The organism is Ruegeria sp. YTSA105, from assembly GCF_059610225.1.
The window spans coordinates 55,576-111,940 of record NZ_JBXWNE010000010.1 but is presented as its reverse complement, the minus strand read 5'-3'; the positions used below and the strand labels follow the sequence as shown (position 1 = coordinate 111,940).

Here is a 56,365-nt window from a genome sequence, read left to right as displayed (position 1 = left end):
AACCTGCCCATCTTCGCTTCCGATTTCGACAGTTGTGCGTTCCAGCCGGGCAGCGGCCATCTGGCAGGCAATGGTGCGTTTCCAGATCAGGTCATAGAGCTTGCGCTGATCGTCGTCCGTTACCTTCAGCGCTTTGGCATCGCGGGTCATATCCGTAGGCCGGATGCATTCGTGGGCTTCCTGCGCGTTCTTTGCCTTGTTCTTATAGATGCGAGGGCTGTCCGGCACATATTCCGCGCCATAGCGGTCGGCGATGGTCTCGCGCGTAGCCGCCACGGCCTCGGGGGCCATGTCGATGCCATCGGTTCGCATATAGGTAATGTAGCCGGCCTCATACAAGCGCTGTGCCACTTGCATCGCGTGACGCGCACCCATGCCGAACTTGCGGCTGGCCTCTTGCTGCAGGGTCGAGGTCATGAAGGGTGCGCTGGGATTTCGAGCGGCGGGTTTCGCCTCGACCGAAGTGACACTGAGCGCGCGGCTGGTGATCGCCTGCACCGCCAGTTCGGCCTGGGTTGAGTAGGACAGATCGTGCTTGTCCAGCTTTTTACCGGCTAGTGTGACCAGGCGTGCCTCATAGGTCTGACCACGGGGTGTTTCGAACAGGGCGCGCACCGACCAGTATTCCACCGGTTTGAACGCCTCGATTTCCATCTCTCTCTCGACGATCAGGCGCAGGCAGACAGACTGCACGCGGCCTGCGGATTTTGCACCAGGCAGTTTGCGCCACAAGACGGGCGACAGGTTGAACCCCACAAGATAATCCAGCGCACGGCGGGCCAGATAGGCCTCGACAAGTGGCATGTCCACCTGACGGGGGTTTCGCATTGCCTCGGTCACTGCGTCCTTAGTGATGGCGTTGAAGGTCACCCGGCTGACAGGCGTATCCTTTTTGATCGACCGGCGTTTGGTCAGTGCTTCCTGCAAATGCCAACTGATCGCTTCACCCTCACGATCGGGGTCGGTGGCGAGGATCAGGGCGTTGTCTTCTTTCAGCGCGTCGGCGATGGCTTTGACATGTTTGCGGCTGTCGTTCCCGACCTCCCATTTCATCGCAAACTCATCCTCGGTATCGACCGAGCCATCTTTGGGCGGCAGATCTCGAACATGGCCGTAAGACGCCAGAACCGTGTAGTCCGGGCCAAGATATTTATTGATTGTTTTGGCCTTGGCAGGGGATTCTACAACAACTACAGGCATTTAAGGGGAAACCTCGCTCGACGGAATTGGCGCCTTCTATGAGTGTGCAAGATGTGTAGGGCAAGAGCGAATTGTCAATGCGTTCCTTTGAAAGCAAGGATTTATAGGCGATTTCAATGGGATACATGTGTAAGATTGGATATCCAACACTCAGGCGGTCAATGACAGAAGACCCCCGGGTTGGCGTTGAATACGTCCGTCCAGTTCCAGATCGACCAAAACCGGGGCAATTTCACCCGCCGTTGCCTCAACATCGCGGATCAACTGGTCTTCGGCGATAGGAGAGGGGCCGAGCCGGGTCAGAATTAGGCGTTCCAGGTCATTGGTTGAGCATGGTGTGCGGGGTAAATTCTTTTGGAGCATTTGCTGGGGTTCGAATAGGTTCGCTTGCTGCGGTAGCGCTTCGATCACATCTTCTGCAGACCTTATCAAAGTAGCACCGTCGCGGATCAGCAGGTTGCAGCCGGCCGCACGCGCGTCAAAGGGGTGCCCGGGTACGACCAGAACATCGCGCCCCTGGTCCAAGGCGTCGCGCGCTGTAATCAGGCTGCCGGATTTGGCGGCGGCTTCGACCACAATAACGGCCTTTGCCAGGCCCGAGATGATCCGGTTGCGACGCGGGAAATGGCGCGCCTGTGGCGTGACGCCCATCGGTTGTTCCGAGACGCGCAGCCCGGAACCTGCGATTTCAGCGGCAAGATCGGTATTTTCAGCAGGGTAAACCACGTCGACCCCCCCCGCCATAACGGCGATGGTGCCTGTTTCAACCGTGGCTAGGTGCGCCGCGGTATCAATCCCGCGGGCCAGGCCAGAAACAATCACATAACCCTGTTTTCCCAGATCGGTCGCCAATCCGCGCGCCATTCGCGCGCCCAGAGATGAGCAGTTGCGGGCACCGACCATAGCGACCGAGGGGCGCTGTAAAAGAGAGAGGTCGCCGATTGCCCACAACATTGGCGGAGCATCATTCAGATCATGTAAAGCGGATGGGAAATCGGCGGACCCTAGGCACAAAAGCCGCGCATTGGCAGCTTTTGCGGCCTTGAGTTCCGCCTCAATCACGCCGGGCGGGCAGATTTCATACCCTTCTATTCCGGCAGCGCGTGCCATTTCCGGCAGCGCGGCCAGCGCATTCTGCGCCGAGCCATGTTCGCGAAGCAGCCGCCGAAACGTCGCCGGGCCCACTTTGCGAGAACGCAACAGACGAAGCCAGGAAAACCGATCCTCTTCCGTGGTGGGTGGGAGTGTGGGGTGATTGGAAGAAAGCTGCTCTTCGGTCATCCGTTGCTCCGTCTGATTGCAGAACTGGTTTACGGCTGCCAGGGTTAACAGCGTGTGAATCCCATCAAATTTTCCGGATATATTTCGAGTCTCGGTTGTCTCAGTTGCGTAGGTTGTTGAAAAACAACGGCAAAAAATACGGCCGAGTCGGAAGTCGGAAAACACCTCTCCGCAAAGTATCAATGCATATCCAAAGCGGAGCGTTAACCCTGCGCTTTGGAAGCAGTGACTGATTCTACTTAGGCCGCCGATCCTCCAATCGTCAGCCCATCCATCAGGACCGTAGGTTGCCCGACGCCCACGGGCACCCATTGGCCATCCTTGCCACACGTGCCCATTCCCGGATCCAAGGCCATGTCGTTGCCCAACCCGCGAACGCGTTTGAGGGCAGAGGGGCCATCGCCAATCAATGTTGCCCCTTTGACCGGCGCGCCGATTTTGCCGTTTTCAACCCGGTATGCCTCGGTGCAGGAAAACACAAACTTGCCATTGGTGATATCCACCTGGCCGCCGCCAAAGCCAACCGCCCAGATGCCATCCTTTATATCGGCTACCAAAGCGGCGGGATCGGCATCGCCACCCAGCATGATTGTATTTGTCATCCGTGGCATTGGTTTATGGGCATAGCTTTGACGCCGCCCATTCCCGGTTGGTGCAACACCCATCAGACGGGCGTTTTGGCGATCCTGCATATATCCGGTCAGGATGCCGTCTTCGATCAGCACAGTGCGCGAACTGGGTGTGCCCTCATCATCGACGCTGATTGACCCGCGCCGGTCTGCGATTGTGCCGTCATCAACGACCGTAACACCTTTGGACGCGATCTGTTGACCCATCAGCCCGGCAAAGGCGGAACTGCCCTTGCGGTTGAAATCCCCTTCAAGGCCGTGGCCGATTGCTTCGTGCAACAAGATCCCGGGCCAGCCAGGGCCCAGTGCGACCTCCATAACGCCCGCAGGGGCGGGAACAGCCTCGAGGTTGACCATGGCGATGCGAAGTGCCTCGCGGGCTTTATCCTGCCAGTCGTTTGGGTCGATCAGCCCGTCCAGGCCGATCCGGCCACCTCCACCGGTCGAGCCGCTCTCACGACGGCCGTTCTGTTCCACGATGACCGAGATATTCAACCGGGTCATGGGGCGGACATCGCGGACCAGAATGCCGTCAGGGCGTAGAATCTCAACCTCCTGCACCGCAGCAGCAATAGTGGCACTGACCTGTACTACACGCGGATCAAGATCGCGGGCAAAGGCGTCAATCTCGCGCAATGTTTCGATCTTGACGGGAAAACTGGCAGATTCGATCGGGTCTTCGTCGGTATAGAGGCGCTTGTTGGTGGCCCGGGGGGCATCGGCTAGCGTACCGCCACCATCACCGACCGCCAGCCGCGCGGTCTCGGCGGCCCGTTTCAGGGCAGGAATCGAGACGTCCGTTGAATGCGCATAGCCTGCCACTTCGCCCTGTACGGCGCGCAGGCCGAAACCTTCGGACGCGTCATAAGAAGCGGTCCGCAAGCGCCCGTCATCAAAGACCAGAGACTCGGATTTCCGGCGTTCAACGTACAGTTCTCCGTCCTCGGCCCCGGCGGTGGCGGATTGCAGTACCGCAAGCGCTTCGTCATGTGGAAGAGCGCTTTCAAACGGGCGAAACGGGTCGTTGGGCATCTCTTGGGACCTTTCGAGTTTGATCCAGATCAAAAATAGCGTCTGTTTGACGCAAGCATTTTGCTTTATCTACCCGCAGGAATATGGTTTTTAACGCGGCCAAAGACAACGGGTGAGGTGTGGCCGATTCACACCTTTTCGCCAGGGACGCAAAGATCAAACGATCAGGACAGAAAATGAAGAACGCTTTGAAGCTTTCGGGGCTTATGACAGCCCTCTCCAGCCTTCCCGCCATGGCTCAGGAGCTTGAGATTATCGGTCAGCCGGTTGACGGCGGCATAGGATTCCAGCCTGCAGCCACAAGCCTTGCCGAGGGGATTCATCGCCTGGATAATATGATTCTGGTGATTATTACCGCGATCTGCATATTCGTTGCGGGCCTGCTGGTTTACTGCATCATGCGTTATAATCAACGCGTCAACCCGACCCCGGCGCGATTCTCGCACTATACTCCGGTCGAGATCGTCTGGACGTTGGGTCCGATTCTGATTCTGGTATTCATCGGTGCTTTCTCTCTGCCGGTTCTGTTCAAGCAGCAGGAAATTCCCGAAGGTGATGTCGTTATCAAGGTTGTCGGCAACCAGTGGTATTGGACATATGAGTATGTCGATCACGATTTTGCATTCGACAGCTATCTGCTCGGCCACCCAGCCACGTTGGACGAAGGTACTCGCCCCGCCGATGCGGACGTGACGGCATTTGTCCTGGATGACGCGATGCGGGCCAAGCTGGCAGACGCAGGGTATAGCGACGATGAGTGGCTGCTGGCCACCGACACAGCGGTTGTTGTCCCGGTTGGCAAGGTCATCGTGATGCAAGTTACTGCGTCCGACGTGATCCATTCCTGGACCATTCCGTCCTTCGGTGTGAAGCAGGACGGTGTACCCGGACGCCTGGCTGAGCTGTGGTTTGAGGCCGAAAAGGAAGGCATCTATTTCGGCCAGTGTTCGGAACTGTGCGGCAAGGACCATGCCTATATGCCGATCACTGTCAAAGTTGTCAGCCAAGAGGCGTATGACGCTTGGCTGAAAGGTGCGATCGACGAGTATGCGGGCCTGCCGCAGAACTATCAGGTCGCTTCGAACTGATTTCAGTAAGGGTGGGATGCGTCCCGCCTGCTACAAGATGCAGGCTGTGCGAGAGATTGCACAGCCTTCGCCCCAAAAGGACCCGAGATGAGCGACGCAAGCATCAATGCAAGCCAAACGACCGCCCAAGCGTATGCGAATGAGGCCAGCTTTGGCGATTACTTCGCCCTGCTGAAGCCGCGCGTGATGTCGCTGGTTGTATTCACGGCGCTTGTTGGTCTGCTGGCAGCGCCGGTACCGGTACATCCGTTCGTTGGGTTCTGCGCGATATTGTTCATTGCCATCGGAGGTGGCGCATCCGGCGCGCTGAACATGTGGTGGGATGCAGATATCGACCGCGTTATGAAGCGCACCAAAGGTCGCCCCATACCGTCGGGCAAGGTACAAGAGGGCGAAGCGATGGCCTTGGGCCTGGCACTGTCCGGCCTGTCGGTGATCATGTTGGGTCTTGCAACCAACTGGTTCGCCGGAGCCTTTCTGGGCTTCACCATCTTCTTCTATGTCGTTGTCTACACGATGTGGCTCAAGCGTTCGACGCCACAGAACATCGTGATTGGCGGCGCAGCTGGGGCTTTCCCGCCGGTCATCGGCTGGGTCGCTGCAACCGGATCCATGTCCGTCGAACCTTGGCTGATGTTTGCCCTCACCTTCATGTGGACGCCGCCGCATTTCTGGGCGCTGGCCCTGTTTATGCGGTCGGATTACGACGATGCGGGTGTGCCGATGTTGACGGTAACCCATGGTCGGCGGGCGACGCGCTGGCATATTCTGGTCTACACCGTTCTGCTGGCAGTGCTTGCGATTGGAACCGGCTTTTCGGCAATCGGCGGCCCGATCTATCTGACCGTCGCTATTGTACTGAACGCGTTGTTCCTGAGCGGAGCATGGGCAATCTCGCGTCGGACCGAGGATGACTCCGAGGCTGATAACTTCAAAGTTGAGCGTGGCTTTTTCAAGCTCTCGCTGCTGTATCTTTTCCTGCATTTCGGCGCGATCCTTGCCGAAGCACTGCTGAAGCCTTACGGGCTGGGAGGCTGGGCATGAGCCTGCGCAAAAGCCATGAGTTGCATCAACGTCGGTTCAGCCGAAATCTGGGCGTTGGCCTGACGCTTGCTGCATTCATCGTGCTGATCTTTGGGCTGACGATCGTCAAAGTCTCAGGGACCGATTTTAACAGGGCCATGCAAGAGGTGCAGAACTGATGGCGCTCACGGGGCCGCAAAAAACCGTCGTGCAAACTGTCGGCGTTGTTGTTCTGATGGGCAGCCTCGCCTGGGCTTCGGTACCGTTTTACGACTGGTTTTGCCGGGTCACCGGGTATGGCGGCACAACCGGAGTGGCTGAAGCCGCGCCAGAGGACATCCTTGAGCGCACTGTTACCGTTCGCTTTGACGCCTCAAAGGCGAAAGACATGGCCTGGGAATTTAAGCCGGTCGAGCGCCAGATGGAAATCCGCATCGGTGAAACGGGCCTGGCCTTCTATGAGGCATATAACCCCACGGACCGCCCGATTGCCGGTCAGGCGTCTTACAACGTTGCGCCTTATTCGGCCGGTGGGTATTTCCAGAAGATCGCCTGTTTCTGTTTTGAAGAACAGGTGTTGCAACCCGGAGAACGGGTTCAGATGCCGGTGAGCTTTTTCGTCGATCCCGAAATGGTCGAGGATCTGGAAGCCAAATATGTGCATACGATCACTCTGTCGTATACATTCTACGAAATTGACCTGCCCGAGGGCTATGCCGCCCTTGATGTTCAGGCTGATACAAACAAGAACTAACGCCTGTAGGTGAGGGACGCTGATGGCACACGCAAAAAATCATGATTACCACATTCTGACCCCTTCGATCTGGCCACTGATCGGCGCTGCGGGCGGCTTTGTGATGTTGTTCGGGGCCGTCCTCTGGATGCACGGCGTCACCTCCTACATGTTCTGGGCCGGTCTTGTCGCGGTTCTTTACACCATGTTCGCCTGGTGGTCCGAAGTGGTGGCCGAAAGCCGTGTAGGCGATCACACGCCGGTCGTGCGCATTGGCCTGCGCTATGGGTTCATCCTGTTCGTGATGTCCGAGGTGATGTTCTTCTTCGCCTGGTTCTGGTCGTTCTTCAAACACCGCATGTACCCGATGTACGACTATGCGGGCACCGAGTACATCCAGCCGGATATCCACGCGGTTGACCCGTTCCACTTGCCGCTGATCAACACGCTGGTCCTGCTGCTTTCGGGCTGTGCCATCACCTGGGCTCACCACGCGCTGGTGCATGACAATGACCGCAAGGCGCTGATCAACGGCCTCGCTATTGGTATCGTTTTGGGCATCGCCTTTACCGCTCTGCAGGGCTTTGAGTACTACGAATTGCTGGCCCATGAGGGCTGGAAATTCGGTGGTGATCAGTTCTATTCGAACTTCTTCATGGCAACCGGCTTTCACGGCTTCCACGTGATTATCGGCACCATCTTCTTGTCGGTCTGTTTGATCCGGGCACTGAAGGGTGATTTCACGCCGGAAAAGCACGTCGGTTTCGAGGCCGCGGCCTGGTACTGGCACTTTGTTGACGTTGTCTGGCTGTTCCTGTTCTTCGCAGTCTATATCTGGGGACAAGCCCCTTTGATCTGACGCCGGACCGGTAACAAAATTGCAAAAGCCGCCCCCAAGGGCGGCTTTTTCTCTATCAGGGTGCAAGATTGCACCCGATACAAATGGGTGGTTGCAATTCAGTTCACACCGCCCTTAACAAGACGCCGGTTTCTGCAACAAGGTTTGACCCCGCCATGCGCCGCATAACTTTCCTGCTGATCTTCGGGCTCGCCGGTCTGGGCGTACTTGTGTCGCTGGGCGTCTGGCAGGTACAGCGGCTTGGGTGGAAACAAGACGTGTTGGCCGAGATTAACGACCGGATCTCTGCCGAGCCTGTTTCCCTGCCGCAGCAGCCTTCCGAGACACGGGACAAGTACCTACCGGTTTTCGTCCAGGGTGAGATGCAGCCGGGTGAAATCCATGTTCTGGTTTCGGTGAAACAAGTAGGCGCTGGCTATCGGGTTATCCAAGCTTTCGATACTGGCGACCGGACTATTCTGGTCGATCGCGGTTTTATCCCAACCACTGCCAAACAGGTTGAAAGACAAACCGGGCAGATCGAACTGACGGGCAATCTGCACTGGCCGGATGAGATCGACGGCTATACGCCCGAGCCAGATGTGGATGCCAATATCTGGTTTGCCCGCGATGTTCCCAATCTTGCTGCAGCTCTGGGAACCGACCCGGTTCTGGTAATCGCACGATCCCGGACCGATCCGAATTTGACACCTTTGCCGGTGAATACAGCAGGCATCCCGAATGATCACCTGGGATACGCAATCACATGGTTTGGCCTGGCTTTGGTCTGGGCTGCGATGACTGGTTATTTCCTGTGGCGCGGTCGCGCCCCATCAGAAAGTGAAGCGCAATGAAATATGTCTCAACCCGCGGGCAGGCGCCCGAACTGAGTTTTGAAGAGGCGATGCTGACCGGGCTGGCCCGCGACGGAGGCCTGTATCTGCCCGCTGAAATCCCGGTCTTGAGCCACGATGAAATCGCCGCGTTGGCAGGACTGTCTTATGAGGACATCGCCTTTCGCGTGATGTGGCCCTATGTCAGCGGATCATTTGGGGAAGAGGAGTTCAAACAGATCATTGCCCGCGCCTATAAAGGGTTCGGCCATGACGCCCGCGCACCGTTGAAGCAGTTGAACGAGAACCACTTCCTGCTGGAGTTGTTTCACGGCCCGACACTGGCCTTCAAAGACTTCGCCATGCAGCTAATCGGTCAGTTGTTCCAGGTGGCGCTGAAGCGTCGCGGGGATCGGGTGACTATCGTGGGCGCGACCAGCGGTGATACCGGTTCGGCCGCGATTGAGGCGTTCCGGGGGCTGGATGCGGTAGACGTGTTTATCCTGTATCCGCATGGCCGCGTTTCCGAGGTGCAGCGTCGTCAGATGACCACACCTGCGGACAACAATGTGCATGCTCTGGCCGTCGACGGGGACTTTGACGACTGTCAGGCCGCGTTGAAGGATATGTTCAACGATTTCGACTTCCGTGACGGTGTGAAACTGGCGGGGGTGAACTCGATCAACTTTGCCCGCGTGCTGGCACAGATCGTCTATTACTTCTCAGCTGCGGTCAGCCTTGGCGCGCCACATCGCAAGGTCAGCTTTACCGTGCCTACGGGTAATTTCGGGGACATCTTTGCGGGCTACCTGGCCAAACGCATGGGCTTGCCGATTGACCGGTTGGTAGTGGCGACCAACCAGAATGACATTCTGCATCGGTGTCTGGCAGGCGAAGGGTATTTCAAGGGAGACACGATCCCTTCGATCAGCCCTTCGATGGATATTCAGGTCAGCTCGAACTTTGAACGGGCGCTGTATTATGCCTATGACGAGGATGGCAATTCTGTGGCTCAGCTGATGGACGAGCTGAAGACGGGCGGCTTCAATGTCGGCCAAGGCGCGATGGAAGCGTTGCGCGAAAGCTTCGACTCGGGCCGCGTGTCCGAAGAGGAAACACTGGCGACGATCACAGCCACGCTGGCCCACAGCACCGAACTGGTCTGCCCCCATACTGCCGTGGGTATCAAAGTTGCCGAGGAGCACCGCGACGCGAACGTCCCGATGATCACTTTGGCGACCGCACACCCGGCCAAGTTCCCGGCTGCGGTCGAGAATGCGAGTGGCGTACATCCGCCTCTTCCCTCTCGCATGTCTGATCTGTATGAACGTCCGGAACGGGTGACCCGCATCGCCAATGATCTGGGCGCCCTTGAGGATCATATCAAAGGGCATATCGCCGAGTGACTGTCAGACAAGACCAACTGAAGAACGGCTTCCGTATCGTCAGTGAACATATGCCGGGGCTGCAATCTGCGGCCATAGGCATCTGGGTAACCGCCGGTGCGCGAAATGAGCGGATCGAACAAAATGGCATAGCCCATTTCCTTGAGCATATGGCGTTCAAGGGAACCAAACGGCGATCCGCGCTGCAAATTGCCGAAGCGATCGAGGATGTGGGCGGGTATATCAACGCCTATACTTCGCGCGAAGTGACGGCCTATTACGCGCGCGTTCTAAAAGACGATGTGGCGCTGGCGATGGATGTCATCGGTGACATCGTCCTGAACCCGATCTTCGATCCGCGCGAGATTGAGGTCGAACGCGGTGTGATCCTACAGGAAATCGGTCAGGCCTATGACACGCCCGACGATGTAATCTTTGACTGGCTGCAAGAGCAGAGCTATCACGATCAGCCCCTGGGCCGGACCATACTTGGCCCCACTGAACGCGTCAGCGCATTCTCGCGCGAGGATCTGTCGGGTTTCGTGGCCGAACATTATGGCCCTGAACAGATGATCCTATCCGCTGCTGGTGCGGTGGATCACGATGCACTGATGAAAACGGCCGAAGAGATGTTTGGTCACCTGCAACCACGCAAGGGTTTGATCCCTGAAGTGGCCCGATTTACCGGTGGTGAGGCGCGGCAGGAGAAAGAACTGGAGCAAGCTCATTTCGCTTTGGCGCTGGAAAGCCCCGGCTATCGCGACGACGCGATCTATACCGCGCAGATTTATTCGACCGCGCTGGGCGGGGGTATGTCTTCGCGCTTGTTTCAGGAAGTGCGGGAAACGCGCGGGCTTTGCTATACGATCTTTGCCCAGGCTGGCGCCTATGCCGACACCGGCACTACTACGATCTACGCGGGGACATCTGCGGATCAGATCGGTGAGTTGGCGACGATCACCATTGACGAAATGAAACGTGCCGCCGAGGATATGAGCCCTGAAGAGGTCGCCCGTGCTCGTGCGCAAATGAAGGCCGGAATGCTGATGGGGCTGGAAAGCCCCTCGAACCGGGCCGAGCGTCTGGCGCGTCTGGTGCAGATCTGGGGACGGGTGCCGTCGCTTGAGGATACAGTCGCCAAGATTGACGCGGTCAGCACCGAAGATGTCCGCAGCTTTGCTGAACAGATAGCAGCACAAGCGCCAGCGGCGCTGGCGCTGTATGGTCCGGTATCAGGTGCACCCACACTCGCGGACTTGCAGGAGAGGCGCGCGGCGTGATGCTTCTGGGCAGACGCAAGCTGAAACTTGAAACCGAGCGGCTCAGCTTGCGCCCGCCCGTGCACTCCGATTTTAACGACTGGGCGGCGCTGCGACGCTCGTCCAGAGACTTTCTGACCCAGTGGGAGCCGATCTGGGCCTCGGACCACTTGAGCCGGAAATCCTTTACTAACCGTGTCTACTGGGCGCAGCGCTCGGTTGCGAGTGGGACGGCGATTCCGTTATTTCTGTTCCGGCGATCTGATGACCTGCTGGTCGGTGCGATCACGCTGGACAATGTGCGCCGTGGCCCAGCACAGGCGGGGACCCTGGGCTATTGGACGGGCCAAGCCTTTGCTCGCAACGGGTATATGCGCGAGGCTATTGGCGCGGTGGTCCATCATGCCTTCACGCGTTTAGACCTGAGCCGGATCGAGGCGGCCTGCCTGCCCGAAAACAAACCCTCGCGCGGATTGCTGGAAAGCTCGGGCTTTAAATACGAAGGCGTGGCGCAGTCCTATCTGCAGATTGACGGGCGCTGGCGAACGCATGTGCTATATGCCTGCCTGCGGTCAGACCGGCGCGGGAAGACCGAAGCCGGGTAGGTGGCCTCGGTGAGGCCATTGGGGCTCTGCCCCAAACCCCGAGGTATTTTTGGCCAGATGAACTAGGGGCATGACTTGGCGGGCTCTTGCGCTACAATCACGTCATGCGCTGGGTGGTTTTTGCATTGATGGTGATCTCGGGCGGGGCTGTGGCACAGGAGCGGCGGCCAAGCCATTGCATCGCCATTGCGGATGCGGCACCAGGGATCGAATACCTGCATAAAGCGGGGTGGCAAGATCCGGTGCCGGAGTATTCCGTCCGGATCAGCTATGTCGCGCATGCGTCTTTTCTGATCCAGACACCGGGCGGGTTGAACGCCGTGACAGATTTCACCGGCTTCATCGGCGGGGCCAGTTTGATTCCCGATGTGGTGACGATGAACCACGCCCATGGCACGCATTGGACCGCGCATCCCGATCCTGCCATTCCGCATGTGCTGGAAGGGTGGGGCGTGTTCGGGGAGGGGATCGAACATCATCTGGATCTGGAAGAGATGTTGGTGCGCAATGTCTCGACCGATATCCGGTCCGTCTATGGCGGGGTCGAAGAACGTGGCAATTCGATCTTTGTGTTTGAGGTTGCCGGTTTGTGCATTGGGCATCTGGGTCATCTGCACCACATTCTGTCGGACGCGCAATTTGCGGCCCTTGGACGGTTGGATGTTGTCATGGCAGCGGTGGATGGTGGGACGACCATGCCGCTGCCCGAAATGATTACAGTTCTGAAACGGTTGAAGAGTTCGGTCATCATTCCGATGCATTGGTTTTCAGACTATTCGCTGGATCGGTTTCTGGCGGATGTCAGGGGCGATTTCCCGGTTGAGCGCGATGGCGTGTCGGAAATCACCGTATCCCTGCGCTCACTTCCGGACCGGCCAACGGTGGTTGTGTTAGAGCCGCAATACCTGATCGAGTTGGAATAGGGCTTGTCGGGACCTGTTGCCTTGGGCAAGGAATGGGCATGACCCTGAATCCCGCAGACGATCAATTCGCCCAATCAATTCGCGCCGCCTTGCCGGATGAAGTGCTGCGACCGGTCACCGCGCGATATCTCGAGGAGCCGCGCCGTCGGATTTCCGGGCAGGCGGGGGTGCTTGCGGTGCCCAGAACGGCCGAGGAGGTGGCGGTTCTGATCCGATTGGCTGCCGAGGCATCGGTCCCGGTGGTGCCATATGGGGGCGGCACCGGTGTGGTTGGCGGTCAGGTGACGTCGGACGGGCCTGCGCCTTTGCTGATCTCGCTAGAGCGGATGACAGCCATCCGGGCTGTCTATCCGACAGAGAATGTGATGATTGCTGAAGGTGGTGTGATCCTTGCAGATGTGCAGGCGGCTGCCGAAGGCGCGAACCGGTTATTTCCACTTTCCCTTGCCTCACAGGGGTCATGTAGGATCGGAGGGAACCTGTCGACAAATGCAGGGGGGGTTAACGTGTTGCGCTATGGAAACGCCCGTGACCTGTGTCTGGGCCTTGAGGCGGTTCTACCAAGTGGCGAAATCTGGCATGGGCTCAGCCGGTTGCGAAAGGACAATACCGGGTATGATCTGCGCAATCTTTTGATCGGAGCCGAAGGGACGCTAGGGATCATCACTGCGGCGGCACTCAAGCTGTTTCCCCGCCCTGAGGCGGTTGGAACGGCCATGGTTCAGGTCACCTCTGCCGAAGCGGCGGTTGATTTTCTGGCGCTGGCGCGGGACCTCATGGGGGACAGCGTCAGTGCATTTGAATTGCTTCACCAACAGGGTCTTTTGTTCCTGAGTGAGGTTCTGCCAGACACGCGGCAGGCCTTTGCCGAGCCGCCCGAATGGTCTGTACTGATCGAGATTGGCTTGTCGATGGGCCAATCACCTGAAACCGCGTTTGAGGTGCTGTACGAGGCCGCTGAGGCACGTGGGCTGGTCACCGATGCGGTGATTGCACAAAGCGAGGCGCAGCGGCAGGACATGTGGGCCGTGCGCGAGCGTATTCCGGATGCAAACCGGCTGATCGGGTCGGTCTCAAGCCACGATATCTCGGTGCCGATCTCGGCCATCCCAGAATTTATCCGGCGTGGTGCAGATGTTGTGGCCGCGCTTGGTCCGTATCGGGTGAACTGTTTCGGGCATCTGGGCGACGGCAACCTACATTACAATGTGTTTCCGGCAAACGGGCATTCCCGGTCAGAGTATGACGCCGAAAGTGCGAAGGTAAAAAGAGCCGTTCATGACCTTGTGCATGAGTTTCAGGGATCCGTCAGCGCAGAGCACGGTATCGGGCGATTGAAGACCGAAGATCTGGAGCGATATGGCGATCCGGTCAAACTGAGCGCGATGCGGGCGATCAAATCGGCGTTGGACCCCAAAGGGATCATGAACCCCGGCGCGGTCCTGCGGCTGTAAGTGCGGGATCCGTCAGAGTCCTTCGAATTCGCACAGGACATGAACATCCATGCCCATCTCTTCCAGAACCTTGCGCCCGCCCAGTTCTGGCAGGTCAATGATGAAGGAACATGACACGATCTCGCCGCCCAGCCGTTCGATCAGTTTGATCCCGGCGGCGGCGGTGCCTCCGGTGGCCAGCAGGTCATCCACGACCAGAATTTTCTCACCCGGTTGGATGGCATCATCGTGAATCTCGACGATAGCCTCGCCGTATTCCAGCGTGTAATCCTGGCTGATTGTTGTGCCGGGCAGCTTGCCCTTTTTGCGGATGGGGACGAAACCGACGCTCAGCTGATGAGCGATGGCGCCGCCCAATATGAAACCGCGCGCCTCAAGCCCCACAACCTTGTCGATCTGTTCGCCGGCATAGGGGTGCAACATCTGATCAATCGCCATACGAAACCCGCGCGGGTCTGCAAACAAGGTGGTGACATCCCGAAACATGATCCCTTCGTGCGGAAAATCGACGATGGTTCGGATGTAATCCTTGACCGACTTGTTTCTTGACATGACCAACCCCTTCTGGCGTCAAAACACGCTGGGTTGTTTGGCCCATCGGGGACGGTCATGCAAGAACAGAATGAACGTGCTGGCTTGCAATCTTCCTAGAACGTGCGATTGCCTATCTCACCGAAAAAACCAGATAGGTTTCCCAAGACGTCGTCTTTTTTAGCCAATGCGTTGGTTCCGAAAAAGAATTACCTGAATTGAACACAGGCTACTTGCAAAGATTCCGCAAGGTTGTTAGCTGCCCATCATATGTTTTATATATACTAAGTATATACGTTTTATTTCTTCTGAAGTCTTTTGGAGACAAAGTGCATGTCAGGGACAGATCGTAAGATTTCAGTCAAAAAGGACAGCCAGCTGGTTCTGCGGCTGGATCGTGGCGAGCGCGATGCTTTTGTAGAGCTGTGCAGGGAACTCGACACGTCGGCGGCGCGGGAAATCAGGCGGTTTATTCGCGGATTTATGAAGGATCACGCTGTAGATTAGGCCCTCAGGCCGGGCGACGCAGGATTGACGTGGCGATCCCCATACCGATCAGGGTCAGCCCCCCGAAACGCGTCAATGCGCGAATGGTGCTTGCGCGGCCGATCATATGGCGCAGCCGATCTGCCAAAAGGGCATAGGCCAATGCGTTCAACCAGGCCAGCCCGACGAAGGTGCCTATCAGGATCGCGAATTGAGGGCCCAAAGGTTCGGTAGGGCGCAGGAATTGCGGCACGAAGGCGATAAAGAACGCAATCGATTTGGGGTTCAGGGCGGTTACAGCGGCCGCGTGACCAAAGACGCCTCGCGCAGTGATATCTGCGCCGGGTTCAACCGCTTGCAGCCCCGCCGATGGGGCGCTGCGCAGTAACTTGATGCCCAGCCAGACCAGATAGGCCGCGCCGACCCACTTTAGGACAGAAAACAACGCGGCTGAGGCCAGCACCAACGCCCCCAATCCCAGCAATGAGGCCGTCATGGCCACCAAATCGCCAACCGCCACCCCGGTGGCGGAAGCTACGGCAACGCTGCGGCCTTTGGACAGCGCATAGCTGAGCACCAGCAGCACGGTGGGGCCGGGGATCAGCAGCAAAGCGGTGGATGCGGCTACAAAGGCCAGCCAGATGTCAAAGGGCATGTGATCTCCGATTAAGATACGCCAGTATCAAGCTTTGGTGATGGGCAAAGGTCAAGCCCCTGAGGGCCGGGTCACGCGGTGCATCAACGCCTCAAGTGGTCCGCGTCTGAAGCGCAGGAACCATAGCAGCGCAAATCCTGAGGACAGCACGCAGAAACCCAAGGCGTAGCCAACGATCTGTGGCGCGCTGAGCGATCCGTCCAGCAGGCCGGCCTCTTCCAGAATGCCCATCCCGATTACGATATGCGCAATATAAAGCGTCAGGCTTTGCCGTCCGGGCGCAGTCAGCGCCATCGCGGCGCCCAGCCCCTGAATCCGCGGCCAGAGCTTTAGCAACAGGCCGATCACCACACAGGCGGTTCCAGCCCCGGCCAAAATGTAAAACGGCCCCGGAGGGATGGATTGAGTGCCCAGATAGGCGGCCAGGTCAGGATCGGTTGTCAGCTTTTGCGGAAACAGGGCCAGAACGGCTGCGCCAAATCCCCACATGATCAAACGGTGCTGAACACAGACCGTCTGTAGTTGCGATCGCCCAATCGCCATACCGATCAGCAAGAACGCTGCCCAAGGTAGAACGGGGTGCCAACCATTGAACAGCAAGTTTCGTACAAAGCCCGGTATCGTCCACAGGTCGGTATGGGTCAGGGAAACCCAGTCCCATCCCTGATTGTAGTCAAAGACAAGATTGGCGAGCACGGCCAGAACGACAACACCACCTGCGCCAAGCCACAACCCAATGATCGACGAGGACAGAAACGCCGCGCCGACAACAAAATACAATGCATAGAAATGCAGGATATCGGCCTCAAACATGGTCATGTTGATCAGGCCAAGTACGAACAGAAATGCAGCCCGTCGTAACAGAATTCCAGCAGAAAGGCTGGACAGGCCAATACCGATCCCGGCCAGAATGACAAACAATGCAGCAGCACGACCTTCCAGTGCATCGACAAGCGCCGATGCCCAGTCATCTGTCGGTTTGACCTGCGCCGCGATGCGAAAGTTCACCAGCACCATGCCGCAAAATGCCAGAAAGCGTGCGGCGTCCAGGGCCTCGAACCGTTTCATTCCTATCCTCTTCGTTCCCTGCCGCCCGTACCGAACTTAAAAGGCTGCCTTTCGGTTAAGTACTGATGCGGCCGACCGGAATAGGGTTGATACCAATCGCTAGAGCACCCGCCCCGCGACTGCGTCCAGTTTCGCCAGCAGCGCCGGATCACGTTTTTCTGGCGCGGTCAGGATCGCGTATTCCAGCGCCCGGTCACACCCGTGCGGGCAGGGCAGGCGCGCTGCTCCCAGCAACTCTGGCAAGCCCTTGACCAGCGCTCGGCCTTTTTCGGCGTTCCCGGTCAGGGTGGCGATAATGGCGGTCACGTCGACCTCGCCATGGTCCGGGTGCCAACTGTCATAGTCGGTGACCATCGCGATCGAAGCGTAACAAAGCTCGGCTTCTCGGGCGAGTTTAGCCTCGGGCATGTTGGTCATTCCGATCACATCGCAGCCCCAATGCTCGCGGTACATTTTGGATTCTGCCAGTGTCGAGAACTGCGGCCCCTCCATCGCCAGATAGGTGCCGTCGCGATGAACGGTGATGCCGGCGGCCTTGCCAGCAGTCTCACAAGCATCTGACAAGCGCGGGCAGGTTGGGTGTGCAACGCTGACATGGGCCACGCAGCCAGAGCCAAAAAAGCTTTTGTCCCGCGCAAAGGTGCGATCGATGAACTGGTCGACGACAACAAAATCTCCGGGCGCCATATGCTCGCGGAATGATCCGCAGGCCGAGATCGAGATCACATCCGTGATCCCCAGACGTTTCAGCGCGTCAATATTGGCGCGATAGGGCACGCCCGTCGGCGAATGAATGTGGCCACGCCCGTGGCGAGGCAGGAACGCCATCTCGATCCCGTTCAGCGCGCCGGTCAGTATTTGGTCCGAAGGTTTACCCCAAGGCGTTTCAACCGAGACCCATTGCGCATTCTCCAATCCGTCGATGTCGTAAATGCCTGATCCGCCGATGACGGCAATCTTGGTCTGGGTCACTGGTTTTCTCCGATTACGGTGCTTGTTCAATGATTTGTGCGCTGGGCTGCCTGGTTTGACAAGGGTGAACGCCCAGTGGTTCTATCACTTTTTCGCAGGGGTTTGGGTCGTTGCTATCCGAGCCAGGCAGAGCATCAAGCCAAGGTGTGACGGCAACGAACCGACATCAATTCACCTATTCGCGAGATATGTGCTATGCGTGCTGCGCATATCAGCCTCCCGCCTGATGCGGTGGCTCAAAAACCGGTTCACAGATAGAAGTCCCTTTTTCGCGCGAACCCATAAACCAACAGGACGCCCTATGCCCCGAGCTATGCTGGCAAGCTTTGCCAATCGTATCGCCAAACCTGATCTTCGTTGGGTTCCGGATGAGGGCCTGACCGTCTCGCGCCTTCGGATCGAGCTGCTGTCCGGCCTGACGGTTGCACTTGCTTTGGTCCCTGAGGCGGTGGCCTTTGCGTTTGTCGCGGGCGTGCATCCTTTGGTTGGTTTGTATGCTGCGTTCATGGTGGGGCTGATTACTGCACTGATCGGTGGGCGTCCGGGTATGATTTCGGGCGCAACCGGGGCCCTGGCCGTGGTGATGGTTGCCTTGGTGGCAGAACATGGGGTCGAATACCTCTTCGCTACAGTTGTTTTGATGGGAATACTGCAGCTGATCGCAGGGGCGATGCACTGGGGGCGTTTTATCAGGCTGGTACCACATCCAGTGATGCTTGGGTTTGTGAACGGATTGGCCATCGTGATTTTTCTGGCCCAGATGGGCCAGTTCAAAGTTCCCGGTAGCATGGAAAATACGGGCCATGGCATGAGCGGTGGCGAATGGCTTTCCGGTATTCAGCTTTTTACCATGTTGGGTCTGGTCGGCCTGACTATGGCGGTGATCCTTATCGTGCCGCGCATTACACGCATTGTCCCGGCGCCTTTGGCAGGGATCATGGTCGTCGCAGCATTGGTGATTGGTTTTGGACTGGACGTCCCACGGGTGGGCGATCTTGCCTCGATCGAAGGTGGCTTGCCGCCGTTCCACATCCCGATGGTGCCGCTGAACTGGGAGACGTTTGAGATCATCCTGCCATACGCCGTCATATTGGCAGCGATTGGCCTGATCGAGTCGCTTCTGACCCTGAACCTTGTTGGCGAAATCACCGGCAAACGTGGTGGTGCCTCGCAAGAATGTATCGCCCAAGGGTTTGCCAATGTGGCCACTGGCTTTTTCGGAGGCATGGGCGGCTGTGCCATGATAGGTCAGTCCATGATCAACGTGAAATCAGGTGGGCGCACGCGCATTGCCGGTATCGCAGCGGCGCTGTTCCTGTTGGTATTCATCCTGTTCGCCTCCCCGCTGATTGAGCAGATTCCATTGGCCGCTTTGGTCGGGGTCATGTTCATGGTGGTGATCGGGACCTTCGCCTGGAACTCGTTCAAGATCATGCGCAAAGTGCCCTTGATGGACGCGTTTGTCATCGTGCTGGTGACTGTCGTGACCGTGATGGAGGACCTGGCGGTAGCGGTTGTTGTTGGTGTGATCGTCTCGGCCCTGGCTTATGCTTGGAATAACGCCAAGCGTATCCATGCAATCACCCGCGATTCACTGACGGAAAAAGGCGCAAAGGTCTACGAGATTCAAGGGCCACTGTTCTTTGGTTCATCCGAGGGATTTGTTGAGATATTCGACGTTTCAAACGACCCGGAAACCGTGATTGTCGATTTCGCCGAAAGCCGTGTGGTGGATCAGTCGGCATTGCAGGCCATCGAGAACATCGCTTCGAAGTATGAAGCCGCAGGAAAGCGCGTTATGCTACGCCACCTCAGTCGTGACTGTCACAAACTGCTGAACAAGGCAGGCCATTTGATGGTCGACAGCGACGATGACCCCGATTACGCGCTGGCGGTCGATTATTCTGTTCGCACCGGCATTCTGGGTGGGCACTGATTGTGAAAGTCGGCCAAATGGGCCGCCTTTTTAGGGGGCTAAACGCTCCAGCATATCGACGTTTCCGGACAGCAGAGCACTTTCGGCTTCGGTAATCAGATCAGTTGGCCAATCCCACCACTTCAAAGCAAGCAGCCGGCCGATTGTACCGGCCTCAAACCGATACCGTCGTACTTCTGCAGGATTGCCTGTCACGATTGCATAAGGCGGTACTGTTCCGCGCACGACGGATCCTGCACCGATAATGGCGCCATCTCCGATTTTAGCGCCAGGCATGATCAAGGCACCGTATGCGATCCAAACGTCATTTCCGATCACGGTATCGCGCCTGTCAGGTTGATATTCCAACAGCTTTTCGGGATCGAAAACGGGAAAAGGATAGCATGTCGCCCCGCTCATGGCGTGATTGGCCGATGAAGTGATGAACCGGACGCCGTGGGCGATTTGACAGAATCTACCCAAGACAAGTTTTTCGCGGGAAAACGGGAACAAATAAGGGGCAAGGCGTTGCGCCCAATCCTCTGGTGCGTCGAAATCCGACGCATAGCTGTATTCACCGGCTTCTATTCTGGGGTGGTCGATAGCCTGAGACAGGAAGACCGTACCCGGGTGGTCCGAGCCGTCAGGCAATGTGATTGGGTATCGGCGCGATGCGTCAGGTAAAGGCATTAGTCATCCGGTCTTGAAAGGCTGAACAGCTCGGACGCAACCGAATAATCCCGGTAGCCAAGCCGTGCCAGTGGTTTGAAAGACGTCACATCGAATTTGCCATCCCGCATATGGTCGTCGTGCAGATGCACTCCTGTCACTTCGCCGAACACAACCCGGTTCGCCTGTCCGGGCAGGGTCACGATCTGCGTGAGCTTGCATTCCAATGCGGCTGGGGCACCTTCGACACGGGCGCAGGGGATGGTCTCGCATTCGATTGCGGTAAGGCCGGCGTGTTTGAACTCGTCGACATGTTTGGGTAGCGCGGCTGAACTGGCGTTCATTGCGTCGCGGTGGGCGTGGGCGACAACGTTCACGCAGAATACGCCTGTTGCCTCGATATTGGCGATGCTGTCTTTTCCATCGTCCTGATCGGCCTTGGTTCCGGTCGAGGCAAACATGACCTGCGGGGGTGTGTAGGCCACACCATTAAAGAACGAATAGGGCGCGAGGTTGTTGGTCCCATCCGCACCACGAGTTGATATCCAGCCGATCGGGCGCGGGGTGATGATGGCGTTGAACGGATTGTGTGGCAGGCCGTGGCCGTCTTCTGGGCGATAGAACATAAGGTCTCCAAGCGTTTGCCCAAGGCGTAACGAAGTGCTAGGGCGAATTCCAGCTAGGAAAAGAGGGCAGGGTGCAGCAATTCGTGATCAGGCCGGAGGAGCCGGACGATTGGTGGGAAGTCGAGGCTTTGTACGATTTGTGCTTTGCGCCCGGGCGCGAAGCGCTGTCTTCGTATCGCCTGCGCGATGATGTCCCGCCAATGTCAGGCTTGTCACAGGTGGTGCGGGACGGACAGGGTATCCTGGCCGGTGCAATAAGATTCTGGCCCGTGCATGTTGGCGATCAGGACGCGCTGCTTTTGGGCCCTGTGGCCGTCCACCCGACCCATCAAGGTGAAGGACTGGGTGGATTTTTGATCCACGAAGGATTGCGGGCCGGGCGAACCAAGGGTTGGGACAGGGTCATGTTGGTCGGGGATGCCCCCTATTATGCTCGGTTTGGATTCACCCGTCTGACCGGGGTCGAGATGCCCCCGCCAACCAACCCGGATCGGGTTCTGGGCGTGGACCTGATACCCGGCGGATGGGACGGAATAGCTGGTCCGGTAACCCGCTGGAGCCGCTGAGCTATTGAAACCGTTGCGGTAAGTGCCGATGTTCTAGGGGCAGGAGGGTACTTATGCAGGACATGGTTCTTGTCGGAAAACTCAATGCCGAAGCGGAACTGGACCGTTTGGCCGGATTTTACCAATCCGCCGGAGGGCCGGGCGTTAAGCTGTTGAACAGTGTCGGTGGCTCGGCAGAGTCGTTGCTTGAACAGCTGCCGCCATCTGTGCGCGAAGCCCTAACTGGGGCGACAGAAAAGGCGCTTTGGATTGCGATGAACGCGGCTGAAGGGTCGCGTAGGGCGGTGCCCGATCAGTTGCCATGGGTCAATACGGCCCTGACGACAGCCATGGGAGCTGCAGGCGGTATCGGTGGCGTTCCGACCGCATTGATGGAGTTACCGGCAACCACGACCATGCTGCTGCGTTCAATTCAGGGCGCTGCGGCGCGCGAAGGGTTTGACCCTTCTGAGGATGGTGTCAAATTCGACTGTGTCCGGGTATTGTCAGCCGCTGGTCCGATGTCTTTCGATGACGGCGCGGATCTGGGTTTCTTTTCGGCGCGCCTGACCCTGACAGGCCCAGCTTTGCAAAAGCTGATATCTGCCGTTGCCCCGAAACTGGCCGTTGTTCTGGGACAAAAGCTGGCTGCGCAATCCGTGCCTGTGTTGGGCGCCATTGCCGGTGGCGGGACGAATTACGTCTATACCCGCTATTACCAACAGATCGCCCGCATCCATTTTGGCCTGAGGCGGCTGTCAGTAGATGCCGATATTCCGCATGAGGTTCTGATCCGCAAACTTGAGGCGCGGATGCAAGGGATTGAAAAATAACGCTTCATATGGCATTCTTCAGGCGCAGGTCCGATAAATAAGCGCAAAAGCGCACCGGGCAGGCGGATAAAACGTTCCCTGGAGAGGCAGCAGGACGTGATCGAGCAAAGGCAACTCAACCTGCATCAAGCGGGCACTGTACGAGTCGTACGGCAATCGGCAGCTCTGTGCTATCGTGTCCAACGCGGCACGCCTCAGGTGTTGCTCATTACAACGCGTGGTTCCGGTCGTTGGATAATACCCAAGGGGAATTTGATCGAAGGCCTCTCACCCTCCGGTACAGCCAGTCAAGAAGCCTGGGAAGAGGCGGGTGTGACCGGTACTTGCACTCCAAATGCCTTTGGGCAGTTCCTGCATTACAAGCGGAGGTACAAGAAAGGATCAGCGGTTTATCTGGTCGATGTCTATCCGCTGGTGGTCAAATCCCTGGCCGCGCGATACCCTGAATGGCAAGAGCGCAAGCGCAGGTGGTTTTCGCTGGGACATGCCGCCTCTCGGGTTAATTCGCCCGATCTTGCATCATTGTTACGCAATGTAGAGCATTTGTATCACTGATGTCCCCCTCAGGGGCTTGCCATTGCAATAGTGGTTGGTATCTATTTGGCATCCGACATCTGGACAGAACATGATTCAATATGCGTTGAAATGTAATAGCGGTCACAGCTTTGACAGTTGGTTTCAATCAGCCGCCGCTTACGACAAACTTGCCGCCGCGGGCATGGTGACATGCGCTGTGTGCGGTGATCCGCAAGTTGAAAAAGCAATCATGACCCCGCGTGTCCGCCCCGGACGTACGGTCGAATCTCGTACCACGGTTCCGGCATCTCGGGATGAGGTCGTCAACATGGCAACGCCAAGCGTTGATGTCGAGAAAGCCCTTTCTGAGCTGCGGCGCAAAGTCGAGGACAACTCGGATTATGTTGGCAAGGATTTTGCCAAAGAGGCCCGTAAGATACATTTGGGCGACGCGCCGGAACGTGCGATCTATGGCGAGGCCAAGCCAGAAGAAGCCAGGGCATTGATCGATGACGGCGTTCCTGTTGCGCCGCTGCCTTTCGTACCTTCGCGCAAGACGAACTAGCCCATGCATGTTGTTATCACCGGTGCTGGGCGGGGGATCGGAAAGGTTCTGGCGGACAGGTATCGGGCGCAAGAATGCGACGTAACGGGCACGGCTCGGGATGGCAGCGCGGAGGTGGCGCTGGATGTAACAGACCCGAAACAACATCAAGCGATGGCGGAAAAACTGGCAATGCGCCCTGTTGATCTGCTGGTCTGCAATGCCGGTGTATATCTGGATAAATCCCAAACCATCGATGGCTACCCCGCCGAAATGTGGGCGCAGAGTTTCGCTGCCAATGTGACGGGGGTCTTTCTGACAGTTCAGGCCTTGTTGCCCAATCTGCGCGCGGCACAGGGCAAGATTGCGATTTTATCCTCGCAGATGGCCTCGCACACGCGGGCACCTGGTGGCAGCTATATCTACCGCTCGTCCAAGGCGGCGGTTCTAAACCTGGGGCGCAATCTGGCTGTGGACCTGCGCGGCGACGGCATTTCAGTAGGCATTTACCACCCCGGCTGGGTTCAGACGGATATGGGTGGGACCGGGGCTGATATCACGGTTGATAAGGCTGTTCAGGGCCTGATCAACCGTTTCGATACTCTGTCACTTGAAAGTACCGGGTGCTTTGAAACCTATGAAGGCCAGTCGCACCCTTACTGACGGGCAAGAGCGACTTTAGGGATCTCATATACCTCACCGGGATCAACGAAAATCACCATAACATCGCCTCGGTTTTCATAGGTGATCTTAGCTGCCGAATTTGTCGAATCCGGGATGCCATCGGTGAAATAGATGTTGCGGACTTCGCCATTTCCCATCGCAACCGCAAGCGTAGAGCTGCCGTCGTCACGGCGCCGCATTTCGGCGTTGCAAGTGCGCATCGCCTCGCCTGGGCTGGTCGCACAGGGCACTTTCCCCAAGGCGTTTTGACCGTCGGTGCCGGTCAGCGAGGCGACTTGCGCCGCCGCAGGTGTGGAAAATAGGGCAAGGACAAGGGCAAGACGGTGCATTGAATACCTCGTAGTGAATTTGATGCGTCAGGCTTACACCGTCATACGCGGTTGTAAAGCGATGCTAGGCCCCGACTGATGCGGTATTGCACTCTTGCTCTTGCGGCCCCCCTCGCATAAGACGCACGGGATCTGAATTCCAAGGCGCGGAGACATCAGCCCCCATGCCCGTACTCGTGATGAAATTCGGCGGCACATCCGTCGCAAATCTGGACCGTATCCGCCGTGCTGCAAAGCGCATCGGCGTTGAGGTGGCCAAGGGTTATGACGTGATCGTCATCGTCTCGGCCATGTCGGGCAAGACCAACGAGCTGGTGGGCTGGGTCAACGAAACCTCGCCACTGTTTGATGCGCGCGAATATGACGCCGTGGTGTCTTCGGGGGAAAACGTCACCGCCGGCCTTATGGCGCTGACATTGCAAGAGATGGACGTACCAGCCCGCAGTTGGCAGGGCTGGCAGGTGCCGTTGCTGACCACCAGCGCCCACAGCCAGGCCCGGATCGAGGATATTCCGACCGACAACCTGAACCAGAAATTCGGCGAGGGCATGAAAGTGGCCGTTGTCGCGGGTTTCCAGGGTCTCAGCCCTGAAGGCCGTATCACGACACTGGGCCGTGGCGGGTCGGATACCACTGCGGTGGCCTTTGCTGCCGCATTCGGGGCCGAGCGCTGCGACATCTATACCGATGTAGACGGCGTTTACACGACCGACCCGCGCATCTGCCAAAAAGCGCGTAAGCTGGATCGGATCTCATTCGAAGAAATGCTGGAACTGGCCTCGCTTGGGGCTAAGGTGCTGCAAACCCGCTCGGTTGAGCTGGCGATGCGATATAAAGTGAAATTGCGCGTTCTCTCAAGTTTTGAAGAACAATCCGACGAGGCCGGTACGCTGGTCTGCGACGAGGAGGATATCATGGAATCCAATGTTGTGGCCGGTGTGGCCTATTCTCGTGACGAAGCCAAGATGACCGTCGTTTCCGTGGCGGACCGCCCCGGTATCGCCTCGATCATCTTTACGGCGCTTAGCGACGCGGGCGTGAATGTGGATATGATCGTTCAGAACATCTCGGACGAAGGGCGCACGGATATGACCTTTTCCTGCCCCACGGATCAGGTGACGCGCGCCGAAAAGGCGCTGTTGGCTGTGAAAGACCGGGGAGAGCTGAACTATGCCGACCTGGTCGCAGATAATGATGTCTGCAAGGTTTCTGTGGTCGGGATTGGAATGCGTTCGCAATCGGGTGTTGCGGCTAAAATGTTCAAGATACTCTCGGATGAGGGTATCAATATCAAGGTCATTACAACCTCTGAGATAAAAATTTCCGTCTTGGTGGACAGGAAATACATGGAACTTGCGGTTCAGGCACTGCATGATGCCTTTGAATTGGACAAGGCGGCCTGAGCAATTCAGCCAAGGGTCACGCCTGAAACCTTAGACTGGTTGGGCTATGGCAGACGGCACTGAAACAGAATCCCGTAAGCTGCTGGGGCGGCTGCGTGAAGAGATGGCGAGCGAAGCTGCCGGTCAGGAACGTCTTGACCGGATCACTCACCTGATCGCAGACAGTATCCGGGCCGAGGTCTGCTCGATCTATCTGTTCCGCGACGAAGAAACCCTGGAACTTTGTGCGACCGAAGGCCTGTCGCCCGAGGCTGTTCATAAGACCCGTATGCGCATGGGCGAAGGACTGGTGGGGCGCGTCGCGAAATCCGGCAAAATCGTGAACACGCCCGATGCGCCGTCAGCCAAGGGCTTTCGCTATATGCCGGAAACGGGCGAGGAGCGTTTCTCGTCTTTTCTGGGTGTGCCGATTCAGCGGCTGGGTGAAAAGCTTGGCGTTCTGGTTGTTCAGTCCCGCAACGCGCGCGAATATTCTGCGGATGAAGTTTATGCGCTGGAAGTGGTTGCAATGGTTCTGGCCGAAATGGCTGAACTGGGAGCATTCGTTGGCGAGGGCGCGGCTCTGTCGCCACGCCACCAGCAACCGGTTCAGTTTACAGGTGGCCCTGCACAAGAGGGCTCGGCCGAAGGCCATGTCTGGCTGCACGAACCGCGCGTTGTTGTTACCAACCCGATTGCTGATGACCCGCACCGCGAACAAGAACGTCTGACCGAGGCGGTCGAAGAATTGCGCGTCGGTGTCGACAAGATGCTCGAGATATCCAAGAACGGCGACAAGGAACAGCTGCAGGTTCTGGAAGCCTATCGCATGTTCGCCAACTCCAAAGGCTGGATGCGCCGGATGGAGGAGGACATTGCACTTGGGCTTAGCGCCGAAGCTGCGGTGGAAAAGGAACAATCCCAGGCGCGCGCGCGCATGAGCCAAGTCTCCGACCCCTATCTGCGCGAGCGATTGGCGGATCTGGACGATCTCAGCAACCGTCTGCTGCGCATTTTGACCGGGCAAGGGCAGACAAACAGTGCCGACCTGCCACCGGACCCAATCCTGGTTGCCCGGAATATCGGTCCAGGTGACCTGCTGGAATATGGCCGGTCCTTGAAAGGCATCGTGCTCGAAGAGGGCTCGGTCGGAAGCCATGCCACCATTGTTGCCCGTGCTTTGGCCATACCACTGGTGGTCCATGTCGGGCGCATTACGACCGAGGCCCTGAACGGAGACCATATTCTGGTTGATGGCGATCAGGGCACTGTGCAGCTGAGACCAGAAGATACCGTGGTCAGCGCGTTCCGTGATAAGGTCGCGATGCAGGCCAAGGCGCAGGAACGCTATGCCTCAATCCGCGAAACGCCAACGGTGACGCGGGATGGAGAGCGGATCAATCTGGTGATGAACGCGGGTCTGATGGCGGACCTGCCTTCGCTGAACAATTCCGGTGCCGAAGGCGTGGGCCTGTTTCGTACCGAGCTGCAGTTCCTGATCCGCAATAAGATGCCCAAGCGTTCCGAGCTTGTGACGCAATATCAGCGGGTTCTGGATGCGGCCGATAAAAAGCGTGTGGTATTTCGCACGCTGGATATCGGGTCCGACAAAGTTCTGCCATACATGAAACACATCGAGGAGCCGAACCCGGCCTTAGGCTGGCGCGCAATTCGGGTTGGCCTGGATAAACGCGGCGTGATGCGGATGCAGCTGCAGGCTCTGATCCGGGCCGCCAATGGTCGTCCGTTGACGGTCATGTTCCCATTCGTGGCACAAGCGGAAGAGTATTATGAAGCGCGATGGGAAGTGAATAAGACCATCGACCGCGAGAAACGTCTGGGCCATGCCCTGCCTGAAAGTATTGAAGTCGGAGCGATGTTGGAAACACCCTCACTCGCTTTTGCACCGCAGAAGTTTTTTGACGAAGTCGATTTCATTTCGATTGGTGGCAATGATCTGAAACAGTTCTTCTTTGCTGCCGACCGTGAAAACGAGTTGGTCCGCCGCCGCTATGACTCGCTGAATGTCAGTTTCCTGACTTTTATCGAACGGATCGTAGAACGCTGCAACATCTCGGATACGCCACTCAGCTTCTGCGGTGAAGACGCAGGACGCCCGGTCGAGGCACTGTGTCTGGCCGCGATGGGAATCCGGACGTTGTCGATGCGCCCGGCGTCGATTGGGCCGGTCAAAAGCGTATTGTTGCGGGCAGATCTGCAAGCAGTGCGCAAGATCATATCGGACGCTCGTCATCGCGGAGAGCAATCCGTGCGGCCGGCTGTGATGGAATGGTTACGCAGCCAGGGGTAGTGCGTCAAATCCACCCTTGCTTTCTTTTCTCGCTTTGCCTAAGGAAATGGTGAATGTTAGCGATAACATTTTCTATTCACCGGCGCTGTTAGCTTTAAGTGCTATTGTGGTTCAGCAGAGGATTGAAGGAGCCCGACGATGGTTTCACGCGTAATTCCCGTTAACCCGTTCGATCTGGTGCTGTTTGGCGCGACCGGTGATCTGGCGCAGCGAAAAATCCTGCCGGGTTTGTGTCATCGTTTCGAAGTCGGCCAGATGCCAGACGAAGCCCGGATTATCGGGTCTGCCCGATCCGCCATTGATAGCGACGCGTTTCGGGATCAGATACGCGCCTCGATGAAAGAGTTCGCGCCGGAATTCAAAAAAGACGTTCTGGACCGCTTTCTGTCACGCGTGGAATATGTACAGGTTGATGCCTTGGGTGATGCGGGCTGGGACAATCTGGCCAAGTCATTGCGCCCAGACGTTGTGCGAGCGTTTTACCTTTCTGTCGGCCCAAGCTTGTTCTCGGGCATTGCGAAACGGCTGAACGATCACGATCTTGCAACGCCTGACAGTCGTATCGTTGTGGAAAAGCCGTTTGGTCATGATCTGGCCTCGTCCAAGGCGCTGAACGAAGGGCTGCGCGCCTGTTTCGAAGAACATCAGATCTATAGGATCGACCACTATTTGGGCAAAGAGACCGTGCAGAACCTGATGGCCCTGCGCTTTGCCAATTCCCTGTTCGAGCCGTTGTGGAACGCAACACATGTCGACCACGTCCAGATCACCGTGGCTGAAACCGTCGGCGTCGAGGGGCGCGGGGCCTATTACGATCAGTCGGGTGCAATGCGGGATATGATCCAGAACCACTTGGTACAGCTGCTGTGCCTGACAGCGATGGAGCCGCCGTCCAAGTTCTCTCCCAACGCGGTTCGCGATGAAAAGGTCAAAGTGATCGAGGCGCTTGAGCCGGTGATGCCTGCGGATATCGCCCGCGGTCAATACCGCACGGGCGAGGGCGGTGACGGGTATCTGGACCATGTCGGCAACCCTGCAAGCCGGACAGAAAGCTATATTGCGCTAAAGGTTCATTTGGGTAACTGGCGTTGGGCTGGGGTGCCTTTTTATCTGCGCACCGGAAAACGTTTGCGTGCGCGCGAGTCGGAAATCGCCGTCTACTTCAAGGATCCTCCACACACTATCTTCCCCAATGTAGGGCCATTGCATGGAAATGTGCTGGTGATCCGTCTGCAACCGGACGAAGGGATCACCCTGCGCACCACCATCAAAGATCCCGGTCCGGGCGGGTTCCGCCTGTCGGATGTGTCGCTGGATATGAGCTTTGCCGAGGCGTTGGGCGCAGATGCGCGGGCTCAGGACGCTTATGAACGGCTGGTGATGGATGTGATCCGCGGTGACCAGACCCTGTTCATGCGTGGCGACGAGGCCGAAGCCGCCTGGGCTTGGGTTGACCCTATTATTCAGGGTTGGGAAAACCGGGGTGACCGGCCATCGAAATATGATCAAGGCAGTTCCGGGCCTGAAGAAGCTCTGATGCTGATGCATCGCGACGGGCGCCGCTGGCGTCAGATCGGAGGTTAGACATGGTTAATGCAGTTATCACCGACGTCACGCAACGGATTATAGCGCGCAGCGCCGATTTGCGTGGTCCGCATCTTGAGCGGATGGAACAGGCCCGGTCCAAAGGCCCGGCGCGGGCGCATCTGTCCTGCAGCGGTCAGGCCCACGCCTATGCCGGCGCAGGCGATGACCAACAATCGATGGCCACTGGTACGGCGGGCAATCTGGGCATAGTTACTGCCTATAACGACATGCTGTCGGCCCATCAGCCGTTCGAGCGCTATCCCGGCCTGATCCGCAATGCGATCCGCGCCGCAGGTGGAACCGCACAGGTGGCAGGTGGCGTACCGGCAATGTGTGACGGCGTCACGCAGGGCGAGGCGGGGATGGAACTGTCGCTGTTCTCACGTGACGTGATCGCGCTGGCCACAGGGGTGGCGCTGAGCCACAACACTTATGACGCTGCCGTGTTTCTGGGGGTCTGCGACAAGATCGTGCCCGGCCTTGTGATCGGCGCGCAGGCGTTCGGCCATCTGCCAGCTGTATTCTTGCCCGCAGGCCCGATGACCAGCGGTTTGCCAAATGACGAAAAGGCCAAGATCCGCCAGAAATTTGCCGCCGGAGAGATCAACCGCGCCGAGCTCATGGCCGCCGAGATGGCCGCCTATCATGGCCCCGGCACCTGCACCTTTTATGGCACCGCCAATACCAACCAGATGCTGATGGAGTTCATGGGCCTGCATCTTCCGGGATCCAGCTTTGTCAATCCAAACACACCGCTGCGCGATGCGCTGACTGAAGAAGGTGCGCGCCGTGCTCTGTCGCTCAGTGCGCTGGGCAACAACTATGCGCCGGTCTGCCAGATACTTGACGAACGTGCCTTTGTGAACGGCATTGTCGGTCTGATGGCCACGGGCGGGTCGACAAACCTGCTGATCCACCTAATCGCGATGGCGCGCGCGGGCGGTATCGTGCTGGATTGGCAGGATTTTTCCGAAATCTCCGCCGTGGTGCCTTTGGTCGCGCGAGTCTATCCCAACGGACTGGCCGATGTGAACCATTTCCACGCCGCGGGCGGGCTGGGCTATTGCATTGGCACGCTGCTCGAAGACGGGTTGCTGCACCCCGACACGCTGACCGTCGCGGGGCAGGGGCTGCACAATTATACCAAAGAACCCAAGCTGAAAGACGGCGACCTGACCTGGGAGGACGGCGCAGGCCAAAGCCTGAATGACAAGATATTGCGCCCCGCCAAAGACCCGTTCCAACCTACAGGAGGTCTCTCGCGGCTCAGCGGCAATCTGGGTACCGGAGTGATGAAGGTTTCGGCGGTTGCCCCCGAGCATCAGGTGGTCGAGGCCCCGGTACGGGTGTTCCAAACTCAGGATGCGGTCAAGGCGGCGTTCAAAGCCGGAGAGTTTACGGATGACCTCATCGTCGTTGTGCGCTTTCAGGGACCCAAGGCGAATGGCATGCCCGAATTGCATTCATTGACGCCGATGCTGTCGATCCTTCAGGGCCGGGGGCAAAAGGTGGCGCTGGTGACCGATGGCCGTATGTCCGGCGCCTCCGGCAAGGTTCCCGCTGCCATTCATATCTGCCCCGAGGCTCTGGATGGCGGTGCGATCGCCTATTTGCAGGATGGCGACATTCTGCGTGTGGATGCCATAAACGGCGCGCTCGAAATCCTCACCCCAGGTGTGCTTGACCGCACTCCGGCCACGGCTGACCTTTCTGCCAACCAACATGGTGTCGGGCGCGATCTGTTCGGTGCGTTTCGCAACGCTGTCGGCACCGCGGATACCGGCGCCAGCATCTTCGGAGTGTAAGACCTATGTCCAAGACACAACGCACCCGTGAAATCTGTGCCCTTGCCCCGATTGTCCCGGTTCTTGTAATTGACGACGCCGCCAGCGCACGACCTCTGGCCGAAGCTCTGGTCGCGGGCGGTCTTCCTGCGCTCGAAGTCACCTTGCGCACCCCGGCTGCGCTCGATGCGATTCGGGCGATGGCGCAGGTTCCCGGTGGCGTCGTCGGGGCGGGTACATTGATCACGCCTGATGACGTGCGCGCCGCGAAAGAGGCTGGCGCGCAGTTTGGCGTCTCGCCCGGTGCCACTGACGCCCTGATCGCCGCATGCGAAGCCCAAGACCTGCCCCTGCTGCCCGGCGCCGCAACCGCCACCGAGGCGATGGCACTGCTGGAAAAAGGCTATGACATGCTGAAATTCTTCCCGGCCGAGGCCTCGGGCGGGGCGCCTGCGCTCAAGGCTATCGGCGCGCCCTTGCCGCAAATCACCTTCTGCCCAACGGGCGGTGTATCGCCTTCAAATGCCCGAGATTACCTGTCTTTGTCCAACGTGATCTGTGCGGGCGGCAGCTGGGTAGCACCCAAACAGATGGTCGCAGAAGGCAACTGGTCCGGGATCGAAACGCTTGCCCGGGATGCCGCCAAGCTGATGGATTGACGCCGAAATTGGCCACGTTAGGGTAGGGCCAATTCAAACAGGTTGATCCCATGACACATCCAATCTCCCTCGCGCGTGGGCGCGAGTATCTGGCCATTCCAGGCCCCTCGGTCATGCCTGACGCTGTGCTGCAGGCGATGCACCGACCGTCACCTAATATCTACGATGGCGAATTGATCGAGATGATGCCCGATCTGATCCGCGATCTGCGTCGCGTTGCCCGCACGGTCCATAACGTGGCCATCTACATTGCCAACGGCCATGGCACGTGGGAGGCGGCACTGTCGAACACCATCGCGCCCGGTGAGACAGTGCTTGCCCCCGCATCGGGGCGGTTTACCCATGGATGGGCCGAAATGGCCGAAGGGATCGGCGCCAAGGTGGATGTGATTGATTTCGGAACCAGCTCGGTCTGGGGTTTCGATCGCATTGCCGAGGTGCTACGCGCTGATTCATCGCATGATATCAAAGCTATACTTGCAGTTCACGTGGATACCTCGAGCTCAATTCGCAACAACCTCCCGGCGCTGCGCGCGTTGCTGGATGATCTGGGTCACCCGGCGCTGGTGATGGCGGACTGCATCGCCTCGCTGGGATGTGAGCAATTCGAGATGGATGCCTGGGGTGTCGACGTGACTGTTACCGCCTGTCAAAAAGGGCTGATGACCCCACCGGGCGTGGGGTTTGTATTCTTCAACGACAAGGCGCAGGCAAAACGGGCCGCAATGCCGCGTGTTTCCCGGTATTGGGACTGGCAGCCACGAGCCAATCCCGAGCTATTCTACCAATACTTCGATGGTACCGCGCCGACCCATCATCTCTATGGGCTGCGGGCCGCGCTCGACCTGATCCACGCGGAAGGGATCGAAAATGTCTGGGCGCGCCATCAACGCCTCGCTCAGGCAATCTGGACCGCCTGCGAAATCTGGGCACAGGGCGGTGCGCTGTCGTTGAATGTAGCTGACCGCGCAGACCGAAGTCATGCGGTCACCGCGCTGTGCCTGAGTGGAGGGCTCGGAACCCCATTGCGGTCCTATACCGAACAATCGCTGGGCCTGACTTTGGGAATAGGCCTCGGGATGGAAGATTGGGACGGCTGTTTTCGCCTGGGCCATATGGGACACATCAATGCACAGATGGTCATGGCGATGCTTGGCGGCGTGGAAACTGCCATGGCCGCCCTTGATATTCCGCGCGGCAAGGGCGCGTTAGAAGCCGCCGCCACCGCGCTTGTGACCTGAGACCAGCCCCCGATCTCAGTGCAAATCTGTATCTCCATCTGGCTCAAAATACTTTTGGGGGGAATCGCGCAAACTGCGCGATGGGGGCAGACAGCCCCCGTCCCGATGGCCATAAGCGAGAGCTTCAGACGTTCAGCGCCCGGGCGTCAGCAAGCGCTTTTGGCAAAGAGGCGGCAAAAGCCCCTAGATTTGAGGCATCGCCGCAGCTCACTCGAATGCACCTGTTCTGAGGCGCGGCAAAGGGCATCCGAACGAAAACCCCCTGCGCCACCAGCGACTCCAGAACAGCCTTGGCAAACACCCCATCCTGACCGCAATCAATGGCCACGAAATTGGTGGCTGAGGGTAAAGGGAGCAGCCCGTTCTCCAACGCAATCGCGTTGATCCGCTCGCGCGCATCTGAGATGCGGGCACGGATTTGTAACAGCCAAACCTCATCCTGCAGCGCAGCCAACGCGCCTGCTTGTGCAGCCTTGTTCATACCGAAATGGTTGCGCACCTTGTTGAACGCCGAGATCAGGCCTGGCGCCCCAATGGCATAGCCGACACGCGCGCCTGCCATTCCGTACACTTTGGAAAACGTGCGCATCCGGATCACACGCGGGTCATCTGCGGCAACCGGCGCTGCAGTCCCGTCGGGGGCGCATTCCACATATGCCTCGTCCAGAACCAGCAAACAGCCATCGGGCAGCGCATCCAATACAGCCACGATATCAGTGCCCGAATGCCAGCTGCCCATAGGGTTGTCAGGATTGGCCAGATAGACCAGCTTAGCCTTGACCTCAGCGGCCTTGGTAAAGAGTGCCTGAGGGTCTTCGTGATCGTCGCGATAGGGAACCGTGTGTATCACCCCGCCAAACCCGGCGACGTGATAGTTGAAGGTCGGGTAGGCCCCGTCCGAGGTCACAACCGTATCTCCTTGCCCAACCAGCAAGCGCACCAGATAGCCCAGCAACCCATCAATGCCTTCGCCAACCACGATATTTTCGGGTGAGACGGAGTGGTACTCAGCCAGGGCGTGGCGCAGGTTGTGGTTTTCCGGATCGCCATACATCCAGATATCGCCAGTTGCCCCCCGCATGGCCTCGACAGCGCGTGGCGAAGGGCCAAAGACATTCTCATTCGCACCCAGCCGGGCCACAAATGGTGCACCGCGCTGTCGTTCCTGTGTTTCAGGGCCGACAAAAGGCACAGAAGCAGGAAGAGATTGGGCAAGCGGGGTATAGCGTGGATTGGTCATGCAACCAGATAAACGCAAGGTCATCCGACAGGCAACCTTGCTTTGCCTGCACAGTGCCCACAGTCTGGCACCAACAAAAACAAAGGAGTGTCCATGCGCATCGCGATTGGTTTGGCTTTAGTGGGGCTTGCCTATTTGATATTTTGGCCTGTTGACGTGGACCCAGTGGCCTGGGAGCCGCCCGAAGCTCCGGGCTTTACCGGCGTGATTGCCGAGAACAACGCTTTGGACAGCCTCGAACTAGTCTCTTTGCCGGATGGCGAGGAAGGCCCGGAAGACATCGCGATCATGCCGGATGGCACGATCTACACGACATCCATGTCCGGCGCGCTTTATCGGATCGACGGCGACAGCCCGGTCAAGATCGACGACCTGGGTGGGCGCCCTTTGGGTCTGCAAGCTGGGCCGGACGGCGCGCTATATATCGCAGATAGCTACAGGGGGCTGATGCGCTGGACCGGGCCTGGCACGCTGGTATCCCTTGTGTCCGAGATTGGCGGGTCTCCGGTGGTCTATGCCAATCAGTTGGACGTGGCTCCGGACGGTACGGTCTATTTCTCGAACTCGTCTGATCGGTTCGATCCCGAAACCATGGGCGGTACCAAAGCCACCTCGATCCTGACCATCTGGGAGCAGTCGGATACGGGATACGTGGCCCGCTATTCCCCTGATGGCACAACAAAAAAGGTGGCCGAGGGCTTTGTCTATACCAATGGTGTAGCGCTTTCCCCGCAGACGGATTTTCTGCTGATCGCCGAAACTGGCCGTGCGCGGGTGCACAAGCTCTGGCTAACTGGGCCGAGTGCTGGGCAGCGCGAGGTGTTGATGGAAAACCTGCCGGGATACCCCGATAACCTCACGGCGCAGGGCGACGGCACTTATTGGATGGCCTTCGCCAGCCCGCGGGTGCCGAGTGAAGCTTTGATGCCCTATCCCTTTTTGCGCAAGGTGATCTGGCGGCTGGGTCCTTTGGTGCGACCGGCGCCGATTCATCGCGGCATGATCGTCCAATTCGACGGGGATGGCACAATCCTGCAAACCTTGCAGGACCCCGGTGGGCGGCTGGGCATCACCACGGCGGGTCAGGTCGTTGGTGACCTGTTCTATGTCATGACGCTGGATTCGCCGTGGTATGGCCGGATGCCCGTCGCTGATTTGCCCTGACGTCGTGGTGGCACTGTCCTCGTCTTGCTGGCATGGTTGACGCAACACTGATTTCCGGAGGGACCAATGTCTCGCGTTTCCATCGAATACAAAGACCATATCGCCCATGTCACGCTAACCCGTGGCGACAAGATGAACGCGCTGGACGAAGCCATGATCAAGGCGATCCTGTCCGCCGGGCAAGAGGTGGCGGTCTCCGACGCCCGCGCCGTGGTGCTGTCGGGTGAGGGTAAAAGCTTCTGCGCTGGTCTCGACATGGCCAGTTTCGCCAGCATGGCCCACAAGGACCCGACCGAATGGCTGATGAACCGCAGCCATGACGACGCCAACGAAATGCAGGAGCTTGCCTTGATCTGGCGCCGTGTCCCCGTTCCAGTCATCTGTGCCATTCAGGGTGTGGCCTATGGTGGTGGTCTGCAAATCGCACTGGGCGCGGATATCCGCATTGCCCACCCCGAGGCGAAATTGGCGGTGATGGAGATGAAATGGGGTATCATTCCCGACATGGGCGGCATGGTTCTGCTGCCCGAGCTTGTCCGCTCGGACGTGCTGCGCTTGCTGACGTATACTGCACGTCCAATAGGCGCGCCGCAGGCGGCTGATTGGGGGCTGGTCACGAAACTCTCGGACGATCCTCTGACCGAGGCGCTGGCTCTGGCTGAAGACATCGCAGGCCAAAGCCCTTCAGCCATCCGTGCCGCCAAGCGCCTGATCGACGTGGCCGAAAACCGTTCGCGAGCCGACGTTCTGCTGGCCGAATCTGCCGAACAGGTGGAGCTGATCGGCAAACCCGATCAGATGGAGGTTGTCATGGCGCAGATGCAGGGCCGTAAGCCCAAGTTCAAGTAGTCACCACATGAATCCCGATGCGCATCGCGGTCCTGCACGTCAGGCAGTGGGGTGTAGGCTTTGCGCATCTGATCCAGCGTTACTTGAAATGAATTCTCTGGGTTGGACCTAGGTCTGTGCTTTCTTGATCCGGCGTACCACCAGAGTTCCCAATGATCCAAATTTTGGCCGGTTTTACTTTGGCTGTGGCCTCAAGGCAAAGCGGCTATCGCAGCCAGTTAGTCACCAGATAGGCAATGCCACCAGCCAGCAAACCCCAGACCGCGGCCCCCAGCCCGAAGACTGTGATACCGGACGCAGTGATAGCAAAAGTCAGGATCGCCGCCTCACGCTCGGCCACAACCTCCAGCGCAGCGTGGATCGCATTTGCCAGCACACCGATCAGTGCGACCCCGGCCAGCGTCCCCATCAGCAACGGATCGGCATGGGCGGCAAATCCGGTGATGGCCACGGCAAAAATACCAAACAGGCAATAGAATACGCCACCCATGATGGCCGACCAATAGCGCAGCGCAGGATCGGGATGACTGTCCTGATTTGAGCACATCGCGGCGGTGATGGCGGCAAGGCAGGTGGCGGGGGCTCCGAACGGGGCGGACAACAGGCTGGCCCCTCCGACGGCCGAGAACAGTTTGCCCGGCACGGGCGAAAAGCCAAAGCTGCGCATCACCGCGATGCCGGGGATGTTCTGTGTCGCCATGGTGACGATGAACAGCGGCATTCCGATCCCTATGGCCGAGGCCAGCGAGAATGTAGGCATGGCCCAGATCGGTGCCGCAATCAGACGCTCGGGCATGATCGTTGTATCTCCGGCGTTCAGGATGACTATAATGGCTGCTGCGATCACTGCCGCGGGAACCGCAAACAGCCGGTTGAACCGCCCCGCGATGAACCATGTCAGGATTACGGGTAGCGCCTGCCACGGAATCTCGACGGCCGCCTTGAACGGGAGGATACATAGAGGCATCAGAACCCCGGCAAGCATTGCCTGCGCTAGCGTGGTCGGGATTGCAGCTGCCAACCTTCCCAGCGGTTTCCACAACCCAGCCACAACCGTCAAAGCGCCAGCGCACAGGAACGCACCGATAGCTCCTGAGAATCCCTCGACAGGTGTGGCGGATACAGCCAACAGCGCGACACCCGGCGTGGACCAGGCGACACTGATCGGCAACTTGTAGCGCAAGCTCAGCGCGATGGCGGCCAGCCCCATGGCGATGGCGGCGGTCATCAGGCCCGATGCGGCCTCCTCCGGTGACGCACCCATCGCATCCAGCCCCTGCAATACAATGGGGAATGAGCTGAAAAAGCCGACGATGGCCACAACCAATCCGGTTGAGATGGTCTGCATTGGTGGAAATGCGCGTGTCATCCTGCCCTCAGCGTTATCAACCTGCACTTGCTAGCAATCGTAAGCGGAGGTGAACAGGGCGAAATCCGGGCCGGGGAACGAAAACCCCGCCAACGCGGGCGTGGCGGGGTCTGGTATCTTGAACGGTTTGGAGCAGACGAAGATCAGGCGATTTCGGCCAGACGTGCCAGCGCCTCGTTCAGTTTTACCTCTTCCTCTTCACGGGCGGCGAGGTTGGCTTTGGCTTCGGCGACAACCTCTTCCGGGGCCGAGGCCACAAATTTCGGATTGTTCAGACGACCTCGCAAACCACCCAATTCCTTGGCAAGTTTGCCCTTGGCCTTCTCAAGTCGTTCCTTTTCGGCGCCGATATCGATGATATCTGCCAGCGGCAAGCCGAACGTCGCACCCGGCGCGGCAATCGAGATCGTCCCCTTGGGAAATGCGTCCACTTTGGTCAGGCTGTCGATCCGCGCCAGCCGCTTGATCAGCGCCTCGTTACGGTCCCATGCAGCTTGGCCATGCGCGTCAATCTCTGTCACCAGCATCGGTACATAAAGGCCCGCCGGAACCCGCATCTGCGCACGAGCTGAGCGCGTGTTCTCGATCACCGAGATCACCCAGTTCATTTCGCGGTCCGCCTCTGGGTCGACCAGTTCGGTGCCGTAAGTCGGCCAGTCGGCGTGCACGACCATCTTGACGCGCGTGCCTGTCAGGCCCCACAGTTCCTCGGTAACGAAGGGCATGATTGGGTGCAGCAAGACCATGCACTGGTCCAGAACCCAGCGCATGGTAGCGCGGGTCTCGGCCTGTGCTTCGGCATCGTCACCCTGTAGCAGCGGTTTGGAGAGTTCAACGTACCAGTCGCAGACCTTACCCCATACAAAGGCGTAAAGCCCGTTGGCCGCATCGTTGAAACGATAGCTTTCCAGTGCGGCGTCGACCTCGGCCCGTACGCGGGCAGTTTCGCCTATGATCCAACGGTTTACGGCGGCCTTGGGTTTCAGATCAGCGACGTCTAGTTGCGGTACGGCGTCGGTGAAGACCTCGTTCATCTCGGCAAAGCGAACAGCGTTCCAAAGTTTTGTACCAAAGTTGCGATAACCGGTGATGCGTTCGCGAGACAGTTTCAACACGCCGCCAATCGCCGCCATCGAGGCATTGGTAAAGCGCAGCGCGTCGGCGCCGAATTCGTCCACGATCTCCAGCGGGTCGATGACGTTGCCGGTGGTCTTGGACATCTTCTTGCCCTTCTCGTCGCGGACGAGCTGGTGCAGGTAGACGGTGTGGAACGGGATCTGATCGACCACCGCCAGTTGCATCATCATCATCCGGGCGACCCAGAAGAACAGGATGTCAAAGCCGGTGATCAGAACGTCCGTGGGGAAGTAGCGTTCCAGCTCCTCGGTCTGCTCGGGCCAGCCCAGCGTGCCGATGGGCCAGAGGCCGGAGGAAAACCAGGTGTCGAGAACGTCGGGGTCACGCCAAACCGGATAAACCAGCTTCGTCGGGTCTTGTTCAACTGCATACTGAGCAAGGCTTTCGGCGAATTGATGGATCGCTTCTTGCTTATCGGCAACTTCGATTACAGTTGCGTGGCTTAGCGGGCTGGGAATGTTTGCATTATCGTCCAGGAATTTTTCAGTCACTGCCTCCAGATTCGACGCGCATTCCATGACGTTGCCACGGTGCAACATACCGCCTTCGTTCAGCAAACGACCCAATTCGACCAGATCAAGGTTGCCGTCGTTCTCGTCATCTTTGAAGTTTTCGGCCGACAGGTCGAGGCCATACCAAACCGGAATCTGATGCCCCCACCACAACTGGCGCGAGATACACCAGGGCTCGATGTTTTCCAGCCAGTGGTAATAGGTCTTCTCGCCCGACTCGGGGATGATCTTGACCGTGCCGTCCTTGACCGCGTCCAGCGCGGGGCCGACGACTTTTTCGGCATCCACGAACCACTGGTCGGTGAACATCGGTTCGATCACGACCTTCGAGCGGTCGCCAAAGGGCTGCATGATCGGTTTGCTCTCGACCAGCGGGACGAGTGCAGCCGGGTCGTCATCCTCACCCAGCTTTGTGCCCAGAACCGGGTTGTCGGCACGGGTCATGACGGCCAGACCGTCGTTGGTGATCTCTTCGACCACCTTGGCGCGCGCCTCGAACCGGTCAAGCCCGCGCAGGTGATCGGGGATCAGGTTGATTGCGTCGATCTCATTCTCGGTGAACTCCTTGCCGCGCGCGTATTCCTGCGCCTTGCCGGCCTCTTCGGCATAGGGCGCGCCATCGGCTCGCAATGCGCCACGCGTGTCCATCAGACGGTACATCGGAATACCGCCACGCTTGGCGACCATGTTGTCGTTGAAATCATGCGCGCCGGTGATCTTCACCGCGCCCGAGCCGAAATCGGGATCGGGATAGTCATCAGTAATGATCGGAATCTGCCGACGATGCTCTTTCGGTCCAACAGGAATTTCACATAGTTTTCCTATGATTGGCGCGTAGCGCTCATCTGACGGATGAACCGCAACCGCGCCGTCGCCCAGCATTGTTTCGGGCCGTGTCGTGGCGATTGAGATATAGTCGCGCTGTTCCTCAAGCACGATATTCCCGTCCTCATCCTTTTCGACATACGTATAGGTCTCACCACCCGCCAGCGGGTACTTGAAGTGCCACATATGGCCCGCGACCTCGATATTCTCGACCTCAAGATCCGAGATTGCGGTCTCAAAATGCGGGTCCCAGTTGACCAGACGCTTGCCGCGATAGATCAGGCCCTTTTCGTACATTTCTACGAAGACCTTGATGACGGCATCGTGGAAATTTGCAGAATTCTCATGCCCTGTGCGCGGGTCACCCGGTGCACCTGCCATGGTAAACGCGTTGCGGGACCAATCGCAGCTGGCGCCAAGACGCTTGAGCTGTTCAATGATCGTGCCGCCGTATTCACCCTTCCATTCCCAGACTTTCTCAAGGAACTTCTCGCGCCCGAGTTCACGCCGCCCTTCGTTGCCCTGCGCCGCCAACATCTTTTCAACCTGCATTTGCGTGGCGATGCCCGCGTGGTCCTGACCGGGTTGCCAAAGCGTGTCGAAGCCGCGCATCCGGTGCCAGCGGGTCAGGATATCCTGCAGCGTGTTATTGAACGCGTGTCCCACATGCAGCGCCCCCGTCACGTTGGGTGGCGGGATCATGATGGTAAAGCTTTCATCGCGCGATCTGTTCGCGCCCGCCTTGAAGGCTCCGGCCTGTTCCCAGGCCTCGTAAATGCGGGCCTCGGCCTCGGCCGCGTTGAATGTCTTTTCCATCGCCATTGGATGCGTCCTGCGTCAACAAATTCGGGTTAACGCTTGCAATATCGAAAGGATAGCAAAAGGGAAAGGGCCAAGCGCCGGGGCTATGGACAATGATGCATCGCAGCCTAATGTCGCCTAGAGGCAGAGACAGGAGCGCGCGGTGGAAAAGTTTGGCAAAAGCCAGCCCGTCAAACGGACCGAGGACCAGCGGTTTCTGACCGGGCAGGGGCAATATATGGACGATGTCCTGCCGCACGGGGCTTTGCATGCGGTATTCGTGCGATCCCAGGTGGCGCATGGGGTGATTGGGGCGCTGGATCTGGATGACGCGCGCGCGGCCCAAGGGGTGCGGCTCATCATGACGCTGGACGACCTGAAGGCCGCCGGGATCGACACGTGTATGAATGCGGCCATCCTGAATAACCGAGACGGTTCGAAAGCCGCTGCGCCGGACCGGCATATGCTGGCCGCGGATCGCATACGGTTTGTCGGAGAACCCGTCGCTGTAGTCATTGCCGACACCGCCTTACAGGCCCGCGATGCGGCCGAGCTGATCTGGGTCGAAACCTCTGACTTGCCCGTAAAACTGGACGTGTGTGTGGGCGGAGAAACGCTGCACGCGGAAACTCCGGATAATCGGGCATTTGACTGGGCGCTGGGCGATGAGGCGGCAACTATTGCTGCGTTTCAGCAGGCGGCTCATACCGTTGCACTGAATGTGGACGACAATCGAGTTATCATCACGTCGATTGAACCGCGGGGCTGTCAGGCGCATTGGGTTGATGGGCGGTTGCACTTTTCCTATGGCGGGCAGGGGGTTTGGGCCATGCGTGTTCAGCTGGCGCAAAAGCTAAAGCTCAACCCCGAGGATATCCGCGTCACGACCCCGGATGTCGGCGGCGGGTTTGGCATGAAGGTCATGCCCTATCCCGAATATTTCTGCGTGGCCGTTGCTGCGATGAAGTTGGGCCAGCCTGTTCACTGGATGTCTGACCGTTCCGAGGCAATGTTGTCCGATCACCATGGCCGCGACCTGTCTTCGCTGGCCGAGCTGGCATTTGACAGCGATCACCGGATCACCGCCTATCGGGTGCACAGCAAGGTAAATCTCGGGGCCTATAACAGCCATTTCGGCCAGGCGATACAAACCAATCTCTTCAGCAAAGTGTTGATGGGCGCCTATGATGTACAAACCACCTATCTGCGGGTCGAGGGGTTCTATACCAATACAACGCAGGTTGACGCCTATCGCGGCGCAGGGCGACCCGAGGCCATATATGTCCTTGAACGCACTATCGACCGCGCGGCCCGAGAACTGGGCGTGGATCCCTGGGAGTTGAGGCGCAAGAATTTCATCCGGCCTGAGGCATTTCCTTACAAGACCGCGACCGGCGAAACGTATGATGTCGGCGATTTCGACATGGCCCTGTCCCAAAGTCAAAGACAGTCCAGCGGCTTTGCCGCCCGCAAGATCGCCGATGCTGAACGCGGTTTGTTCCGGGGGCAGGGGATTTGTTACTATATCGAAAGCATTTTGGGCGACCCTTCCGAGAACGCAAAGATCGAGTTCGTTGAGGATGGCACCTTGAAACTTTTTGTCGGAACCCAATCCAACGGGCAGGGGCACGAAACGGTCTATGCTCAGTTCCTGTCTGACCAAACCGGGGTTCCCCTAGATTGCATCACCGTAGTTCAAGGTGACAGCGACCAGCTTCCGAATGGTGGGGGAACCGGGGGATCGCGATCAGTTACGGTGCAAAGCACAGCGACGCTTGCCACGATCGACGTCATGGTTGCCGCATTCACGCCCTATCTCGCAGATAAGATGGGGGTGGAGGAAAGCGACGTGCGCTTTGATTTTGAAACCTTCCGCGCGCCGGGATCAAACCTGACGCCCACTTTGACCGAGGCCGCGGATATGGCCCGTGCCGACGGGCGCGTTGATTTGTTGCAGCATCAGTCAAGCATCACGCTGGACGACCGTAGCTATCCCAACGGGGCACATGTTGCCGAAATCGTGATTGACCCTTGTACCGGCGAAACATGGGTAGACCGCTATACTGTGGTCGATGATTTCGGTAATCTTATCAATCCGATGCTGGCCGAGGGGCAAGTTCATGGCGGTGTCGCACAAGGCATCGGTCAGGCGCTGTCCGAACATGTTGTCCATGATGCGCAGGGGCAACTGCTCACGGCATCGTTGATGGATTACGCCTTGCCCCGCGCAGCCGAGATACCCATGATTAAGTTTACCTCGGCGCCGGTACCGTCAACCTCTAACCCGTTGGGAATGAAAGGATGCGGAGAGGCCGGCACCGTGGGCGCGCTGGCTGCAGTGGCAAATGCGGTTCAAGATGCGCTCTGGGATCACGGGGTGCGGCAGGCCGATATGCCTTTTACGCCGCACAAAGTATGGGAACTGCTGAACGATGCAACTGTCGCGGCTGAGTAGAAAGGTACTGGGGTGGCTTGGACGGCCGCTGCGATCCGAGCATTCGGCCGAAACGCGCCATCGTGAACCTGTCAGCCATGTCATCATTCTAGACGGCACCATGTCGACGCTTGAGCCCGGATATGAAACTCATGCGGGGCAGGCGCTGCGGCTGTGCTGCGAGATGGGAAGCAAGGTATCCGTCTTCTATGAGGCCGGCGTGCAATGGGAAAGCTGGAAGTCCTCGTTGGATGTGATGATGGGGCGGGGGATCAATCGCCAGATACGCCGGGCCTATGGCTATCTGGCCTCGCGGTATAAGCCCGGCGACCGTATCTATTTCATCGGCTACTCACGTGGGGCCTACGGTGTGCGCAGCCTTGCGGGTGTGATCGATATGATTGGCCTGCTCAAGGCCGAGCATGCGACCGTAAGGAATATCAAACAGGCCTACCGCCACTATGAATGCAATGCCAATGGTAGCGCTGCTGCTGCGTTTCGCCGGCAGTTCTGCCATGAAGATGTTGCAATCGAAATGATCGGCGTGTGGGATACAGTAAAAGCGCTGGGATTGCGTCTACCGCTGCTTTGGCGTTGGGCCGAGGATCGCCACGCCTTCCACAACCATCAGCTTGGTCCCGCTACGCGCCACGGCTACCACGCGATGGCGCTGGATGAAACGCGCGAGGTATTCGAGCCGGTCCTGTGGAAATGTACTCCCGATTTTAAAGGCCATGTCGAGCAAGTCTGGTTCCGAGGCACCCATGGCGATGTGGGTGGCCAGTTGAACGGGTTTGAAGAAGCCCGCCCTCTTAGCAACATCTCGCTGGTTTGGATGCTGGATAAGGCAGAGCTGCACGGCCTGCCATTGCCGGAGGGATGGAGAGACCGCTTTGTGATCGACCCTCATGCGCGTTCGGTCGGCACATGGCGCGGTTGGGGTAAGATTTTCCTTCTGCGCAAGCACCGCAAAGTAGGCCGCGACCGATCCGAGCGGTTGCATGTCTCGGTTTCGCCAAACGAACTGCCCGGTTGGGTGCCAATGCTGGATTTGCCATCGCATCCAGCGCAGTAATTCGGTTCCAGCTGCGAACAAAAATCACTGGGAACATTTACTGGTTAGTGAGACCCTAATACTCATATATTGAAACAAGTATCGGATCATCATACTCACGCCGAACACAAAGGCGAATTGACATATGGCAGACCCATATTTTTCCGAACTCAAGTACCTAGGAGGCCCACCACAGGACTTTATCGAGGTCGCTGTTGACGCGGGTGCGGATGTTTCTGGGCTTGTTGTTACGATCTACAACTCTGACGGATCTATCCGCAGCACTAACACGCTTGATGGGATCACCCCGACGACCGTCGCAGGCCGGGACGTCTATGTAATTGATTCAGCCAGTTCCGCCACCTTTACCGGGCTCGGTAAAACCAATGGTATCTCTTTATCCGACGGGGCAACGGTTTATCAGTTCAGCTCTTTCAGCGATCCCCCCAGCCCCGGCCCGATAACGGCGACAGCTGGCCCCGCCAATGGGATGAGCTCGACGGTTATCGGCGAGGCCGGGGCGGGAGATTCACTTATTTCCACCGACAATGGTGGAACCTATACGGTGAACACCACTCCGACACCGGGCACCATACCGTGCCTTACGGCAGGAACGTTGATTGCGACCGATCAGGGCCCTGTCCTGATCGAGAGTTTGAAGCAAGGTGATCGTGTCTTGACGGATCATGGTTGCACACAGCCTTTGTCACAAATCATTCGGCGACATGTCAGCGCGCGGGATTTGCGCCGCAATCCCAAGCTTTACCCAGTACGCATTTGCGCTGGCGCGCTAGGGCAGGGCCTGCCCAGACGCGACCTGCTCGTGTCCCGTCAGCACCGGATGCTGATATCCTCGGCGATCGTTAAGCGCATGTTTGAGCGCCCCGAGGTTCTGGTCTCAGCTATAAAGTTGGTCGAGCTTCCGGGGATATACGTCGACGACAGAATTACAGAAGTTACTTATTTCCACCTGGTGTTTTCTGAACATGAGGTAATTTATGCAGATGGCGCCCCGACCGAGAGCCTTTTGCTTGGCGATGAAGCACTGAAATCTCTACCGGCAGCAGCCATGGAAGAGCTTTTTACGCTGTTCCCCGATCTTGTCGAAACCCCGATGCAAAAGACCAACTACAAAATCCCAGAGGGGGGGCGGCAAAAGCGATTGATCGCTCGGCATGCACGGAACCGGCGGCCGCTTTTGGCAGATTACGACTCTTCTTCGATTCCAGTGTGATCGCTCTTAGATGACGCAGAGCCAAAACAGGTGTATTACTTACATTCCGGCCTGCTGCGGGCACCGCGCTCTTTTGCTAGGTGCCTGCCTTCGTCAAAGCCTTACCGCCGCCGGTCGCGACGTGAGCTCATAGGCTGGAACGCCACACCCACATGCGCTTCGCAATAAGGTTTGCCTGCCTCAACGGGCAGACCGCAAAACCAGAAATCCTCGGTCGCGGGGTCGCCGACGGGCCATTTGCAGGTCTTCTCGGTCAGTTCCATCAGCGTCAGCTTTTTGGCTTTCTTCTCAACCTCGTTGACCTTGGCCAGCGCCTCGGGGCTGATCTCGTTCGCTGAAGGTTGCGGCGGCAGCGGTTGACCGGCCGGGATGATCTGACGGCGGGCCGGAACAGCGGGCTTGGTCTCGGCTGCAGGGGCTGCGGCTGGACGTGCCGGTTCCGTCTTGGGCGTGGGTTTGGGCTTGGCCTCGGCCTTGGGCGCGGGCGCTGGTTTTTCCTTTGGCTCAGCCTTGGCGGGGGTCGCGCCGGTTGCGCGATTCGACAGGCCCAGCCGGTGGACTTTGCCGATAACCGCATTGCGGGTCACACCGCCCAGTTCCTTGGCGATCTGGCTGGCCGACTGGCCCTCGCCCCACATCTTTTTAAGCAGCTCTACACGCTCGTCAGTCCAGGACATCATTTGCCTTTCAAAAGCGGAAAGCGGCCCCGGATTCGGGCCGCCTTGGGAATTCGTCTCAGCCCCCTATTTTAAACACTGCGGTCCGAGTTACAAGCGGTCTTCGAATCAGGTAGAGGGCAGATCATGCAGAATCTCATGGATCATGAGGCGCGCCGCTTTGGTGCGGTGAATTGGATGGGTCTCTATACGCTGGCCCGGCGGGAAACTTTGCGGTTTTTGGCGGTGTGGACGCAGACACTTTTGGCACCGCTGGTGACTGCGGGGCTGTTTCTGCTGATCTTCAACATCGCTATCGGGCCCAGCCGGTCTGATGTGATGGGCATGCCATTTTTGACCTTCCTGGCGCCGGGCATCATGATGATGACGGTGATCCAGAATGCGTTTGCCAATACTTCGTCCTCGATGGTGATCTCGAAAGTACAGGGCAACATCGTCGATACCCTTATGCCGCCGCTTTCGCCGCTAGAGATTCTGCTGGGATACCTTGCGGGCGGCATTGCCCGTGGCTTTCTGATCGCTGTTGTCGTTGCAAGCGCGCTGGCGCTGGTGCTCGGTATTGTCCCGCAGAACCCACTGATCGCCATGATCTTTGTAGTGCTGGGAGGGGCCTTTATGGGCGCGCTGGGTCTTTTTGCCGGGATATTCGCCAATAAGTTCGACCAGATGGCTGCGATTACCAACTTCATCGTCACGCCTTTGGCGTTTCTTTCTGGCACCTTTTACTCGGTCGAGGCATTGCCGCCGGTTTTGTACCGGCTAAGCCACGCCAACCCGGTTTTCTATCTGATCGACGGGCTGCGCTATGGTATGATTGGGGTTTCGGACAGCTCGCCCTACCTTGGGATGTTGATCTGCACGGCTGCAACACTGGTGGTCGGTGCACTGACCTGGCAGATGCTGCGAACGGGCTATCGGCTCAAGGCCTGACGGTGCCGCGCCTCGCGCCACACAAGAATCAGCCCTCCGGCCAAGATGATGGCAGATCCAATCAGGCTGACCGCGTCGGGGACCACATCGAATATCGCAAAATCATATAGCGCAGCGAACAGCAGTGTCGCATAGCTTATCGGCGCTACGAAAGACGCATCTGCCCGCGCCATGCCGTTAACGAAACAGGCCTGTGCGCAAGCCATCAATGCGCCGATCCCCGCAAGGGCCGCCCATTGCGCCGGGCTGGGCATCTGAAACACGAAACTCACCGCGACCGACGCGATAGTCAGGCCCATAGCGTTGTTCACCAATAGAATTTGGATCGGGCTCTCTCGCCCTGACAGCTTTTTGATAAAGATCAGCTCCATCCCGATGACGACCGCCGCCGCCAGCGCCAGTAACGCCGCAGGTTGGAAGCTCGCAGGTGTCGGGCGCAGCAGAACCATGGCCCCGATCAGGGCCACCGCCGCCGCCAGCCAGCGCCAGGGGCCGACGCCTTCTTTCAGCAAGGGAATGGCCAGAACCATCGCAAAGACCGGGTTCAAGAACGAAATCGCCGTCGCATCCGCCATCGGTATGAACGCGACCGATGCAAACATCAGCGTGATTCCCAGCCAGCCAAAGCTTGTCCTACCGATATGCAGCCCCCAATGGGGCCGCCGCAGGGTAGGGCGCATGATGCCCACTGCCGAAACGATGACCAGGAAGGCGAATAGAAACCGCCCGTGGCTGATCTGCATTGGGTGCAAAGGAGCACCTAGCGTATCTGTCCCCAAAGCTTTGGCCAGCAGGGTGGTTGCCGCAAGGAATGCACTGGCGACAAAAATCAACAGTGCCGCAAGGGGCGGGTTATGCGCTTTGGGAACGAACATGCGTAAGCGGTGATGTACGGGTGGACGAAAGGCAAGGGGTAAAACGGTCAGGGCTGTCCCGACGGTGTTGCAAGAGCCTGTTTGGCCTGTCGCAAGCTGTCCAGAAAACGATTTGCGCGGCCGATCCGCGCCTCAACCTCTTCGATCCGTTCCTGAAGAAATGCTACGCCGTCAAAGGTTTCGGGATCAGCCGCACCAAGTTGCCCCAGCAGAGTTGCAAGTTGGGCGATACTGATCCCCGCCGCCTGTGCATCGCCGATCTGTTCCAGCGTGATCAGCGTGTCATCCGGGTAGTCGCGATAGCTGTTTGTCGCTTCTGGCCCGGGGCGCGAGGCAATCAATCCGTGCCGTTCGTAAAACCGCAATGTGTCGCGGGGCAGCCCGCTTCGGCGGGACAGTTCTCCGATACGCATCTGTAAAACCATTGACTATACTCTATGGTTTTGATCTTATGGCCCGTGGTCAAAGCCTGCAAGGGGAAAGATGATGGGATCCAAATGTCAAAGCTGCGGCATGCCTCTTAGCAAGGATACCGAAGGGGGAGGCAGCGAAGCGGACGGAACCCGCAGCACACGGTATTGTTCACTCTGTTACGCTGACGGTGCGTTTCGACATCCCGATGCCTCGTTCGAGGAATTTCAGTCCCATTGTCTGGATGCGCTGGTGAACAAGGGCATGCCCCGCATTCTGGCCTGGGCTTTTACGCGCGGTATGGGTCGATTAGACCGCTGGAGCGAAGGCTGATACGGGGGTTGCAGCGTTGCAGCAACAAAGCCCTTTTCATCGCAAATCTTCGGCGCTATACGGCATCCATGATCAAACACGCTGATATCCTGCGACTTCGACGCCGACGCTTTGCCGCGTAACCGGCCCGTTTGATCCTTTTGCGCTGCCCAAATCGGCGCATCTCCCACCAAATCAGTTGACGAACATGGCCCTCGTGTATCACTCACGGGGCTCAACATATCGAAAAGGATGATCCGATGATCCCGTCCGTTCTGCCGACCTATAATCGTGCGCCCCTGACCTTTGTGAAGGGCGAAGGCGCTTGGCTGACCGAGGCGGATGGCCGACGTTTTCTGGATATGGGCGCGGGGATTGCTGTGAATGCACTGGGCCATGCGCATCCGGCGCTGGTGAACGCGCTGACGGAACAGGCCCACGCGCTGTGGCATGTGTCGAACCTTTATAACATCCCTCAGCAGCAGGCGCTGGCTGATAAGCTGGTTGAACATACCTTTGCCGACACGGTGTTCTTTACCAATTCAGGCACGGAAGCCTGCGAGCTGGCTGTGAAAATGGCACGCAAATATTTCTACGATAAAGATCAGCCCGAACGGGTCGACATCATCACCTTTGACGGTTCGTTTCACGGTCGGTCTTCGGCAGGTATCGCCGCTGCGGGGTCCGAGAAAATGACCAAAGGCTTTGGCCCGCTGCTGCCCGGCTTTGTACACCTGACATTTGGTGATCTTGACGGCGTCACCAATGCGATCTCGGACAAGACCGCGGCGATCTTGATCGAACCCATTCAGGGCGAGGGCGGTATTCGCCCCGTCCCTGATGCCGAGCTCAAAGCGCTGCGTCAGATCTGCAACGACAATGGCCTGTTGCTGATCCTCGACGAGGTCCAATGCGGCGTTGGGCGTACCGGTAAACTTTTTGCCCATGAATGGGCGGGCATCACGCCTGACATCATGATGGTCGCCAAGGGCATCGGTGGAGGGTTCCCTCTGGGTGCGGTGCTGGCCACCGAAGACGCGGCCAGCGGCATGACGGCAGGTACGCACGGGTCGACCTATGGCGGAAACCCTCTCGGTTGCGCGGTGGGCTGCGCGGTGATCGACCAGGTTGCAACCCCCGCCTTTCTGGACGGGGTCAATCGCAAGGCGGGCATGTTGCGCCAGAAGCTCGAAGGATTGATTGCAAATCATCCGGACGTGTTCGAAGAGGTGCGCGGCGCAGGGCTCATGCTGGGTCTGAAATGCAAGGCGACCAACTTGGACGTGGTGAATGCGGGATATGATAACGGCCTCATCACCGTTCCCGCCGCTGACAATGTGATCCGCCTATTGCCGCCTTTGACCCTGACAGAGGACGACATTGCACAGGCGGTTATTCGTCTGGAGAAAACGGCCGCGCAGGTCGATAGCAATCTGGCGTCTGCCTGAGCCCACCCGATTAGAAAAGCGAAACGACATGAAGCACTTCCTCGACATTCACAAAACCAATGCCGCCGCTTTGCGGGGCATGATCGACCAGGCTGCTGCCATGAAGCAGGCGCGTCTGGGGCAGCCAAAGGCGGCACCGGATGACGAATTGGCACTCAAAGACCGCATGGTCGCCCTGATCTTTGAAAAACCGTCAACCCGGACGCGCGTGTCCTTTGATGTGGGCGTGCGCCAGATGGGTGGTCAGACGATGGTCCTTTCGGGCAAGGACATGCAGTTGGGCCACGGCGAAACCATCGCTGACACCGCCCGCGTGCTGTCGCGCTATGTCGATATGATCATGATCCGGACATTTGACGAAACCATCCTGACCGAAATGGCGGAATACTCGGACGTGCCGGTGATCAACGGCCTGACCGATCGCACCCATCCTTGCCAAATCATGGCCGATGTTCTGACGTTCGAAGAGCACCGTGGCCCGATCGCTGGGAAGAAAGTCGTTTGGACTGGCGATGGTAACAATGTGTGTGCCTCGTTCCTTCACGCGGCGGGCCAGTTCGGGTTTGATCTGACTTTTACGGGCCCGGCGCAATTCGACCCCGAAGAGGATTTCATGGGTTTTGCCCGTCAAAAAGGGTCCAAGATTGTTGTGGAACGGGACCCCTACAAGGCTGTAGATGGGGCCGATCTGGTTGTCGCCGATACCTGGGTTTCGATGCACGACTCTCAATCCGCGAAAGAACGGCGCCACAACCTGCTGCGTCCTTATCAGGTAAACGCCGAATTGATGGCCCATGCCAAACCCGATGCGCTGTTCATGCATTGCCTTCCTGCGCACCGCGAAGAAGAAGCGACATCCGATGTCATGGATGGGCCGAACTCGGTCATTTTTGACGAGGCCGAAAACCGACTGCACGCCCAGAAGGCCGTTATGCGTTGGTGTCTGGGTGTCTGAACACATGAAAATGGCAAGAGAGAGCCGCGTGCTCTCTCATGATTTCCGGAGTGCACAATGCCCCATATAGTCCTCGAATTCTCTCAGGGCCTTGAAGAGAAACATGATTTCCATGCGGTCTGCGAGAAGTTGTTTGCGGTGCTTTCTGAGCATGCTGAGTTTGATGCACCGGCCCTTAAGATCCGTGCCAATCCGGTCACCTATTTTCGGATCGGGACCGAACCGCAGACCTTTGTCCATGCGACGCTTTTATTGATGCAGGGCCGGGATGAGGCCACGCGAGCTGAACTGAACGCTACCGTTTTGGATGTTCTGACTGTTGCCATGCCCGAGGTTGGCAGCATCACGGTGCAAGAGGTCGAACTGAACCGTGCGTCTTATGCCAAACGCCTGGCGTGATTGTGTTTGGCAATTTGTCTATCTGAAGCACGGCGACTGACACCTTCTTTGGCCGCAAGCAACATTCCTTTGCAGGGCAGCAAAAATGCCCTGCATTCCCGTCAAACAGGTGATCGGATAGCGAGCTGTCTGGATGGTTCTTTTCTCAGGTGGAATTTCTGTCAGAATTGTTATGTAATAACATTAATGATGTGTCATAACGGACAAAAATCCACCGGAGTTGTGCAATTATTGAGGTTTCTTTCAGGTGCAGCGGCCTGCATCTTGCAGGGGCGAACCGTTGCCTGCCGAAAAAGGGAGAAACTGGAATGAGCTGGAACCCGTCTCACAACCCCGATCGTTTGACTGAGAACCCGTCTTTAGAGGCACTGATCATTCCTCGTGCACGTGATCTGGGTGGGTTCGAGGTGCGCCGCGCGCTACCCTCGGTCAAACGACAGCTTGTTGGCCCGTTCATTTTCTTTGACCAGGTCGGCCCTGCAGAATTCATCACAGAAGGCGGTATAGACGTCCGGCCTCACCCTCATATCGGGTTGGGTACGGTCACCTACCTGTATAAAGGGGAATTTGAGCATCGTGATAGCTTGGGCACCCATCAGATGATCTATCCCGGTGAGGTCAACTGGATGATTGCAGGACGTGGCGTGACCCATTCTGAACGCACCAGCAAGGAAACGCGCAGCAAAAGACACAGTCTTTTTGGCATTCAGACCTGGATCGCGCTGCCAGAGGAACAGGAAGATATTGCACCGGACTTCGAACATCATAAACAATCTGCGCTGCCCCATATTCAGGATTCTGGGGTCAGCGCTCGTCTTATCCTTGGCTCGGCTTATGGTGAAAGCAGCCCGGTCACGACACTGTCTGAAACCTTCTATCTGGACGTGCAGCTTGCCCCTGGGGCCTCTTTTCCTTTGCCTGATGATCAAGAAGACCGCGGTGTTTATGTGACGGAAGGAACGGTTGAGATCGCCGGGGATCAGTTCACCCAAGGTCGTATGATGGTGTTTCGGCCAAGGGATCGCCTTTCCGTTCAGGCAGGGCCGCAAGGTGCGCGGCTAATGTTGCTTGGAGGTGCGACGTTGAACGAGGATCGTTATATCTGGTGGAACTTCGTGTCGTCCTCAAAGGAAAAGATAGAAGCAGCCACCCGCGAATGGAAAACGGCGGACTGGGCCAAAGGGGCTTTTCAACTGCCTCCGGGGGACGATCAAGACTTCATCCCGATTTCAGAAGACCTTGAACGCACCCGTCCGAGGCGCGCGCGCTGACCTGGCGTCAGTTGGCCTTGTCTGACAGGCGGATCGCGGCAATCTTTGACCGAAGGGGAGGGGCGTCATGAGGATCGCAATCGCGGGGGCGGGCAGCATTGGATGTTACTGCGGGGCTTTGCTGGCCCGATCCGGTCACGATGTCACCCTGTTGGGGCGGGCACGAATTCTCGACCCGATCCGGGATAAGGGGCTGATGGTCACAGATTTTTCAGGCCTGCGGTGTCATGTGACCAACCTGTCCCTGACCGAAGATCCGGCGGAACTGAGTGATGCTGAAATAGTCATTGTCACGGTAAAGACCGGCGCGACGGAAGAGATGGCGAAGCAAATCGGAAAATATGCACCAAAGGCTGTGATCCTTTCCTGGCAGAACGGGTTGGAAAATGCAGGCACCTTACATACGATGCTTCCGCACCACGATGTCCGCGCCGGTATGGTGCCGTTCAACGTCGTACCGACAGATACCGGCGGATTTCATCGCGCGACTTCTGGTGAAATCGTTATCCAATCCGGCCTCGGCGATTTGGGAGCAAAGCTGACTGGCCCCGACCTACCGGTGTCAGAGAGTGACCAGATCGAAGCCGTCCAATGGGGCAAGCTGGTGATCAATCTCAATAACGCGCTGAATGCGCTGTCCGGGTTGTCGTTGAAACAGCAGTTGCTGGACCGCAACTGGCGCCAACTGATGGCAGATCAGATGTCCGAGGCTCTGACCGTGTTGCGATCCGCAGGACAACCGATTGTGTCAATGACGCCGCTGCCCGCATGGATGACACCGTATATCCTGCGTCTGCCTACGCCTTTGTTTTCGCGGGTCGCATCCCGGATGCTGATCATTGACCCTTCGGCGCGCACCTCTATGGCCTATGACCTGATGGCAGGGCGCCCAACGGAAATCGACAGTCTGCAAGGCGAGATCATCCGTTTGGGCGAGCAGCAAGGCATTGCGACCCCAATCTGCGCGCAGGTTCGCGAAAAGATTGCACAGAACCCAAAATCCCCGCTTACTCCCGAGCAAATCCGAAGCTGATGGGTTAGAGAAAAGCCGTCAGTGTCCAGAAGATAGCGGCTGATAACACTGCGGTAGCGGGGACCGTTATGATCCAGGCAGCCACGATCGTCATGAAATGCGAGCGACGGACGAGTTTCCGGCGTTTTTTCTCTTCCTGTGCCTGGCGCCGTTCGGGCAGGCGTTGGTGGTTCGCGTTCTTTCTGCGCCGCTCGGCATGCCATTCGCGATAGAAGCCCACTCCGAAGACCGCTCCCACTGCGATATGGGTGGAACTGACGGGCAGGCCCAGCCAACTGGCCAGGATCACAGTGATCGCCGCAGAAAGGGCGACACAGAATGCGCGCATTGGGTTGAGCTTGGTGATCTGACTGCCGACCATCCTGATCAATTTTGGGCCAAACAGGAACAGCCCAAAGGAAATTCCCAGCGCTCCGATCACCATAACCCAGGTTGGAATTGCGACTTGTGCAGCGAAATCCCCGAATTGCGCCGTATGCACGATTGCCGCCAACGGACCAACCGCATTTGCCACGTCATTGGCGCCGTGGGCAAAGCTAAGAAATGTTGCTGAAATAATAAGTGGTAGCCCAAACAGCGTTTTCAGAGACTTCGTTCTGTTTTCTAGTCCTTCTGATCTGCGATGCACCCAAGGGACTGTCACCAGCCATGTCAGAAATCCGGTGGCCAGACCGAACAGCAAAGCGACTTCAAGCTCAACTTTGACCAGCTTGTTCAGGCCTTTGACGGCCAAATAGGTGGTAAAGGCACCAGCCATGACAGCAACGAGTATCGGCACCCAACGGCGAGCAGCGGCGATCTTGTCGTCTTGATACTGAATTTTGGCATTGATCAAAGCCAGAAAGCCAGCGGCAATAGTTCCACCTAACACAGGAGAGATGATCCAACTGGCGGCAATGGCGCTCATCGTGGTCCAACTGACCGCGCTTAGGCCAGCTGCTGCGATGCCCGCCCCCATGACGCCCCCTACCACCGAATGTGTGGTCGAAACAGGCGCGCCGACCCAGGTGGCCAAGTTGACCCACATGGCCGAAGATATCAGAGCCGCCATCATCGCCCAGATAAAGACGGTGCTGTCGTGAACCGATGCCGGGTCTATAATCCCTTTCGAAATCGTCGACACGACATCCCCACCTGCCAGCAAGGCCCCCGCGCTTTCTGCGATGGCGGCGATGACGATTGCGCCGGTCATGGTCAGCGCGTTGGCCCCGACAGCGGGGCCCATGTTATTGGCAACGTCATTTGCGCCGATATTGATGGCCATATAGGCCCCAAAACCCGCTGCTGCGACAACGATCAACCCGCCATCAGCCCGCCCAAAAATCACTGCGGCCGTCAGCCCGGCCAGCGCAATAAAGGCGAAGGCGATACCCGGCGCCAGCATGGGGCGTGCCACATGGGCATTGGCATACTCAACGCGCGAGATGCGCGCCAGATCGCTGTCCAGCGATTGCCAACGGGGTTTGGAGCTTGGGTTCGACATCAGGCTATTGCGGGCGGTTTCCAAAAGAACACCCGCGGCTATACGGTTTAGCTCAGACGAGCAACCGTGGCGTCATCACTTTTTGTGGAGGTGTCACAGCTGCAGCAGCAAAGCGCGCAGTTCTGGTTCCTGAACACGTCCGGCCGCTATCACGGGCGAAACCCACTCGCGGGTCCTTTCCTCGGCCTCGGGGTAGATATCGGCCAGTTCCTGCACTTCGATCCGATAGACATTGGTCACCACAGTCTGGCTGGCCCCGTCTTTCAGGATCTTGTCATAAGTATATTGCCCAACAGGGTCTTTGGATAGGGATTGGGCGCGCACGCCGGCTT

The 56,365-nt window shown here is 58.0% G+C and carries 54 protein-coding genes (2 of these 54 running past the window's edge); 36 read left to right on the top strand and 18 right to left on the bottom strand.

Going from position 1 to position 56,365, the window contains the following annotated elements; genetic code table 11:
- The 3 genes from topA to tldD all read right to left on the bottom strand — a co-directional run.
- A protein-coding gene (topA, locus tag AC2FH2_RS13880; RefSeq protein WP_496823997.1) for a type I DNA topoisomerase crosses the window boundary here: on the bottom strand, positions 1-1,200 show its start. Its footprint begins 1,434 nt before the window's first position; the window shows 1,200 of its 2,634 coding nt (coding positions 1-1,200); it begins with the start codon at positions 1,198-1,200; its stop codon lies off the left edge, out of view.
- Between the two features lie 150 nt (positions 1,201-1,350).
- Complete coding sequence (dprA, locus tag AC2FH2_RS13875; protein WP_496823995.1) at positions 1,351-2,481, bottom strand: DNA-processing protein DprA; 1,131 nt, start codon at positions 2,479-2,481, stop codon at positions 1,351-1,353.
- 239 nt (positions 2,482-2,720) lie between these two features.
- Entirely contained in the window at positions 2,721-4,142 is a 1,422-nt protein-coding gene (tldD, locus tag AC2FH2_RS13870; RefSeq protein WP_496823993.1) for a metalloprotease TldD, read from the bottom strand.
- Between the two features lie 176 nt (positions 4,143-4,318).
- Here tldD and coxB point away from each other — a divergent pair, with 176 nt between their 5' ends.
- The 11 genes from coxB (at position 4,319) to AC2FH2_RS13815 (ending at position 14,283) form a co-directional block, all read left to right on the top strand.
- Positions 4,319-5,230 (top strand): cytochrome c oxidase subunit II, encoded by a 912-nt coding sequence (gene coxB / locus AC2FH2_RS13865; protein ID WP_142637990.1) that lies wholly within the window; start codon positions 4,319-4,321, stop codon positions 5,228-5,230.
- An 87-nt stretch (positions 5,231-5,317) separates the two neighbouring features.
- Entirely contained in the window at positions 5,318-6,274 is a 957-nt protein-coding gene (cyoE, locus tag AC2FH2_RS13860; RefSeq protein WP_281995763.1) for a heme o synthase, read from the top strand.
- Complete coding sequence (locus AC2FH2_RS13855) at positions 6,271-6,432, top strand: cytochrome c oxidase system small membrane protein (protein WP_185956706.1); 162 nt, start codon at positions 6,271-6,273, stop codon at positions 6,430-6,432. Before cyoE ends, AC2FH2_RS13855 begins: the two co-directional genes overlap by 4 nt.
- Positions 6,432-7,007, top strand: coding sequence for a cytochrome c oxidase assembly protein (locus AC2FH2_RS13850; protein ID WP_142637994.1), 576 nt, complete (start codon positions 6,432-6,434; stop codon positions 7,005-7,007). Before AC2FH2_RS13855 ends, AC2FH2_RS13850 begins: the two co-directional genes overlap by 1 nt.
- A gap of 22 nt (positions 7,008-7,029) precedes the next feature.
- A complete protein-coding gene (locus AC2FH2_RS13845) occupies positions 7,030-7,845 on the top strand; it encodes a cytochrome c oxidase subunit 3 (RefSeq protein ID WP_142637996.1) in 816 nt (271 codons plus the stop codon).
- A 155-nt stretch (positions 7,846-8,000) separates the two neighbouring features.
- Positions 8,001-8,678: an SURF1 family protein gene (locus tag AC2FH2_RS13840; RefSeq protein ID WP_496823991.1), complete on the top strand. Its 678-nt coding sequence runs from the start codon at positions 8,001-8,003 to the stop codon at positions 8,676-8,678.
- Complete coding sequence (gene thrC / locus AC2FH2_RS13835; protein WP_496823989.1) at positions 8,675-10,063, top strand: threonine synthase; 1,389 nt, start codon at positions 8,675-8,677, stop codon at positions 10,061-10,063. The genes AC2FH2_RS13840 and thrC overlap by 4 nt, the downstream gene beginning before the upstream one ends.
- Positions 10,060-11,322, top strand: a complete 1,263-nt coding sequence (locus tag AC2FH2_RS13830; RefSeq protein WP_142638002.1) for a M16 family metallopeptidase — start codon at positions 10,060-10,062, stop codon at positions 11,320-11,322. Before thrC ends, AC2FH2_RS13830 begins: the two co-directional genes overlap by 4 nt.
- Positions 11,322-11,906 (top strand): GNAT family N-acetyltransferase, encoded by a 585-nt coding sequence (locus tag AC2FH2_RS13825; protein ID WP_271950493.1) that lies wholly within the window; start codon positions 11,322-11,324, stop codon positions 11,904-11,906. Before AC2FH2_RS13830 ends, AC2FH2_RS13825 begins: the two co-directional genes overlap by 1 nt.
- A gap of 104 nt (positions 11,907-12,010) precedes the next feature.
- The gene (locus AC2FH2_RS13820; protein WP_496823987.1) at positions 12,011-12,829 is read left to right on the top strand and encodes an MBL fold metallo-hydrolase; all 819 of its coding nucleotides are present in this window, start codon (positions 12,011-12,013) and stop codon (positions 12,827-12,829) included.
- Positions 12,830-12,867: 38 nt separating this feature from the next.
- Positions 12,868-14,283: an FAD-binding oxidoreductase gene (locus tag AC2FH2_RS13815; protein ID WP_496690168.1), complete on the top strand. Its 1,416-nt coding sequence runs from the start codon at positions 12,868-12,870 to the stop codon at positions 14,281-14,283.
- Positions 14,284-14,295: 12 nt separating this feature from the next.
- On the opposite strand, the gene AC2FH2_RS13810 is transcribed toward AC2FH2_RS13815, so the two are convergent.
- Positions 14,296-14,835: an adenine phosphoribosyltransferase gene (locus AC2FH2_RS13810; protein WP_142638010.1), complete on the bottom strand. Its 540-nt coding sequence runs from the start codon at positions 14,833-14,835 to the stop codon at positions 14,296-14,298.
- Positions 14,836-15,147: 312 nt separating this feature from the next.
- On the opposite strand from AC2FH2_RS13810, the gene AC2FH2_RS13805 reads away from it, so the two are divergent.
- On the top strand, positions 15,148-15,321 hold the full coding sequence (locus AC2FH2_RS13805) for a hypothetical protein (protein WP_185956707.1): 174 nt from the start codon (positions 15,148-15,150) through the stop codon (positions 15,319-15,321).
- A gap of 4 nt (positions 15,322-15,325) precedes the next feature.
- Here the strand turns inward: AC2FH2_RS13805 and AC2FH2_RS13800 are convergent, their stop codons facing one another.
- From AC2FH2_RS13800 to AC2FH2_RS13790, 3 genes are all read right to left on the bottom strand, one after another.
- Positions 15,326-15,955, bottom strand: a complete 630-nt coding sequence (locus tag AC2FH2_RS13800; RefSeq protein ID WP_496690167.1) for a LysE family translocator — start codon at positions 15,953-15,955, stop codon at positions 15,326-15,328.
- Between the two features lie 51 nt (positions 15,956-16,006).
- Positions 16,007-17,023 (bottom strand): DUF418 domain-containing protein, encoded by a 1,017-nt coding sequence (locus AC2FH2_RS13795; RefSeq protein WP_496823984.1) that lies wholly within the window; start codon positions 17,021-17,023, stop codon positions 16,007-16,009.
- 99 nt (positions 17,024-17,122) lie between these two features.
- Positions 17,123-17,995: an S-methyl-5'-thioadenosine phosphorylase gene (locus AC2FH2_RS13790; protein WP_496823982.1), complete on the bottom strand. Its 873-nt coding sequence runs from the start codon at positions 17,993-17,995 to the stop codon at positions 17,123-17,125.
- A 301-nt stretch (positions 17,996-18,296) separates the two neighbouring features.
- Between AC2FH2_RS13790 and AC2FH2_RS13785 the strand changes: the two genes are divergently transcribed.
- The gene (locus AC2FH2_RS13785) at positions 18,297-19,931 is read left to right on the top strand and encodes a SulP family inorganic anion transporter (protein WP_142638018.1); all 1,635 of its coding nucleotides are present in this window, start codon (positions 18,297-18,299) and stop codon (positions 19,929-19,931) included.
- 30 nt (positions 19,932-19,961) lie between these two features.
- On the opposite strand, the gene AC2FH2_RS13780 is transcribed toward AC2FH2_RS13785, so the two are convergent.
- Positions 19,962-20,600 (bottom strand): CatB-related O-acetyltransferase, encoded by a 639-nt coding sequence (locus AC2FH2_RS13780; protein ID WP_496713931.1) that lies wholly within the window; start codon positions 20,598-20,600, stop codon positions 19,962-19,964.
- Positions 20,600-21,205, bottom strand: a complete 606-nt coding sequence (locus AC2FH2_RS13775; protein WP_496823980.1) for a flavin reductase family protein — start codon at positions 21,203-21,205, stop codon at positions 20,600-20,602. The genes AC2FH2_RS13780 and AC2FH2_RS13775 overlap by 1 nt, the downstream gene beginning before the upstream one ends.
- A gap of 71 nt (positions 21,206-21,276) precedes the next feature.
- Here AC2FH2_RS13775 and AC2FH2_RS13770 point away from each other — a divergent pair, with 71 nt between their 5' ends.
- From AC2FH2_RS13770 to AC2FH2_RS13750, 5 genes are all read left to right on the top strand, one after another.
- A complete protein-coding gene (locus AC2FH2_RS13770; protein WP_496823978.1) occupies positions 21,277-21,771 on the top strand; it encodes a GNAT family N-acetyltransferase in 495 nt (164 codons plus the stop codon).
- Between the two features lie 53 nt (positions 21,772-21,824).
- The gene (locus AC2FH2_RS13765; protein ID WP_496823976.1) at positions 21,825-22,583 is read left to right on the top strand and encodes an EcsC family protein; all 759 of its coding nucleotides are present in this window, start codon (positions 21,825-21,827) and stop codon (positions 22,581-22,583) included.
- 96 nt (positions 22,584-22,679) lie between these two features.
- Positions 22,680-23,138 (top strand): NUDIX hydrolase, encoded by a 459-nt coding sequence (locus tag AC2FH2_RS13760; RefSeq protein WP_271950475.1) that lies wholly within the window; start codon positions 22,680-22,682, stop codon positions 23,136-23,138.
- A gap of 70 nt (positions 23,139-23,208) precedes the next feature.
- Positions 23,209-23,664, top strand: coding sequence for a DUF1178 family protein (locus AC2FH2_RS13755; RefSeq protein WP_271950473.1), 456 nt, complete (start codon positions 23,209-23,211; stop codon positions 23,662-23,664).
- Between the two features lie 3 nt (positions 23,665-23,667).
- Positions 23,668-24,306: an SDR family NAD(P)-dependent oxidoreductase gene (locus AC2FH2_RS13750; RefSeq protein WP_142638031.1), complete on the top strand. Its 639-nt coding sequence runs from the start codon at positions 23,668-23,670 to the stop codon at positions 24,304-24,306.
- Here AC2FH2_RS13750 and AC2FH2_RS13745 read toward each other — a convergent pair.
- A complete protein-coding gene (locus AC2FH2_RS13745) occupies positions 24,300-24,656 on the bottom strand; it encodes a hypothetical protein (protein WP_142638033.1) in 357 nt (118 codons plus the stop codon). The two genes, AC2FH2_RS13750 and AC2FH2_RS13745, sit on opposite strands and share 7 nt — an antisense overlap.
- 164 nt (positions 24,657-24,820) lie before the next feature.
- Between AC2FH2_RS13745 and AC2FH2_RS13740 the strand changes: the two genes are divergently transcribed.
- From AC2FH2_RS13740 to AC2FH2_RS13715, 6 genes are all read left to right on the top strand, one after another.
- Complete coding sequence (locus tag AC2FH2_RS13740; protein WP_142638035.1) at positions 24,821-26,059, top strand: aspartate kinase; 1,239 nt, start codon at positions 24,821-24,823, stop codon at positions 26,057-26,059.
- 46 nt (positions 26,060-26,105) lie between these two features.
- Complete coding sequence (ptsP, locus tag AC2FH2_RS13735; protein WP_142638037.1) at positions 26,106-28,349, top strand: phosphoenolpyruvate--protein phosphotransferase; 2,244 nt, start codon at positions 26,106-26,108, stop codon at positions 28,347-28,349.
- A gap of 138 nt (positions 28,350-28,487) precedes the next feature.
- Complete coding sequence (zwf, locus tag AC2FH2_RS13730; RefSeq protein WP_281973264.1) at positions 28,488-29,933, top strand: glucose-6-phosphate dehydrogenase; 1,446 nt, start codon at positions 28,488-28,490, stop codon at positions 29,931-29,933.
- 2 nt (positions 29,934-29,935) lie between these two features.
- Complete coding sequence (edd, locus tag AC2FH2_RS13725; protein ID WP_496823974.1) at positions 29,936-31,741, top strand: phosphogluconate dehydratase; 1,806 nt, start codon at positions 29,936-29,938, stop codon at positions 31,739-31,741.
- Positions 31,742-31,746: 5 nt separating this feature from the next.
- A complete protein-coding gene (locus tag AC2FH2_RS13720) occupies positions 31,747-32,379 on the top strand; it encodes a bifunctional 4-hydroxy-2-oxoglutarate aldolase/2-dehydro-3-deoxy-phosphogluconate aldolase (RefSeq protein ID WP_142638043.1) in 633 nt (210 codons plus the stop codon).
- A gap of 50 nt (positions 32,380-32,429) precedes the next feature.
- Positions 32,430-33,620, top strand: a complete 1,191-nt coding sequence (locus AC2FH2_RS13715; protein ID WP_496823972.1) for a pyridoxal-phosphate-dependent aminotransferase family protein — start codon at positions 32,430-32,432, stop codon at positions 33,618-33,620.
- 124 nt (positions 33,621-33,744) lie between these two features.
- Here the strand turns inward: AC2FH2_RS13715 and AC2FH2_RS13710 are convergent, their stop codons facing one another.
- The gene (locus AC2FH2_RS13710) at positions 33,745-34,860 is read right to left on the bottom strand and encodes a pyridoxal phosphate-dependent aminotransferase (RefSeq protein ID WP_496823970.1); all 1,116 of its coding nucleotides are present in this window, start codon (positions 34,858-34,860) and stop codon (positions 33,745-33,747) included.
- A 93-nt stretch (positions 34,861-34,953) separates the two neighbouring features.
- Here AC2FH2_RS13710 and AC2FH2_RS13705 point away from each other — a divergent pair, with 93 nt between their 5' ends.
- Together AC2FH2_RS13705 and AC2FH2_RS13700 are read left to right on the top strand one after the other, a co-directional pair.
- Positions 34,954-36,024, top strand: coding sequence for an SMP-30/gluconolactonase/LRE family protein (locus AC2FH2_RS13705; protein ID WP_496823968.1), 1,071 nt, complete (start codon positions 34,954-34,956; stop codon positions 36,022-36,024).
- Between the two features lie 66 nt (positions 36,025-36,090).
- Positions 36,091-36,873 carry a crotonase/enoyl-CoA hydratase family protein gene (locus AC2FH2_RS13700; RefSeq protein WP_281973259.1) on the top strand — a complete coding sequence of 261 codons (783 nt, stop codon included), beginning with the start codon at positions 36,091-36,093 and terminating at the stop codon, positions 36,871-36,873.
- Positions 36,874-37,078: 205 nt separating this feature from the next.
- On the opposite strand, the gene AC2FH2_RS13695 is transcribed toward AC2FH2_RS13700, so the two are convergent.
- Positions 37,079-38,242, bottom strand: a complete 1,164-nt coding sequence (locus AC2FH2_RS13695; RefSeq protein WP_496823965.1) for a benzoate/H(+) symporter BenE family transporter — start codon at positions 38,240-38,242, stop codon at positions 37,079-37,081.
- 143 nt (positions 38,243-38,385) lie between these two features.
- A complete protein-coding gene (locus AC2FH2_RS13690) occupies positions 38,386-41,538 on the bottom strand; it encodes a valine--tRNA ligase (RefSeq protein WP_496823963.1) in 3,153 nt (1,050 codons plus the stop codon).
- A 142-nt stretch (positions 41,539-41,680) separates the two neighbouring features.
- Between AC2FH2_RS13690 and AC2FH2_RS13685 the strand changes: the two genes are divergently transcribed.
- The 3 genes from AC2FH2_RS13685 (at position 41,681) to AC2FH2_RS13675 (ending at position 46,239) form a co-directional block, all read left to right on the top strand.
- On the top strand, positions 41,681-43,972 hold the full coding sequence (locus tag AC2FH2_RS13685) for a xanthine dehydrogenase family protein molybdopterin-binding subunit (protein ID WP_496823961.1): 2,292 nt from the start codon (positions 41,681-41,683) through the stop codon (positions 43,970-43,972).
- The gene (locus AC2FH2_RS13680; protein WP_496823960.1) at positions 43,950-45,026 is read left to right on the top strand and encodes a T6SS phospholipase effector Tle1-like catalytic domain-containing protein; all 1,077 of its coding nucleotides are present in this window, start codon (positions 43,950-43,952) and stop codon (positions 45,024-45,026) included. The genes AC2FH2_RS13685 and AC2FH2_RS13680 overlap by 23 nt, the downstream gene beginning before the upstream one ends.
- Positions 45,027-45,150: 124 nt before the next feature.
- Entirely contained in the window at positions 45,151-46,239 is a 1,089-nt protein-coding gene (locus AC2FH2_RS13675) for a Hint domain-containing protein (RefSeq protein ID WP_496823958.1), read from the top strand.
- Between the two features lie 101 nt (positions 46,240-46,340).
- Here the strand turns inward: AC2FH2_RS13675 and AC2FH2_RS13670 are convergent, their stop codons facing one another.
- The gene (locus AC2FH2_RS13670; protein ID WP_281995779.1) at positions 46,341-46,916 is read right to left on the bottom strand and encodes a GcrA family cell cycle regulator; all 576 of its coding nucleotides are present in this window, start codon (positions 46,914-46,916) and stop codon (positions 46,341-46,343) included.
- A gap of 126 nt (positions 46,917-47,042) precedes the next feature.
- Between AC2FH2_RS13670 and AC2FH2_RS13665 the strand changes: the two genes are divergently transcribed.
- Positions 47,043-47,846 (top strand): ABC transporter permease, encoded by an 804-nt coding sequence (locus AC2FH2_RS13665; protein ID WP_281995780.1) that lies wholly within the window; start codon positions 47,043-47,045, stop codon positions 47,844-47,846.
- On the opposite strand, the gene AC2FH2_RS13660 is transcribed toward AC2FH2_RS13665, so the two are convergent.
- Positions 47,828-48,721 carry a DMT family transporter gene (locus AC2FH2_RS13660; protein WP_142638064.1) on the bottom strand — a complete coding sequence of 298 codons (894 nt, stop codon included), beginning with the start codon at positions 48,719-48,721 and terminating at the stop codon, positions 47,828-47,830. The two genes, AC2FH2_RS13665 and AC2FH2_RS13660, sit on opposite strands and share 19 nt — an antisense overlap.
- A gap of 47 nt (positions 48,722-48,768) precedes the next feature.
- Positions 48,769-49,146: a MerR family transcriptional regulator gene (locus AC2FH2_RS13655; protein WP_246097248.1), complete on the bottom strand. Its 378-nt coding sequence runs from the start codon at positions 49,144-49,146 to the stop codon at positions 48,769-48,771.
- A gap of 61 nt (positions 49,147-49,207) precedes the next feature.
- On the opposite strand from AC2FH2_RS13655, the gene AC2FH2_RS13650 reads away from it, so the two are divergent.
- From AC2FH2_RS13650 to AC2FH2_RS13625, 6 genes are all read left to right on the top strand, one after another.
- The gene (locus AC2FH2_RS13650; protein ID WP_142638066.1) at positions 49,208-49,465 is read left to right on the top strand and encodes a zinc ribbon domain-containing protein; all 258 of its coding nucleotides are present in this window, start codon (positions 49,208-49,210) and stop codon (positions 49,463-49,465) included.
- A 239-nt stretch (positions 49,466-49,704) separates the two neighbouring features.
- A complete protein-coding gene (locus AC2FH2_RS13645; RefSeq protein ID WP_142638068.1) occupies positions 49,705-50,892 on the top strand; it encodes an aspartate aminotransferase family protein in 1,188 nt (395 codons plus the stop codon).
- A 28-nt stretch (positions 50,893-50,920) separates the two neighbouring features.
- A complete protein-coding gene (gene argF, locus AC2FH2_RS13640) occupies positions 50,921-51,847 on the top strand; it encodes an ornithine carbamoyltransferase (RefSeq protein WP_271950442.1) in 927 nt (308 codons plus the stop codon).
- Positions 51,848-51,904: 57 nt separating this feature from the next.
- The gene (locus AC2FH2_RS13635) at positions 51,905-52,246 is read left to right on the top strand and encodes a 5-carboxymethyl-2-hydroxymuconate Delta-isomerase (RefSeq protein WP_496692861.1); all 342 of its coding nucleotides are present in this window, start codon (positions 51,905-51,907) and stop codon (positions 52,244-52,246) included.
- 308 nt (positions 52,247-52,554) lie between these two features.
- A complete protein-coding gene (locus tag AC2FH2_RS13630; RefSeq protein WP_496823955.1) occupies positions 52,555-53,517 on the top strand; it encodes a pirin family protein in 963 nt (320 codons plus the stop codon).
- Between the two features lie 67 nt (positions 53,518-53,584).
- Positions 53,585-54,550: a 2-dehydropantoate 2-reductase gene (locus tag AC2FH2_RS13625; protein WP_142638076.1), complete on the top strand. Its 966-nt coding sequence runs from the start codon at positions 53,585-53,587 to the stop codon at positions 54,548-54,550.
- A 4-nt stretch (positions 54,551-54,554) separates the two neighbouring features.
- Here AC2FH2_RS13625 and AC2FH2_RS13620 read toward each other — a convergent pair whose 3' ends face one another.
- On the bottom strand, positions 54,555-56,033 hold the full coding sequence (locus tag AC2FH2_RS13620; protein WP_281995786.1) for an inorganic phosphate transporter: 1,479 nt from the start codon (positions 56,031-56,033) through the stop codon (positions 54,555-54,557).
- 93 nt (positions 56,034-56,126) lie between these two features.
- A protein-coding gene (locus AC2FH2_RS13615) for an NUDIX hydrolase (RefSeq protein ID WP_282027762.1) crosses the window boundary here: on the bottom strand, positions 56,127-56,365 show its 3' portion. The gene runs 220 nt beyond the window's last position; only the last 239 of its 459 coding nucleotides appear in the window; the start codon falls outside the window, past its right edge; its stop codon occupies positions 56,127-56,129.

What these genes read in the sequence shown, in the direction of transcription:
- dprA (WP_496823995.1), bottom strand. Translation starts at nt 2,481, where the DNA reads ATGACCGAAGAGCAGCTTTCTTCCAATCACCCCACACTCCCACCCACC.
- tldD (WP_496823993.1), bottom strand. Translation starts at nt 4,142, where the DNA reads ATGCCCAACGACCCGTTTCGCCCGTTTGAAAGCGCTCTTCCACATGAC.
- coxB (WP_142637990.1), top strand. Translation starts at nt 4,319, where the DNA reads ATGAAGAACGCTTTGAAGCTTTCGGGGCTTATGACAGCCCTCTCCAGC.
- cyoE (WP_281995763.1), top strand. Translation starts at nt 5,318, where the DNA reads ATGAGCGACGCAAGCATCAATGCAAGCCAAACGACCGCCCAAGCGTAT.
- AC2FH2_RS13855 (WP_185956706.1), top strand. Translation starts at nt 6,271, where the DNA reads ATGAGCCTGCGCAAAAGCCATGAGTTGCATCAACGTCGGTTCAGCCGA.
- AC2FH2_RS13850 (WP_142637994.1), top strand. Translation starts at nt 6,432, where the DNA reads ATGGCGCTCACGGGGCCGCAAAAAACCGTCGTGCAAACTGTCGGCGTT.
- AC2FH2_RS13845 (WP_142637996.1), top strand. Translation starts at nt 7,030, where the DNA reads ATGGCACACGCAAAAAATCATGATTACCACATTCTGACCCCTTCGATC.
- AC2FH2_RS13840 (WP_496823991.1), top strand. Translation starts at nt 8,001, where the DNA reads ATGCGCCGCATAACTTTCCTGCTGATCTTCGGGCTCGCCGGTCTGGGC.
- thrC (WP_496823989.1), top strand. Translation starts at nt 8,675, where the DNA reads ATGAAATATGTCTCAACCCGCGGGCAGGCGCCCGAACTGAGTTTTGAA.
- AC2FH2_RS13825 (WP_271950493.1), top strand. Translation starts at nt 11,322, where the DNA reads ATGCTTCTGGGCAGACGCAAGCTGAAACTTGAAACCGAGCGGCTCAGC.
- AC2FH2_RS13820 (WP_496823987.1), top strand. Translation starts at nt 12,011, where the DNA reads ATGCGCTGGGTGGTTTTTGCATTGATGGTGATCTCGGGCGGGGCTGTG.
- AC2FH2_RS13815 (WP_496690168.1), top strand. Translation starts at nt 12,868, where the DNA reads ATGACCCTGAATCCCGCAGACGATCAATTCGCCCAATCAATTCGCGCC.
- AC2FH2_RS13810 (WP_142638010.1), bottom strand. Translation starts at nt 14,835, where the DNA reads ATGTCAAGAAACAAGTCGGTCAAGGATTACATCCGAACCATCGTCGAT.
- AC2FH2_RS13805 (WP_185956707.1), top strand. Translation starts at nt 15,148, where the DNA reads ATGTCAGGGACAGATCGTAAGATTTCAGTCAAAAAGGACAGCCAGCTG.
- AC2FH2_RS13800 (WP_496690167.1), bottom strand. Translation starts at nt 15,955, where the DNA reads ATGCCCTTTGACATCTGGCTGGCCTTTGTAGCCGCATCCACCGCTTTG.
- AC2FH2_RS13795 (WP_496823984.1), bottom strand. Translation starts at nt 17,023, where the DNA reads ATGAAACGGTTCGAGGCCCTGGACGCCGCACGCTTTCTGGCATTTTGC.
- AC2FH2_RS13785 (WP_142638018.1), top strand. Translation starts at nt 18,297, where the DNA reads ATGCCCCGAGCTATGCTGGCAAGCTTTGCCAATCGTATCGCCAAACCT.
- AC2FH2_RS13780 (WP_496713931.1), bottom strand. Translation starts at nt 20,600, where the DNA reads ATGCCTTTACCTGACGCATCGCGCCGATACCCAATCACATTGCCTGAC.
- AC2FH2_RS13775 (WP_496823980.1), bottom strand. Translation starts at nt 21,205, where the DNA reads ATGTTCTATCGCCCAGAAGACGGCCACGGCCTGCCACACAATCCGTTC.
- AC2FH2_RS13765 (WP_496823976.1), top strand. Translation starts at nt 21,825, where the DNA reads ATGCAGGACATGGTTCTTGTCGGAAAACTCAATGCCGAAGCGGAACTG.
- AC2FH2_RS13755 (WP_271950473.1), top strand. Translation starts at nt 23,209, where the DNA reads ATGATTCAATATGCGTTGAAATGTAATAGCGGTCACAGCTTTGACAGT.
- AC2FH2_RS13750 (WP_142638031.1), top strand. Translation starts at nt 23,668, where the DNA reads ATGCATGTTGTTATCACCGGTGCTGGGCGGGGGATCGGAAAGGTTCTG.
- AC2FH2_RS13745 (WP_142638033.1), bottom strand. Translation starts at nt 24,656, where the DNA reads ATGCACCGTCTTGCCCTTGTCCTTGCCCTATTTTCCACACCTGCGGCG.
- AC2FH2_RS13740 (WP_142638035.1), top strand. Translation starts at nt 24,821, where the DNA reads ATGCCCGTACTCGTGATGAAATTCGGCGGCACATCCGTCGCAAATCTG.
- ptsP (WP_142638037.1), top strand. Translation starts at nt 26,106, where the DNA reads ATGGCAGACGGCACTGAAACAGAATCCCGTAAGCTGCTGGGGCGGCTG.
- zwf (WP_281973264.1), top strand. Translation starts at nt 28,488, where the DNA reads ATGGTTTCACGCGTAATTCCCGTTAACCCGTTCGATCTGGTGCTGTTT.
- edd (WP_496823974.1), top strand. Translation starts at nt 29,936, where the DNA reads ATGGTTAATGCAGTTATCACCGACGTCACGCAACGGATTATAGCGCGC.
- AC2FH2_RS13720 (WP_142638043.1), top strand. Translation starts at nt 31,747, where the DNA reads ATGTCCAAGACACAACGCACCCGTGAAATCTGTGCCCTTGCCCCGATT.
- AC2FH2_RS13715 (WP_496823972.1), top strand. Translation starts at nt 32,430, where the DNA reads ATGACACATCCAATCTCCCTCGCGCGTGGGCGCGAGTATCTGGCCATT.
- AC2FH2_RS13710 (WP_496823970.1), bottom strand. Translation starts at nt 34,860, where the DNA reads ATGACCAATCCACGCTATACCCCGCTTGCCCAATCTCTTCCTGCTTCT.
- AC2FH2_RS13705 (WP_496823968.1), top strand. Translation starts at nt 34,954, where the DNA reads ATGCGCATCGCGATTGGTTTGGCTTTAGTGGGGCTTGCCTATTTGATA.
- AC2FH2_RS13700 (WP_281973259.1), top strand. Translation starts at nt 36,091, where the DNA reads ATGTCTCGCGTTTCCATCGAATACAAAGACCATATCGCCCATGTCACG.
- AC2FH2_RS13695 (WP_496823965.1), bottom strand. Translation starts at nt 38,242, where the DNA reads ATGACACGCGCATTTCCACCAATGCAGACCATCTCAACCGGATTGGTT.
- AC2FH2_RS13690 (WP_496823963.1), bottom strand. Translation starts at nt 41,538, where the DNA reads ATGGCGATGGAAAAGACATTCAACGCGGCCGAGGCCGAGGCCCGCATT.
- AC2FH2_RS13680 (WP_496823960.1), top strand. Translation starts at nt 43,950, where the DNA reads ATGCAACTGTCGCGGCTGAGTAGAAAGGTACTGGGGTGGCTTGGACGG.
- AC2FH2_RS13675 (WP_496823958.1), top strand. Translation starts at nt 45,151, where the DNA reads ATGGCAGACCCATATTTTTCCGAACTCAAGTACCTAGGAGGCCCACCA.
- AC2FH2_RS13670 (WP_281995779.1), bottom strand. Translation starts at nt 46,916, where the DNA reads ATGTCCTGGACTGACGAGCGTGTAGAGCTGCTTAAAAAGATGTGGGGC.
- AC2FH2_RS13665 (WP_281995780.1), top strand. Translation starts at nt 47,043, where the DNA reads ATGCAGAATCTCATGGATCATGAGGCGCGCCGCTTTGGTGCGGTGAAT.
- AC2FH2_RS13660 (WP_142638064.1), bottom strand. Translation starts at nt 48,721, where the DNA reads ATGTTCGTTCCCAAAGCGCATAACCCGCCCCTTGCGGCACTGTTGATT.
- AC2FH2_RS13655 (WP_246097248.1), bottom strand. Translation starts at nt 49,146, where the DNA reads ATGGTTTTACAGATGCGTATCGGAGAACTGTCCCGCCGAAGCGGGCTG.
- AC2FH2_RS13650 (WP_142638066.1), top strand. Translation starts at nt 49,208, where the DNA reads ATGGGATCCAAATGTCAAAGCTGCGGCATGCCTCTTAGCAAGGATACC.
- AC2FH2_RS13645 (WP_142638068.1), top strand. Translation starts at nt 49,705, where the DNA reads ATGATCCCGTCCGTTCTGCCGACCTATAATCGTGCGCCCCTGACCTTT.
- argF (WP_271950442.1), top strand. Translation starts at nt 50,921, where the DNA reads ATGAAGCACTTCCTCGACATTCACAAAACCAATGCCGCCGCTTTGCGG.
- AC2FH2_RS13635 (WP_496692861.1), top strand. Translation starts at nt 51,905, where the DNA reads ATGCCCCATATAGTCCTCGAATTCTCTCAGGGCCTTGAAGAGAAACAT.
- AC2FH2_RS13630 (WP_496823955.1), top strand. Translation starts at nt 52,555, where the DNA reads ATGAGCTGGAACCCGTCTCACAACCCCGATCGTTTGACTGAGAACCCG.
- AC2FH2_RS13625 (WP_142638076.1), top strand. Translation starts at nt 53,585, where the DNA reads ATGAGGATCGCAATCGCGGGGGCGGGCAGCATTGGATGTTACTGCGGG.
- AC2FH2_RS13620 (WP_281995786.1), bottom strand. Translation starts at nt 56,033, where the DNA reads ATGTCGAACCCAAGCTCCAAACCCCGTTGGCAATCGCTGGACAGCGAT.